The sequence below is a fragment of the Mariniflexile aquimaris genome (assembly GCF_042676825.1).
Taxonomy (GTDB): domain Bacteria; phylum Bacteroidota; class Bacteroidia; order Flavobacteriales; family Flavobacteriaceae; genus Mariniflexile; species Mariniflexile aquimaris.
The window spans coordinates 1-54,905 of the sequence record NZ_JBHTIB010000040.1; the positions used below are offsets into that span (position 1 = coordinate 1).

General features: G+C 33.2%; 51 protein-coding genes and 1 tRNA gene. 37 read left to right on the plus strand and 15 right to left on the minus strand.

What is annotated here, in order from left to right; translation table 11 throughout:
* Window positions 1-153 precede the first annotated feature (153 nt).
* From ACFQ0I_RS17050 to ACFQ0I_RS17070, 5 genes are all read left to right on the plus strand, one after another.
* Window positions 154-366, plus strand: a complete 213-nt coding sequence (locus tag ACFQ0I_RS17050; protein WP_379944197.1) for a hypothetical protein — start codon at window positions 154-156, stop codon at window positions 364-366.
* Between the two features lie 338 nt (window positions 367-704).
* On the plus strand, window positions 705-1,334 hold the full coding sequence (locus tag ACFQ0I_RS17055) for a hypothetical protein (RefSeq protein ID WP_379944198.1): 630 nt from the start codon (window positions 705-707) through the stop codon (window positions 1,332-1,334).
* Window positions 1,335-1,616: 282 nt separating this feature from the next.
* Window positions 1,617-2,093 carry a DUF6155 family protein gene (locus ACFQ0I_RS17060; protein ID WP_379944199.1) on the plus strand — a complete coding sequence of 159 codons (477 nt, stop codon included), beginning with the start codon at window positions 1,617-1,619 and terminating at the stop codon, window positions 2,091-2,093.
* Window positions 2,094-2,265: 172 nt separating this feature from the next.
* A complete protein-coding gene (locus tag ACFQ0I_RS17065; RefSeq protein WP_379944200.1) occupies window positions 2,266-2,520 on the plus strand; it encodes a hypothetical protein in 255 nt (84 codons plus the stop codon).
* 4 nt (window positions 2,521-2,524) lie between these two features.
* Window positions 2,525-2,800 carry a hypothetical protein gene (locus ACFQ0I_RS17070; protein WP_379944201.1) on the plus strand — a complete coding sequence of 92 codons (276 nt, stop codon included), beginning with the start codon at window positions 2,525-2,527 and terminating at the stop codon, window positions 2,798-2,800.
* A 331-nt stretch (window positions 2,801-3,131) separates the two neighbouring features.
* On the opposite strand, the gene ACFQ0I_RS17075 is transcribed toward ACFQ0I_RS17070, so the two are convergent.
* Window positions 3,132-4,391 (minus strand): site-specific integrase, encoded by a 1,260-nt coding sequence (locus ACFQ0I_RS17075; RefSeq protein ID WP_379944202.1) that lies wholly within the window; start codon window positions 4,389-4,391, stop codon window positions 3,132-3,134.
* 543 nt (window positions 4,392-4,934) lie between these two features.
* Between ACFQ0I_RS17075 and ACFQ0I_RS17080 the strand changes: the two genes are divergently transcribed.
* The 6 genes from ACFQ0I_RS17080 (at window position 4,935) to ACFQ0I_RS17105 (ending at window position 9,503) form a co-directional block, all read left to right on the plus strand.
* Window positions 4,935-5,019: transfer RNA gene (locus tag ACFQ0I_RS17080), tRNA-Leu, on the plus strand.
* Between the two features lie 89 nt (window positions 5,020-5,108).
* Window positions 5,109-6,008, plus strand: coding sequence for a MerR family transcriptional regulator (locus ACFQ0I_RS17085; RefSeq protein ID WP_379944203.1), 900 nt, complete (start codon window positions 5,109-5,111; stop codon window positions 6,006-6,008).
* Between the two features lie 46 nt (window positions 6,009-6,054).
* Window positions 6,055-7,521 carry a phytoene desaturase family protein gene (locus ACFQ0I_RS17090; protein ID WP_379944204.1) on the plus strand — a complete coding sequence of 489 codons (1,467 nt, stop codon included), beginning with the start codon at window positions 6,055-6,057 and terminating at the stop codon, window positions 7,519-7,521.
* The gene (locus ACFQ0I_RS17095; protein WP_379944205.1) at window positions 7,518-8,357 is read left to right on the plus strand and encodes a phytoene/squalene synthase family protein; all 840 of its coding nucleotides are present in this window, start codon (window positions 7,518-7,520) and stop codon (window positions 8,355-8,357) included. Before ACFQ0I_RS17090 ends, ACFQ0I_RS17095 begins: the two co-directional genes overlap by 4 nt.
* A gap of 9 nt (window positions 8,358-8,366) precedes the next feature.
* Entirely contained in the window at window positions 8,367-8,816 is a 450-nt protein-coding gene (locus ACFQ0I_RS17100; protein ID WP_379944206.1) for a beta-carotene hydroxylase, read from the plus strand.
* Window positions 8,817-8,819: 3 nt separating this feature from the next.
* Window positions 8,820-9,503, plus strand: a complete 684-nt coding sequence (locus tag ACFQ0I_RS17105) for a lycopene cyclase domain-containing protein (protein WP_379944207.1) — start codon at window positions 8,820-8,822, stop codon at window positions 9,501-9,503.
* A 1-nt stretch (window position 9,504) separates the two neighbouring features.
* Here the strand turns inward: ACFQ0I_RS17105 and ACFQ0I_RS17110 are convergent, their stop codons facing one another.
* The 6 genes from ACFQ0I_RS17110 to ACFQ0I_RS17135 form a co-directional block, all read right to left on the minus strand.
* Complete coding sequence (locus tag ACFQ0I_RS17110; RefSeq protein WP_379944208.1) at window positions 9,505-10,470, minus strand: D-2-hydroxyacid dehydrogenase; 966 nt, start codon at window positions 10,468-10,470, stop codon at window positions 9,505-9,507.
* A gap of 17 nt (window positions 10,471-10,487) precedes the next feature.
* Window positions 10,488-11,048 carry a TlpA family protein disulfide reductase gene (locus tag ACFQ0I_RS17115; protein WP_379944209.1) on the minus strand — a complete coding sequence of 187 codons (561 nt, stop codon included), beginning with the start codon at window positions 11,046-11,048 and terminating at the stop codon, window positions 10,488-10,490.
* 73 nt (window positions 11,049-11,121) lie between these two features.
* Entirely contained in the window at window positions 11,122-11,553 is a 432-nt protein-coding gene (locus ACFQ0I_RS17120; protein WP_379944210.1) for a DUF5606 family protein, read from the minus strand.
* 54 nt (window positions 11,554-11,607) lie between these two features.
* The gene (gene def, locus ACFQ0I_RS17125; RefSeq protein ID WP_379944211.1) at window positions 11,608-12,198 is read right to left on the minus strand and encodes a peptide deformylase; all 591 of its coding nucleotides are present in this window, start codon (window positions 12,196-12,198) and stop codon (window positions 11,608-11,610) included.
* 77 nt (window positions 12,199-12,275) lie between these two features.
* Window positions 12,276-12,686 carry a Holliday junction resolvase RuvX gene (ruvX, locus tag ACFQ0I_RS17130; protein ID WP_379944212.1) on the minus strand — a complete coding sequence of 137 codons (411 nt, stop codon included), beginning with the start codon at window positions 12,684-12,686 and terminating at the stop codon, window positions 12,276-12,278.
* A 113-nt stretch (window positions 12,687-12,799) separates the two neighbouring features.
* Entirely contained in the window at window positions 12,800-13,108 is a 309-nt protein-coding gene (locus tag ACFQ0I_RS17135) for a hypothetical protein (protein ID WP_379944213.1), read from the minus strand.
* Window positions 13,109-13,438: 330 nt separating this feature from the next.
* On the opposite strand from ACFQ0I_RS17135, the gene ACFQ0I_RS17140 reads away from it, so the two are divergent.
* From ACFQ0I_RS17140 to ACFQ0I_RS17155, 4 genes are all read left to right on the plus strand, one after another.
* Window positions 13,439-14,254, plus strand: a complete 816-nt coding sequence (locus ACFQ0I_RS17140; RefSeq protein ID WP_379944214.1) for a 2,3,4,5-tetrahydropyridine-2,6-dicarboxylate N-succinyltransferase — start codon at window positions 13,439-13,441, stop codon at window positions 14,252-14,254.
* A 107-nt stretch (window positions 14,255-14,361) separates the two neighbouring features.
* A complete protein-coding gene (locus tag ACFQ0I_RS17145) occupies window positions 14,362-15,336 on the plus strand; it encodes a Stealth CR1 domain-containing protein (protein WP_379944215.1) in 975 nt (324 codons plus the stop codon).
* An 8-nt stretch (window positions 15,337-15,344) separates the two neighbouring features.
* Window positions 15,345-16,445 carry a CDP-glycerol glycerophosphotransferase family protein gene (locus tag ACFQ0I_RS17150; protein ID WP_379944216.1) on the plus strand — a complete coding sequence of 367 codons (1,101 nt, stop codon included), beginning with the start codon at window positions 15,345-15,347 and terminating at the stop codon, window positions 16,443-16,445.
* Between the two features lie 34 nt (window positions 16,446-16,479).
* The gene (locus tag ACFQ0I_RS17155; RefSeq protein ID WP_379944217.1) at window positions 16,480-17,238 is read left to right on the plus strand and encodes a glycosyltransferase family 2 protein; all 759 of its coding nucleotides are present in this window, start codon (window positions 16,480-16,482) and stop codon (window positions 17,236-17,238) included.
* On the opposite strand, the gene ACFQ0I_RS17160 is transcribed toward ACFQ0I_RS17155, so the two are convergent.
* Both ACFQ0I_RS17160 and ACFQ0I_RS17165 read right to left on the minus strand, forming a co-directional pair.
* On the minus strand, window positions 17,239-17,991 hold the full coding sequence (locus ACFQ0I_RS17160) for a lipopolysaccharide kinase InaA family protein (protein ID WP_379944218.1): 753 nt from the start codon (window positions 17,989-17,991) through the stop codon (window positions 17,239-17,241). It lies immediately after the preceding gene.
* Window positions 17,992-18,026: 35 nt separating this feature from the next.
* A complete protein-coding gene (locus ACFQ0I_RS17165) occupies window positions 18,027-18,680 on the minus strand; it encodes a DUF1919 domain-containing protein (RefSeq protein ID WP_379944219.1) in 654 nt (217 codons plus the stop codon).
* A gap of 105 nt (window positions 18,681-18,785) precedes the next feature.
* Between ACFQ0I_RS17165 and ACFQ0I_RS17170 the strand changes: the two genes are divergently transcribed.
* The 4 genes from ACFQ0I_RS17170 (at window position 18,786) to ACFQ0I_RS17185 (ending at window position 22,449) form a co-directional block, all read left to right on the plus strand.
* Window positions 18,786-19,346: an L-threonylcarbamoyladenylate synthase gene (locus tag ACFQ0I_RS17170; protein ID WP_379944220.1), complete on the plus strand. Its 561-nt coding sequence runs from the start codon at window positions 18,786-18,788 to the stop codon at window positions 19,344-19,346.
* Between the two features lie 68 nt (window positions 19,347-19,414).
* Complete coding sequence (locus tag ACFQ0I_RS17175; protein WP_379944221.1) at window positions 19,415-20,833, plus strand: CCA tRNA nucleotidyltransferase; 1,419 nt, start codon at window positions 19,415-19,417, stop codon at window positions 20,831-20,833.
* Between the two features lie 46 nt (window positions 20,834-20,879).
* The gene (locus tag ACFQ0I_RS17180; protein ID WP_379944222.1) at window positions 20,880-21,896 is read left to right on the plus strand and encodes a COX15/CtaA family protein; all 1,017 of its coding nucleotides are present in this window, start codon (window positions 20,880-20,882) and stop codon (window positions 21,894-21,896) included.
* Between the two features lie 37 nt (window positions 21,897-21,933).
* Window positions 21,934-22,449, plus strand: coding sequence for an IS1096 element passenger TnpR family protein (locus ACFQ0I_RS17185; RefSeq protein ID WP_379944223.1), 516 nt, complete (start codon window positions 21,934-21,936; stop codon window positions 22,447-22,449).
* 6 nt (window positions 22,450-22,455) lie between these two features.
* Here ACFQ0I_RS17185 and ACFQ0I_RS17190 read toward each other — a convergent pair whose 3' ends face one another.
* Complete coding sequence (locus tag ACFQ0I_RS17190; protein ID WP_379944224.1) at window positions 22,456-23,517, minus strand: hypothetical protein; 1,062 nt, start codon at window positions 23,515-23,517, stop codon at window positions 22,456-22,458.
* 305 nt (window positions 23,518-23,822) lie between these two features.
* Here ACFQ0I_RS17190 and ACFQ0I_RS17195 point away from each other — a divergent pair, with 305 nt between their 5' ends.
* The 6 genes from ACFQ0I_RS17195 (at window position 23,823) to uvrB (ending at window position 37,968) form a co-directional block, all read left to right on the plus strand.
* The gene (locus ACFQ0I_RS17195; RefSeq protein WP_379944225.1) at window positions 23,823-24,719 is read left to right on the plus strand and encodes an ABC transporter ATP-binding protein; all 897 of its coding nucleotides are present in this window, start codon (window positions 23,823-23,825) and stop codon (window positions 24,717-24,719) included.
* A gap of 16 nt (window positions 24,720-24,735) precedes the next feature.
* Entirely contained in the window at window positions 24,736-25,560 is an 825-nt protein-coding gene (locus tag ACFQ0I_RS17200) for an ABC transporter permease (RefSeq protein WP_379944226.1), read from the plus strand.
* A 26-nt stretch (window positions 25,561-25,586) separates the two neighbouring features.
* Window positions 25,587-28,310 (plus strand): T9SS type B sorting domain-containing protein, encoded by a 2,724-nt coding sequence (locus tag ACFQ0I_RS17205; RefSeq protein ID WP_379944227.1) that lies wholly within the window; start codon window positions 25,587-25,589, stop codon window positions 28,308-28,310.
* A 126-nt stretch (window positions 28,311-28,436) separates the two neighbouring features.
* A complete protein-coding gene (locus ACFQ0I_RS17210; protein WP_379944228.1) occupies window positions 28,437-33,326 on the plus strand; it encodes a T9SS type B sorting domain-containing protein in 4,890 nt (1,629 codons plus the stop codon).
* Window positions 33,327-33,383: 57 nt separating this feature from the next.
* Window positions 33,384-35,729, plus strand: a complete 2,346-nt coding sequence (locus ACFQ0I_RS17215) for a T9SS type B sorting domain-containing protein (RefSeq protein ID WP_379944229.1) — start codon at window positions 33,384-33,386, stop codon at window positions 35,727-35,729.
* A gap of 235 nt (window positions 35,730-35,964) precedes the next feature.
* A complete protein-coding gene (gene uvrB, locus ACFQ0I_RS17220) occupies window positions 35,965-37,968 on the plus strand; it encodes an excinuclease ABC subunit UvrB (protein ID WP_379944230.1) in 2,004 nt (667 codons plus the stop codon).
* A 73-nt stretch (window positions 37,969-38,041) separates the two neighbouring features.
* On the opposite strand, the gene ACFQ0I_RS17225 is transcribed toward uvrB, so the two are convergent.
* Window positions 38,042-38,449, minus strand: a complete 408-nt coding sequence (locus ACFQ0I_RS17225; RefSeq protein WP_379944231.1) for a TerB family tellurite resistance protein — start codon at window positions 38,447-38,449, stop codon at window positions 38,042-38,044.
* 360 nt (window positions 38,450-38,809) lie between these two features.
* On the opposite strand from ACFQ0I_RS17225, the gene ACFQ0I_RS17230 reads away from it, so the two are divergent.
* On the plus strand, window positions 38,810-39,172 hold the full coding sequence (locus tag ACFQ0I_RS17230; protein WP_379944232.1) for a DUF1456 family protein: 363 nt from the start codon (window positions 38,810-38,812) through the stop codon (window positions 39,170-39,172).
* A 45-nt stretch (window positions 39,173-39,217) separates the two neighbouring features.
* On the opposite strand, the gene sucC is transcribed toward ACFQ0I_RS17230, so the two are convergent.
* Entirely contained in the window at window positions 39,218-40,408 is a 1,191-nt protein-coding gene (gene sucC / locus ACFQ0I_RS17235; protein ID WP_379944233.1) for an ADP-forming succinate--CoA ligase subunit beta, read from the minus strand.
* Window positions 40,409-40,607: 199 nt separating this feature from the next.
* Between sucC and lysA the strand changes: the two genes are divergently transcribed.
* The 10 genes from lysA (at window position 40,608) to ACFQ0I_RS17285 (ending at window position 50,854) form a co-directional block, all read left to right on the plus strand.
* Complete coding sequence (gene lysA / locus ACFQ0I_RS17240) at window positions 40,608-41,843, plus strand: diaminopimelate decarboxylase (protein ID WP_379944234.1); 1,236 nt, start codon at window positions 40,608-40,610, stop codon at window positions 41,841-41,843.
* A 251-nt stretch (window positions 41,844-42,094) separates the two neighbouring features.
* Window positions 42,095-43,939, plus strand: coding sequence for a tetratricopeptide repeat-containing sensor histidine kinase (locus ACFQ0I_RS17245; protein WP_379944235.1), 1,845 nt, complete (start codon window positions 42,095-42,097; stop codon window positions 43,937-43,939).
* On the plus strand, window positions 43,940-44,680 hold the full coding sequence (locus ACFQ0I_RS17250; RefSeq protein WP_379944236.1) for a LytR/AlgR family response regulator transcription factor: 741 nt from the start codon (window positions 43,940-43,942) through the stop codon (window positions 44,678-44,680).
* 407 nt (window positions 44,681-45,087) lie between these two features.
* The gene (locus ACFQ0I_RS17255; protein ID WP_379944237.1) at window positions 45,088-46,026 is read left to right on the plus strand and encodes an NAD-dependent epimerase/dehydratase family protein; all 939 of its coding nucleotides are present in this window, start codon (window positions 45,088-45,090) and stop codon (window positions 46,024-46,026) included.
* A 42-nt stretch (window positions 46,027-46,068) separates the two neighbouring features.
* Entirely contained in the window at window positions 46,069-47,016 is a 948-nt protein-coding gene (locus ACFQ0I_RS17260) for a nuclear transport factor 2 family protein (RefSeq protein WP_379944238.1), read from the plus strand.
* 138 nt (window positions 47,017-47,154) lie between these two features.
* A complete protein-coding gene (locus tag ACFQ0I_RS17265) occupies window positions 47,155-48,030 on the plus strand; it encodes an ester cyclase (protein ID WP_379944239.1) in 876 nt (291 codons plus the stop codon).
* A gap of 37 nt (window positions 48,031-48,067) precedes the next feature.
* Window positions 48,068-48,889 (plus strand): ester cyclase, encoded by an 822-nt coding sequence (locus ACFQ0I_RS17270; RefSeq protein WP_379944240.1) that lies wholly within the window; start codon window positions 48,068-48,070, stop codon window positions 48,887-48,889.
* A 21-nt stretch (window positions 48,890-48,910) separates the two neighbouring features.
* Window positions 48,911-50,260: an MFS transporter gene (locus tag ACFQ0I_RS17275; protein ID WP_379944241.1), complete on the plus strand. Its 1,350-nt coding sequence runs from the start codon at window positions 48,911-48,913 to the stop codon at window positions 50,258-50,260.
* A gap of 79 nt (window positions 50,261-50,339) precedes the next feature.
* Window positions 50,340-50,504, plus strand: coding sequence for an SDR family oxidoreductase (locus tag ACFQ0I_RS17280; protein WP_379944242.1), 165 nt, complete (start codon window positions 50,340-50,342; stop codon window positions 50,502-50,504).
* Between the two features lie 80 nt (window positions 50,505-50,584).
* The gene (locus ACFQ0I_RS17285; RefSeq protein ID WP_379944243.1) at window positions 50,585-50,854 is read left to right on the plus strand and encodes a hypothetical protein; all 270 of its coding nucleotides are present in this window, start codon (window positions 50,585-50,587) and stop codon (window positions 50,852-50,854) included.
* 180 nt (window positions 50,855-51,034) lie between these two features.
* Here ACFQ0I_RS17285 and ACFQ0I_RS17290 read toward each other — a convergent pair whose 3' ends face one another.
* The 3 genes from ACFQ0I_RS17290 to ACFQ0I_RS17300 all read right to left on the minus strand — a co-directional run bounded on the left by ACFQ0I_RS17290 (window position 51,035) and on the right by ACFQ0I_RS17300 (window position 53,967).
* Complete coding sequence (locus ACFQ0I_RS17290; protein WP_379944244.1) at window positions 51,035-51,589, minus strand: hypothetical protein; 555 nt, start codon at window positions 51,587-51,589, stop codon at window positions 51,035-51,037.
* A gap of 60 nt (window positions 51,590-51,649) precedes the next feature.
* Window positions 51,650-53,026 (minus strand): M20/M25/M40 family metallo-hydrolase, encoded by a 1,377-nt coding sequence (locus ACFQ0I_RS17295; protein ID WP_379944245.1) that lies wholly within the window; start codon window positions 53,024-53,026, stop codon window positions 51,650-51,652.
* Between the two features lie 74 nt (window positions 53,027-53,100).
* On the minus strand, window positions 53,101-53,967 hold the full coding sequence (locus ACFQ0I_RS17300; protein ID WP_379944246.1) for a PPK2 family polyphosphate kinase: 867 nt from the start codon (window positions 53,965-53,967) through the stop codon (window positions 53,101-53,103).
* 122 nt (window positions 53,968-54,089) lie between these two features.
* Here ACFQ0I_RS17300 and ACFQ0I_RS17305 point away from each other — a divergent pair, with 122 nt between their 5' ends.
* Window positions 54,090-54,851: a hypothetical protein gene (locus ACFQ0I_RS17305; protein WP_379944247.1), complete on the plus strand. Its 762-nt coding sequence runs from the start codon at window positions 54,090-54,092 to the stop codon at window positions 54,849-54,851.
* Window positions 54,852-54,905 lie beyond the last annotated feature (54 nt).

Here is a 54,905-nt window from a genome sequence, read left to right on the forward strand (position 1 = left end):
GATTTTCCTTCGGAAAATCCTCGCACACAAACACGCAACTTTCCATATACATAAACGTTAGACATTTTGTCCCTTGATTAAATTTTATACAATCAAAAATTAACCATTTTAATTACACCATCAGCATTAACATTTAACTTAAATTCTTTAAAAATGAAAAAAACACTTTCTATACTTATTATGATATTATTTGGATTTTTTGTTCAAAATTCTTTAGGACAAGAAAAATTTAATTCTGATTACATTGTAAAGAAAGAAGGAGATACTATATATGGTGCTATCGAATATGAAAATAAACAACCTAATTTAGTTAAATTTAAGAATTTGCAAAATGAAATGGTTAGAAGTTCACGCCTAAAAACATAAGAGCCTTTAAAACAAATGGCACCACTTACTTATCTGCTAATATCCAAACAGAATTCGATACTGTCAAAACTGTATTTTTACAAACCCTTGTTGAAGGTGATAAAAGTTTATATTCTTATGAAGATAGGAATAAAAGCATAAGTTACTACATCTACCAAAATGGTAAATATTTAATTCTAGTTTATAAGAGTAGTAAGAATGAAAATAGAGAAAATAATAAGTTCAAAGGTCAATTATTATACTATTTAAATGATTGTTCTTCTATTAAATCAATTGTTGAAAGTTCTTCTTACAACACTCTAAGCTTATTTAATGTTTTTAAAAAATATTACGAGTGTATGGGTATTACCCCTGATTATAAAAACGAGAAAAGAATAAAAATAGAAAAAGGCATATTTATTGGAGCGTCAATGACCTCATTAAAATTTGATGACCATAAGTTACTTCCCTACCTAAATTCCAAATATAAATCTTCAACTGACATCTCATTTGGTGTTTATTTGGAACTCTTTTTAAATAAAAATAAAGGATGGTCGCTATATAATGAAATTCAGTATTACTCTTATAAATCCTCCAATCACTATGAAGACATTGAAAATGAAAATATATTCACAACTATTAATACAAAAATCAGTCATTCTTTTATAAAATTAAACAATTTAGCTCGCTTCGGTTTTTCGATGGCAAATCAACCTCTATACTTTAACCTAGGGATGACCAATGGATGGGTAATAACCGAAGAAAACTATAGAAGAATTGAAAGTAATGTTTTTTCTGTTCAAACAGTATCAAATGGTTTGGCAATACCCGATGTGAAAAATCACGAGTTTGGTATTATCATGGGGCTAGGAACAAAATTTAACAAACTATCATTTGAAGTTAGATATGAAATAACAGATGGAGTCTCTGAGGATAGTGCAAATTCAAAATTAAACAAGCTTTATTTCCTAGTTGGATATAGGTTATAATCTCGAAACTTCGTTTTCAATAAATTTAAACTATCGATAAGAATCATTACTATTATTGTGAATGAAATGATTAGAAAAATGAATTTAGTTGGATAGAACAAAATTAAACAACGAAATGTCAACAATGGCTAAAAGTAATTGCTTGTTCTCGCCTACTTCTGAAAATCCTCGCGGATTTTCAGTTTGGTGTGTACTTGCAAAATTAACCACTAAATCACGCAACTACTCATAGCCGAGACCGGGTAGACACAAGCTGAAAAAACAACAACATTGGAGCTAAACATGGCACTTAGAGAATTGAAAAAGGAATTAAATCAAATGACCGAAACTGAAATCATTAAACTGATTTTAGAGATGTATAAAAAAATTCCTGATGCAAAAAACTACTTGAACATATTAACCACAAGAGATATTGAACAGCTAACAGAAAAATATAAAAAAGAAATCGAAAGATATATTTATCCAAATGGGAGAAATATGGATTTACGTGAGAATGAAGCTCGAAAAATAATTCGCACAGTTCGCAAAATGAATATCACGGAACTAAATATTGAATTGGAATTACATTATGTTAGCTGTTGCCTAGAAATTATTGAAGATTTTGGATATTGGGATGAGAATTATTATATAGCATTAGGAAAAATGTTTGACAACGCAATAAATGGAATTTCTGAACTTGGAATCGAAGATAAATATAACGAGAAAGTAATATCTTTATCTTCAAAAGCCAGTGAATATGGAATTGAATTAGAGTATTAACGAAAAACATGCCAGTGGCTAACAAATAAAAAAAATTGCTAATTTTAGCTAAACCAAAGTTAGTTGCTCGTTTGCTAGCTTCGGATTTTCCTTCGGAAAATCCTCGCACACAAACACGCAACTTTTCTTATACGTATAAACCTTAGGTACAAGTTGGAAAATCCGTTTGACCATGAAAAATAATGAAATATTACGAGAGCAGATTCTAGAAATAGTAAAAAATCAATTGGAAAATAATGACCCTCCTGAAACAAAAATCACATATAACAAATTGACAATGAATGGATACAATGACTTTCAATCCCGACAGATGATAGGACAATGTGTGGCTATAGAATTGTTTGAAATTATTAAAATGGGTAAACCATTTGATAATGATAGATATATAAAAAATTTAAAAAAACTCCCAAAAGAGCCATTTGAATAAAATCATGAAAATAGAATTTACAAAAGAGGAATATAAAACTCTACTAACTATAGTATATTGTGGAGAATGGATGCTAAACAGCCACAAAATAAAAGATGATAGTCTATCAAAAAAAACTGAGAGTTTAGAGCAAAATATATTTTCCTTTGCCAAGGATGCTGGTTTAGAAAAATGGATAGAATTTGATACAGAAATGAAAAAATATTTTCCTACTGCCGACATGGAAGATGAATTACACAAATTTATTGACCTATATAATTTGAGACAAAAGAAAATATGAGAAGCCAGTGCCTAACACCGTGTATGAAAAATTGCTATTTTTAGCTTGCACAATGTTAGTTGCTTTGTTTGCTAGCGTCTGATTTTCCTTCGGAAAATCCACGCATACATACACGCAACTTTCCATACACATAAACGTTGGCTTTAATTTAACGTATCACACAAAGTTGCAAAAAACGGCAAGAAAACACCACCCTCGGCGAAAAAAAGTGAACATAGTTAAATTATCTATAACTCATTGTATTGTATTAGTTTAAAGCCGTAAATGATCTGGTTCAAATTATCCGCTTTTAATGGTTCTCATCATCCGTCCCATCCACTTTAGTGGTTAATTACAATTTATGGTTAACTTTATCTGAATTACTCTTGGCTTTCAAAAGTTGCTCCTTTAGCTTTTGCATATCATCACTGACTTTTCGCTCAATAACTCTTGCATATATTTGTGTTGAAGCTATCTTAGAGTGACCTAAAAGTTTAGAAACCGTTTCAATTGGAACTCCATTACTTAAAGTAACAGTGGTGGCAAATGTATGTCGAGCCATATGAAAAGTGAGGTTCTTTTTCAAACCTACTGCATTTGCAATCTCCTTGAGATAAAAGTTAACTTTTTCATTGGTGATATTAGGAAATAAAGTTTCAGTTATTTGGCACATAGGATGATCCTGATATTTATTAATAAGATATTGTGCTTTTTCTAATAGCGGAACTTTAACAGAAGATTTAGTTTTTTGACGATTCGTAAATATCCAATCGTTACCATCTATCCCTTTAAGAATATTGTTTTTTGTTAAATTCATTAGGTCAATATATGCAATACCGGTATAGCAGCTGAAAACAAACAAATCTTTTACTCGTTCTAGCCTTTCTATTGAGAACTGATAGGACTCAATATTTGATAGTTCATTTTCCGTCAAATAAGGTCTATCGGTTTTTTCATAAGTTGGTTTCCATCTAACAAAAGGGTCTTTATCTATCCATTCTAAATGAAAGGCAAGCGTTACCATTTTTCGTAATCTTTGAATGTGTTTCATTATGGTATTATTGCCCATTGCTTTTGGATGGCCTTTTGGCCAATAGCTGTGAAGGAAATTTTCAAAATCACAAATAAATTTATAATCAAGCTTATTAAGATAAACATCTGTAGTGTTTAGGTGTTTGTTGAGAAACTTTTTAATGTATCTTTCAGTTACCCCAAAATTTCGTACAGTTCCAGAAGCAAATGTGTTTTCCGTTTTACTCGTATGGTATTCTAAAATATTTTGGAGTGTCTTGGAGTTTTCATCTTCACCCAAATAAATTTCCTTTATCAATTTTGCCGTGATAAGTTCTCCTTTGAATTTTAAATCTTGGTAGCATTGAAAAAGTTGTGTTTGCACCTGAGCCAAATACTGGTTGATTTGTCGAGCCTCCCTTGAATTACCTCGTGCCTTCTTTTTGGCACTGTCCCATAGATGTAAAGGAATTTTCCTTTTTAAGCTAATGTCAATTCGTTTACCGTTTACTGTAATCCTTGCATAAAGTGGCGCTTCGCTATTGATTGCTTTAGAACTTTGCACTAAAAATAGTGTTGAAAAAGTGTGTTTTGTACGCATAGTTGTCGTCTTTAAATTATTAAACATTTATCGAGACGAAAGTCAAATCAACTATTCTAATTCAATGAAGTAATTTGATCAAAGTGTGGGCTAAGCACACACTTTGAAAAAAGGTATCCTTTTAGCACACATTTAAAATCAAATCAATTCAAATCTTATGTACTCCTAAAAACCTGAAAACCATGTAAATCATAAGACTTACATGGTTTTGTTGCTAATTATATTAGCTTTTAGTGACCTCGACTGGATTCAAACCAGTAACCTTCGGGTTATAAATGTGATAAAAAAATAAATATTTATGAATATTTATTAGGTAATATGCTATCTTTGTATTTTGAATGTAATTGTACGTATTTGCATTCAAATAAGTTCATTTTATATTAAAGCAATTATTTGGTTCGCTAATCGGTGCGTACATATAACACAAAAACTATAACTTTTTGAATATCAATTGATTAAAAGACAAGTTCAGACCCCAGCCCGGTCACAAGAAAAAGTTAAGCGTTATTGCTTAACTTTTTCTATTTTTACTAAATACATAATGCGCACATGGCGGAATTGGTAGACGCGCCAGCTTGAGGGGCTGGTATTCGCTTAGAATGTGGAAGTTCGAGTCTTCTTGTGCGCACTTTTCTTTATAAAAACACTAAAATCTTCATTATCTTTTGATTTAATCAATTAATATCTCTACTTTTGTTTAACTTAAATTAGATATTAATGAACAATATTAAAGTTAACTTTAGTATTAAAGACTTAGAAAATCTTACCGGCATAAAGGCTCATACTATTAGAATATGGGAAAAACGCTATAATTTACTGAGTCCGGATAGAACGGATACAAACATTAGAAATTATAGCTTAGCTAGTTTTCAAAAACTACTTAATATTTCCTATTTAAATAATAACGGTTTAAAAATCTCGAAGATTGCAAGTCTAAAAGAAGAAGAAATTCCTATTAAAGTTAGAGAAATCGCATCTCGAGGTAAGGTAGAAGACCACGCCATTAATGCGTTTAAAGTAGCGATGTTGAATTTTGACCAAGTGCTTTTTTACAACACGTACAACAATCTTATTGAAAATAAAACCTTCAATAACATATTCTATTCTGTCTTTTTACCACTGCTTGAAGATATTGGATTACTTTGGCAAACAAGTACTATTTCGCCAGCACACGAACATTTTATATCTATCCATATAAAACAAAAAATTCTTTTAAATTTAGAACGTTTACAGAGTTTGGAACCAAAACCCAACTCAAAAACTTATGTGTTGTTCTTGCCAGACAACGAAATACACGATATTGGTTTACTTTTCATTAATTATGAATTAAGAAGCAAAGGCTATCACACGATATTTTTAGGCGAAAGTGTACCAATGGATAGTTTAACGGATTTATTTGATTTTTTTGAAGATATTACGTTCGTATCGTATTTTACTGTTTATCCTGAAGACGATCAAATAGCTGATTATTTAAATAAATTTAATGAAGAATTACTTCAAAAAACAGGTTCCGAACTACTCTTACTAGGACAAAAATTTACCGATTTCAACACCAAAACTTTACCAAAAAATATTACGGTCTATAAATCCATAGAAAATTTAGTAAAAGAACTCTAAATAGATTTGTTTTTGTTTAACATTTTTGTATATTTGTTAAACAATTATGAAAACAACTATAAACATTATCGGTTCTGGGTTCTCTTCGTTGGCAGCTTCCTGCTATTTAGCTAGAGCTGGCTACGACGTAACCATTTTTGAAAAAAACAATACCATAGGTGGTCGCGCCAGACAATTAATAAAAGATGGATTTACGTTTGATATCGGCCCAACTTGGTATTGGATGCCCGATGTGTTTGAACGCTTTTTTGCCGATTTTGGCAAATTGCCTTCCGATTATTACGCCTTAGAAAAACTAAATCCGGCGTATTCCGTTTATTTTGGGAAAGACGACTACATCACTATTGAAGATACTTTAAACAAAATAAAAATAGCTTTCGAAAAAGAAGAAGCAGGAAGCTCTAAAAAACTAACGCAATTTATAGCAAAAGCTAAAAGCAACTACGATATTGCAATTAAAGATCTGGTTTACAATCCTGGAGTTTCGCCGCTCGAATTAGTATCGCCCGCGACCATTGGAAAACTAAATCAGTTCTTTAGCACGATTAAACGAGATGTTAGAAAAGAATTTAAAAACGACAGACTTGTTAAAATACTAGAATTTCCCGTTTTGTTCTTAGGCGCAAAACCAAATGATACGCCTTCATTTTATAGTTTTATGAATTATGCCGATTTTGGTCTAGGCACCTATCATCCCAAAAAAGGTATGTATCAGGTCATTTTAGCGATAGAAAAATTGGCGCAAGATTTAGGTGTTGCCATTAAAACAAATGCTTCTATTGATAGCATTACGGTAGAAAACGGACAAGCATCAGGTATTATTTCAAAAGGGAAAGCATACAAATCGGATGTGGTTTTAAGTGGTGCCGATTACCATCATACCGAATCTTTATTACCAGAAACATACAGGCAGTATTCTGCAAAATACTGGGATAAAAAAACTTTTGCGCCATCTTCTCTCCTATTTTATGTAGGATTCGATAAAAAATTACAAAATGTAAACCATCATACACTCTTTTTTGATGTTGATTTTGATGTGCACGCAGAAGCTATTTACGACAATCCTAAATGGCCTGAAAATCCATTATTTTATGCAAGTTTCCCGAGCAAAACAGATAGTCATGCAGCACCCGAAGGTAAAGAGGCTGGCATATTTTTAATACCGTTAGCCCCTGGTTTAGAGGACACTCCAGAATTAAGAGAAACTTATTTTAATAAAATTATAGACCGTTTTGAGCATTTAACTTCGCAAAATGTCAAAAAAAATGTTATTTTTAAAGAAAGCTATTGCGTTAATGATTTTATTAAAGATTACAATTCATACAAAGGAAATGCCTACGGCATGGCAAATACACTGTTGCAAACAGCATTTCTAAGGCCTAAGTTAAAAAGTAAAAAAGTGAAAAATATGTTTTTCACTGGTCAATTAACCGTTCCTGGTCCGGGTGTACCACCTTCTTTAATTTCAGGAAAATTAGTATCCGATTTAATCATAAAACATCACCAAATATGAAATCATTATTCGACTCCGTTTCCTATAGCTGTAGCAAAACAGTTACCAATATGTACAGCACGTCATTTTCGTTGGCTACCAAAATGCTTGCGCCATCCATAAGAATGGATATATACAATATTTATGGTTTTGTAAGATTTGCAGATGAAATAGTGGATTCCTTCCATGATTATGATAAAGAAACCTTATTTAATAAATTTTCGGAAGATTTAGAACTGGCTTTGAAAGATAAAATTAGTTTAAACCCCATTCTAAATTCATTTCAACATACCTATCATAAATACAATATCGATAAAAGCATGGTAGATGCCTTTATGAAAAGTATGCGTTTAGATTTACATAAAAGCACCTATTTAAACGAAGGAGATTACAAAGAATACATTTATGGGTCTGCCGATGTTGTTGGATTAATGTGTTTAAAAGTTTTTGTGAAAGGTGATTTAGAAAAATTTAATGCCTTAAAAGACTCAGCCATGTCTTTAGGTTCGGCATTTCAAAAAGTGAATTTCTTAAGAGATTTAAAAGCAGATTTCGACGAATTAAATAGGAGTTATTTTCCGAATGTTGATTTAAATCAGTTAGATGAAAATTCAAAACAACAAATTATTGATGATATTGAAAATGATTTTGAACAAGGCTTAAGCGGGATTAAAAAATTGCCTTTGGAGGCGAAGTTTGGAGTTTTTATGGCCTACAGATACTACAAACAACTATTGAAAAAACTTAAAAAAACGCCAGCGCTTCAAATACGAAACACCAGGATTAGGGTTTCTAATCCAAAAAAAGTGGAATTATTGATGCGCAGCTATGTTAAATATCAATTAAATATATTGTAAATTTATAACATGCAAACACTACTTTGGATACTTATATTTTTAGCAACGTATGGCTTCATGGAATTTATGGCGTGGTTTACGCATAAATACATAATGCACGGGTTTTTATGGTATCTACACAAAGACCATCATAAAAAAGACCATGACAGTTGGTTTGAGCGTAACGACGCCTTCTTTATATTTTATGCTGTTGTAAGTATTGCTTGTTTTTTACTTTGGAAATACGATATTTTTTGGGCAGGTTTACCCATAGGCGTAGGTATTTTTGCTTATGGATTATCTTATTTTTTAGTGCATGACATTTTTATACATCAACGTTTTAAACTTTTTAGAAATGCCAACAACTGGTATGCAAAAGGTGTAAGACGTGCACATAAAATGCACCATAAACACTTAGGAAAAAAGGATGGGGAATGCTTCGGAATGCTCCTCGTTCCTTTTAAATATTTTAAAAAATAAGAGATGTCTTATTTATATCTGCTGTTAAATTTAGGTTCCTTATCTATCCCCTTTCTATTTAGCTTTCATCCAAAATTAAAATTTTATAAACACTGGAAATCTTTAGGCCTTGGTATATTAATAAGCATGCTTATTTTTATTCCGTGGGATGTTTTCTTTACAATTAACGGTATTTGGGGATTTAATTCCAACTATTATCTGGGTGAAGAATTATTTAGTTTACCCATTGAAGAATGGTTGTTTTTTATTTGTATCCCTTACGCCTGTGTGTTTACACATTATTCGCTGTTATATTATTTCCCAAACCTGAAACTTTCTATCGGAAAAACCAAACTAATTAGTTATATACTCGTATTAACTTTTTTGATAATTTCAATATACAACTACGACAAATGGTACACGTTTGTAAATTTTTCGTTGGCTACTATTTTAACACTGCTTGTGGTTACTAAGTATCCAAAAATTCTTCAATCGTATTTGTTAACCTTTTTAGTTATGCTCATTCCGTTTTTTATTGTGAATGGCATTTTAACTGGAAGCTTCATCGACAATGAAGTGGTTTGGTATAATAATAGCGAAAATTTAAATATTCGCTTATTTACGATTCCTATTGAAGATTCTGTTTATGCATTCACACTCATTCTATTGAATCTTTTTGTGATGAAATCTATCAATAAATCTAATTAAATTAAATATTTACAACATTTACTGGTGTTCCTTTTAAATAAGCCGCAAGATTATCGGCAGCCATTTGCATCAATCGACTTCTAGATTCTTTTGGTGCCCAGGCTATATGCGGGGTAATGATGCAGTTCTTAGCATTCAACAAAGGGTTGTCGGCTTTAATAGGTTCTATTGAAACCACATCTACAGCTGCTCCACCCACTTTTCCAGAATTAAGCGCTTCTTTCAAATCGTTTTCAACAATGAGACCACCTCTCGAAGTATTAATAATCATAACACCATCCTTCATTTTAGATAGTGATTCCTGATTAATCATACCTTGTGTAGATTCAGATAACGGACAATGCAAACTTATAATATCTGAAGTCTGAAGCAGTTCATCTAATGCCACATATTTGCAAGTTTCAGACTCCAATTCTAAATTCGTACTTCTGTTATAAGCCAAAATATTTAAACCAAACGCTTGAGCAACTTTAGCAGTTTCCTGCCCTATTCTACCAAAACCAATAATCCCCATAGTTTTGCCAGACAATTCGATAAGTGGCGTATTCCAAAAAGAAAAATCTTTACATTTTGTCCAATCCCCCTTTTGTACCGCATTATTATGATTGCCAACATGATGACACATTTCTAAAAGGAGTGCCATAGTAAATTGCGCAACCGCTTTGGTACTATAAACTGGTACATTTGTTACTGGAATCCCCAATTCTTTAGCTGTATTAATATCTACTACATTATATCCTGTAGCTAATACACCAATGTATTTTATGTTTGGGGCTTTACTAAGTACATATTTGGTGATGGGTGTTTTATTGGTAAATACGATTTCTGCATTACCAATAGTTCTTAAGACTTCTATAGGGTTAAAATCGGTTCTATCATGAACCTTTAATTCGCCGAACTCTTTAATTTTATCCCAACTTAAATCGCCAGGATTTAAGGTGTAACCATCTAATACAACAATCTTCATTTGTTTCGTTTAAAGCATTATTTAAGCAATTTATCAATCGTACTTCTCACCGATTTACTATTCCAATTAGCAGCGCCAGATTCGTCTATTATGATATTTCCATTTTGGTCTATTAAAAAAGTTCTCGGAATTGTTGAAATATCGAAATAATCAGGATACTTGGTTACTGGTCTATGCACTTTAAATGTGTAATTTTTCTTTTCCAAAAACGAGTTTATTTCGGTATACGGATCATTCGTAACGAATAGAAATACTATTTTATCACTGTAATCATTATAAAGTGCTTGGAAACTTGGCATTTCTGCGATGCATGGCGGACACCACGTAGCCCAAAAATTAACTAAAACAACCTTTCCTTTGGCTTCTTCAAAATTATACCGGTTGTTGTTTTCGTCTGTTAACATCCATTTATAATTGGAAATCGTTGTTAGTTTTTCTTCATTAATCGATATGGGCTTTACCAAGGCAATGCCTTTTTGCAAAAACACCTGAATAGGTTGTCTGGTTTGTGGAATAACTAATAAAGCGATTACAATTACAAATACAACATTACTAATTGTTTTTTTCGAAATTTTCATGACTACAAATTAAAAAAGGCATAATTTCTATTTTGAAACTATGCCCTAAATTTAATAAAAACAAAGCGTTTATCTATTCTTCTTCGTCTTTAGATTTAACCTTCTTTACATTAGCTTCATCTGAATCTAACATATTATGTTCATGTAATAAATTATACCACTGAATCACCTTTTTAATATCACTTACGTAGACTCTATCTTCATCATAATCGGGTAAAACCTCAAAGAAATACTCTTCTAGAGCATCTTTACTGTCTTTTGCCTTTACAGAAGTTTGTCCGCCGTTTTCTTTATTTTTAATATTTTCAAAAACTTGCTTTAAAGGCACTTCTTCTGTTAATGTATAAATAGCAATTTCACTTAAAACGCTCACATTTTGTCTCACATTAACCGATAGTCTTTTTTTATCTAATAATGATTCTGCTACAAAACCACCACGCGTTTGCGCTATTAGCTTATACAATCCTGGTTTTCCTGCAATAGCAAGTACTTTTTCTAAACTCATAAATTATTTTTTGAAAGTGGCAAATATCCACTGTTTATTGGTGTATTACAAATATTATCGTTTCTTTTTTTGGTCTGGAAAACGCATTCTATAATCAACGTTAATTTTTCCTTTCGAAATATTACTAAGTCTTCCTTTTATTAACCGTTTTTTAAGGCTTGATAATTTATCGGTAAACAAAATGCCTTCAATATGATCGTATTCATGCTGAATTACGCGTGCAATTAATCCGTCGAAACTCTCTTTTTTAGTTTCAAAATTTTCATCAAGATATTCTATGGTAATTTTAGGTTTTCTAAAAACATCTTCGCGTACATCTGGAATACTTAAACAACCTTCATTAAAAGCCCACTCATCGCCTTCTTCTTCAAGTATTTTGGCATTAATAAACACACGTTTAAATTCTCTTAAATCCTTTTGTTCTGCTTCGGTACAATCTTCATCATCTGAAAAAGGCGCTGTATCGACAATAAACAATCGAATTGAGAGTCCGATTTGAGGCGCAGCTAAACCAACACCACAAGCATTGTACATGGTATCGAACATATTTTCGAGAAGCGTATCAAACTCTGGGTAATCTTTATTTATATCGACTCCAACTTTTTTTAAAACAGGATCGCCATAGGCAATAATGGGTAAAATCATGATTTTATTTTGTGTTACAAGTTGCAAAAATACAACACTTAAATTGAATGATGGTAAAATTTATTTGAAGAATTCTACTATTTGGAGTACAAATAACTTTGTAAAATAAGTGTGGCGCTTATTTCGTCTACCAACGCTTTATTCTTTCTTTGGTTTTTTTTTAAGCCACTATCTATCATGGTTTGAAATGCCATTTTAGAAGTAAAGCGTTCGTCTACACGCTTAATAGGTATTTTAGGAAATTGCGCTTCCAACTTTTTTAAAAACGGCACAATCAAGACCTCACTTTCAGAAGCAGTGTTATCCATTTGCTTAGGTTCTCCAACTATAAAAAGCTCCACAGATTCTTTACTAAGGTAATCCTTCAAAAATGTCAGCAATTCATTTGAGTTCACAGTAGTAAGTCCTGAAGCGATAATTTGTAGTTCATCGGTTACCGCTAACCCTGTACGCTTCAATCCGTAATCAATTGCTAAAATTCGAGCCATAACACATCTTTACTGCAAAAATAATGTAATAAAATAAAAAAAGGCTCTCTTTTCAGAAAGCCTTTTTTAATAGTTTAACCTTATTGTAATATTTGAATATGAAATCTTTATAATTAAGCTTTTTCAGCTACATTCATTTTAGGAAACAAAATATTTAAATTATCTACATTTCTAATACGGTTAAAGTAAATTCTAATATCACTACTACGTGCTATAGATTCTTTAACTTGAGAAGCATCAATTAAAAGTACTTCGTTTTCGTTTGCTGTAGTTGTTGTAGTTTCAACAGTTACTTGTTTGTCATCATTAGAAACAGATACAGTAGTATTAATTTCATTATTTACAACCTCAGTAGTGCTTTGTGCATTTCCAAAAGTGAAAGCTAATAAGAAGATTAATAATATGTAGAAATTTGTTTTCATCTGTTTGTTATTGTTTGATGAGACAAATATATACCCACATAAAGCCTCACACACAATAAATTAGATATATGCGCTAGTATTTTCGATTACAAGTGGAGATGCTATTTTTCACCGATTAATAGACAAAAAGCACAATTTAAAAGACCAAAAACGCATAAAATGTATTTCATCCGGCTAAATTTTAATTTTAAAGAAAAAACAGTCGACTAAACACACAACTACAACCGATAAACGACACTAATTTATTCGTTGTAAAAGTTCATTTAATAAGCGTTTCATTCCCGTTTTTTAAACCATACCTCTTATATTTGCCAAAAATTAAAAAACAAAATGACCGAATTAAGACAAACCATAGAACAAGCTTGGGACAATAGAGATCTTTTAAAAGAAGAAAAAACAACTTCTGCTATCAGACAGGTTGTCGATTTGTTAGATAAAGGAGAATTAAGAGTTGCCGAACCTATTGAAGGTGGCTGGCAAGTGAACGAATGGGTAAAAAAAGCCGTTGTTTTATATTTCCCGATTCAAAAAATGGAAACTATTGAATGTGGTCCATTAGAGTTTCATGATAAAATTCCTTTAAAAAAAGGTTATGCTGAAAAAGGAATTCGTGTAGTGCCTCATGCTGTGGCAAGACATGGTGCTTATATTTCTGCTGGCACTATTTTAATGCCAAGTTATGTAAATATTGGTGCGTATGTAGATGAAGGTACTATGGTTGATACCTGGGCGACTGTTGGAAGTTGTGCTCAAATTGGTAAAAACGTACATTTATCTGGTGGTGTTGGAATTGGTGGTGTTTTAGAACCATTACAAGCAGCTCCTGTTATTATTGAAGACAACGTATTTGTTGGTTCGAGATGTATTGTAGTTGAAGGTGTTCGTGTTGAAACGGAAGCTGTTTTAGGTGCAAATGTTGTGTTGACAATGAGTACCAAAATAATTGATGTTACTGGAGACACCCCTGTGGAGATGAAAGGTCGCGTGCCAGCGCGTTCGGTAGTCATTCCAGGAAGTTACACTAAAAAGTTTGCTGCTGGCGAATACCAAGTACCATGTGCATTAATTATTGGAAAACGTAAAGAAAGCACCGATAAGAAAACATCTTTAAATAACGCGCTTCGTGATAATGATGTGGCGGTTTAAAAAAGGAGGCTACAATCACAGTTTTTAATCATAATTTGAAAATTTTAGTGTTTTAACATGTGCCAATAAGTTGCAGAAATGAATGACAATTCTAAATGCGTTAATAGATGAAAGAAAAAAATCATAACATTCAACTTGATGCAGTCATTACATGGGTTGACGGCAATGACAAAAAGTGGCAAGAAAAAATAAACCAGCACTTAGAAGTAAAAATAGATTTCTCAAAAAAGAAAGAAAGTGTTCGCTTTAATTCTATTGGTGAAATAAATATTGCGATCAAATCCATTATAAAATACGCCCCTTTTTTTAAAAACATATATTTAGTAACGGATGAACAAATACCCGATGATTTTGAAAGTTTAAAAGCATTGGGTAAATCATCTGGCGTTAATCTGGAAATAATTGACCACAAAGTTATATTTAAAGGTTTTGAAGAGTTTTTACCTTGTTTCAATTCCAGCTCAATAGAATGTATGTTATTTAAAATACCAAACCTATCGGAACACTTTGTGATTTTCAATGACGATTTTTTTATAATGAAAACAATGCAACCCAATGATTTTTTTATAAACGACAAACCTATTATAAGAGGCCTTTGGAAATCATTTAATGAAGACCGAAAAATTAGGAACGCTTACCATAAACTACTTACGCTTACGGGTAAACCTATCAAAAAAAATCCAAGTTTTAAGGAATTACAACAAAATGGCGCAAAATTAGCTGGAACAAAACGATATGTAAGACGATTTCACTCACCATATCCTGTTAGAAAATCAACACTTGTTAATTTTTTTGAAAACTACGATATAACGAATAACATAAAATATAAATTTAGGAACAAAAAGAATTTTTTTATTTTTTCCTTATCAGATCACTTGGAAGTAAAAAACAACAATTACTACTTTACTAGTAACACAAAATTAACGTATTTCAGATCCTATAAAAATCATTTTATGGTTAAGCTAAAATTATTTTGGTATGATATTAACAAAAGCAAGCTGTTTATTACGTTTCAAAGCTTAGAAATGGCTGACACAAAAACTCAAGAATACATTCTAAATTGGTTAGACAAAAAGATATAATAAAACCTATGCCATACAAATTTCTAATTTACATATCATATAGCTACGCAGTACCTATTGGAAATCCATTGGAACAAGAAATTATAAGCCGTGGCGATACTGTAAAATGGTTTAGCGACCTAGATAACGGCAAAAACACACTCAAAAATAAAACCAATTTACTGGGAAGTATTCAAGATGTAATTGATTATAAACCCGACATAGTTTTAGCTGCAACTGATGATGTTCCAGATTTTATAACAGGTTTAAAAGTGCAAATATTTCATGGTTTTTTTGCTAAAAAAAGACCTTTAAAAAATGGTGGATTCTATCATTTCAGAATTCGTGGTTTTTTTGATTTGTACTGTACTCAAGGCCCTAGTACCACTACTGAATTCACACGTCTTTCCAAAGAATTAAAATATTTTGAAGTTATAGAAACTGGCTGGAGTAAAGTAGACCCTATGTTTCCTTTAGAAAAAAATAGAGATGCATTACAAAAAAATACTCAGCAACTTCCAATTATCATGATTGCTTCAACTTTTACCGAACGTTTAAGTTTAGCTTATAATGATGCCGTTTTCAATGAAATTAAAAGACTTTCAAACTCAAATAATTATAAATTCATAATGGTTTTGCATCCAAAATTGCCAACACACATTATAAAAAAATGGCAATCGCTAACCAATGAAAATTTCACGTTTTTTGATACGACCGACTTAACACCGCTGTTTTTTAAAGCCGATATTCTTTTTGCTGACACCACATCTGCCATCCAAGAATTTGTACTGCAAAAAAAACCTGTTGTAACTTTCAAACATAAAGTCCACGAAGATTTTTTAATAAATATTGAAGATGCAAGCGCCATTGAAAATGCTTTTAAAACAGCTCTAAATCCGTCGGAAGAATTACTTCATAAAATACAAAGCTACATTAATAACTTACATCCTTACAGCGATGGAAAATCAAGCAAACGTGTTGTTGATGCTTGTATTTCATTTTTGAATAAAGACAAAAGCTACTTAAAAAACAAGCCGCTTAACTTACTCCGTAAATATAAAATAAGAAAGCGCTTGGGATATTTTACATTAAAAAGTTTTGACAAGCATTACACCATTAAAAAACATTAAAGAGCTTTACTTCCTATAAAAAAACCTACTTATAATGATTAAACTTTCAGCAGTAATTATAACCTATAATGAAGAAGAACATTTAGAAAAATGCTTAAGTTCTTTAGCAGGAATTGCCGATGAAATTATTGTAGTTGATTCTTTTTCAACTGATAGAACACCCGAAATTTGCAAAGCATTTAACGTTACTTTTATTCAACATGCCTTTGAAGGCTATATTGAGCAAAAAAACTATGCGGTTTCTTTAGCGAGTAACAATTATATTTTATCGCTTGATGGTGATGAAGCGCTTTCTGAACCTTTAAAAACCAGTATTTTAAAGGTTAAAGAATCATGGCAGTTTGATGGCTATTGCTGCAACCGGTTAAATAACTATTGTGGCCAATGGATAAAACATTCTGATTGGTATCCCGATAAAAAATTACGATTGTTTAAAAAAGATAGCGGTGAGTGGAAAGGTATTAATCCGCATGATTCATATAAATTAAAAAAAGGTCTTAAACCTGGGAAATTAAAGGGCGACTTGTTGCATTGGATTTACCGCGATTATTCCGACCACAACCAGAAAGTGGAGCGATTTTCAACCATTGCAGCTGGTGCGTATTATAAATTAGGCAAGAAATCGTCCATCTGGAAAATAATATACCGACCCGCTTGGGCTTTTTTTAAAGCTTATTTTTTAAGACTCGGATTTTTAGATGGGTTAAACGGATTCGTTATTTGTGTGCAAACTTACAACGCAACCTTTTTTAAATATGTGAAACTCTATAGGCTCTGGAAACTTAAATCTTAGTTATTTTTTAATTTTCAATTTCTTTTTCAGTCGCTTTTTTCGATGGAATTTCTCTTGAAACGCTTCAGTTTCATGCCACATTAAATTAAACACTTTACTGTAATCTTCACCAGAACATTTGGCGTATTCATCGCTCATTACCTCGACCATGGATTTATGAATTGTTAAACGCGCAAAGTTTTTAATTCTCGTTTCAAAATCCATTGCACCAAATTGCATTCTATTTAAATCGACTAAAAAGAAATCGTACGAATTCCCGTTTTTTTTAATCAGCGTATTTCCAGGAGAATGATCTAAAAAGTTAATTCCTTTTTCATGCAAAGAAAAAGTAAACCTAGTAAATGCTCTTAAAATTGAATCGTAATCAGGAATATTAAAATCTTTAGTAAGCTCACGATAAGTTAAATCGCAATCTAATTGTTCACTTATGTAAAAACTCTTTCCAAAGAAAAGTATCGATTTAAATTCGAAATACGCCATGGGCTTTGGTGTACCCACGCCTAGTTCTATTAATTTTTTGGCGTATTCAAACGAGCGTTGGGCTTTACTTTTTCTAAAAAAATTGTAAACAATTTTATTTATAAAATTTGGCACTTTAAAGGCCTTTATATTCAAATCAACACCTTCAAGATTAATTATTTTTATAATGTTTCTTTTACCCTCACCACCTTCTATTGTATCGAAATTCTCAATAATATCTGTGAGTTGATGCTTGTATCTATCGCTTTGTATATTGTTAAAAACACTTTTCATTTTGCAATATTACAAAGTTTTCATTCTAAAAAACTCTATTTGAGCAGCCATTTATTCACTTTAAAATATATAAATGTCAATTTAAATAATTTTTTACCGTTAGGTACAAATTTATTATTGTTGTTATGGGATTCGACAATTTTAATATGATTTTCTTTTTCTAAAACCGGACAACTTTTTAAACCAAAAGAAATTTTATTCTTAAAAGGCAATTCGTGAAAGGTTTTTAAATGCTCGTGTGTTACCCGCTCTCTATCGCATATTTTAAAAAAATAATTATCTAAATTGGGCTCTGCGAGCATTCTAGCTGTTCTACGGTTCCATTTCTCTTTAGCCACTTCTTCACAATCATAATGTGTAAAATGTATTTCTGCATCAGCAAGAAGTGCTACCGGATAGCTTTTAGGTCTGTCGGGATATTTTGATTGGGGTATAAACTTTAACTCTTGTTTTAAATAATATTCAAAATTAGAAAGCACTTTCAAATAACACGGGCCATATAAAAACAACCCTATAAAAGGCGAGTTAAAGGGTCTTTTGTACCAATCATACAAAGATCCTCCCCAACAATTATTAGAAACAATTACAAAATTTCTGTCTTCTAATGCTTTTATATCCTTTTTACTAAGAATCGCCCTAAACGTTTGCCTTAATTTTCTTTTTATAAAAACTTCAACTTTTCTTATCATAAATATGCATCTATAAAAACAGAGCATCTGCTATTCTTAACAAAACTACAAAGTTTTATACAATGTAAAAAACTAATAGTAAATTTGGCATCCTTAATTTATGATATGCAAACTGAGATTAATAATGCTTTAAAAGCATTGAAAAATGGTGGACTTATACTTTACCCAACCGATACTGTTTGGGGAATTGGTTGTGATGCCACAAACCCAGAAGCGGTAAAAAAAGTTTACGAATTAAAACAACGTATAGACAGTAAGGCTCTAATTTGCTTAGTAGCCGATGATAGAATGCTGAAAAAATACGTAAAAAAAATACCTGAAGTCGCTTTAAATATTATTGAAGTGACCGATAAACCAACTACTATAATTTATGATGATGCGCAAAATTTGGCTGCGAATTTAATAGCTGAAGATGGCACCATCGCTATAAGAATTCCTGATGATGAATTTTGTTTTCAGCTGTGTAGAAAATTAAATGGCGCGATAGTTTCAACATCGGCGAATCTAAGTGGTTTTCCAACACCTAAATCATTTAAAGAAATACAACAAGAGGTTTTAAAAGGTGTAGACTATGTTGTAAATTTGCACCACGAAAAAATTTGCGACAAACCATCGTCAATTATCAAATTAAGTAACAATGGTGTTGTGAAGATTATTCGTGAATAATAAGAGCCAAAAAATTCAAACTCCTTATAATCGTTGGTTTTTTGAATTTGATTATTGAATTTTCATAAATGAATTACAAAGAAGCATTACAACATCCTATTTTTAAAATAATATCTAAATCTGCCAAAGAGCTCAATATAGATAGTTACGTTATTGGCGGTTTTGTACGCGATTTTATTTTAAAACGAGGTACTGCTAAAGATATAGATGTTGTTGCCATTGGCGACGGTATAAGTCTGGCAAAACAAGTTGCCAAAAATTTACCTACTAAGCCAAAAGTTCAGGTTTTTAAAACCTATGGCACCGCCATGCTTCGCTATGACGATATAGAAATTGAATTTGTTGGAGCTCGTGTAGAATCTTATAACGAAGACAGTAGAAATCCTGCCGTTGAAAATGGGACGCTTGAAGACGACCAAAACAGACGTGATTTTACAATTAATGCCTTCGCGTTAGATTTAAGTGAAGCCAATTTTGGTGATTTACTCGATCCTTTTAATGGTATCGAAGATTTAAAAAACAAAATTATTCGCACCCCATTAAATCCAGATATTACATTTAGCGACGATCCGCTTCGCATGTTAAGGGCGATAAGGTTTGCCACACAGCTTAATTTCACAATAGAAAAAAAATCGTTAGCTGCCATTTCAAGAAATTCTGAAAGAATTAAAATAATTACCAACGAACGTATAGTGGTAGAAATAAACAAAATTCTTGAAAGTAAAATACCATCCATCGGCTTTTTACTCTTAGAGCAAACGGGTTTATTAAAACATATTTTACCAGAGCTTATTGCTTTAAAAGGTATTGATGAAGTAGAAGGTCAGCGCCATAAAGATAATTTTTACCACACTTTAGAAGTCGTTGATAATATTGCCAAAAACACCGATAATCTATGGTTACGTTGGGCCGCATTACTGCACGATATTGGCAAAGCACCCACCAAAAAATTCAGCAAAAAAGTGGGATGGACATTTCACGCCCATGAATTTGAAGGCTCTAAAATGGTGTATCGTTTATTTAAACGACTGAAAATGCCATTGAATGACAAAATGAAATTTGTACAGAAAATGGTATTTATGAGTTCACGCCCCATTGCACTTGCTAACGAAGAAGTTACCGATTCGGCAGTGCGCAGATTAGTGTTTGATGCGGGCGATTTTGTTGATGATTTAATGACGCTTTGTGAAGCCGACATTACCACAAAAAACCCTAAAAAATTTAATAAATACCACAATAATTTTAAGCTGGTTCGGGAAAAAATTATAGAAGTTGAAGCGCGAGATCATGTGCGTAACTTTCAACCACCTATTTCTGGCGAAGAAATTATGGAAACATTTAATTTAAAACCGTCTAGAGAAATTGGAATTATAAAAGAATCTATCAAAGAAGCTATTTTAGAAGGTGAAATCCCAAATGAATATGAAGCAGCTTATAAATTGATGTTGAAAGAGGGGGAAAAACTTGGATTAACAATTAACAATTAACAATTAACAATTAACAATTAACAAAATTCGTGAATTCGTGGCTATCATGAAAAAAGACAACAAAAAAGTAATTTATTGGTTATTAACAGGATGCTTTTTAATATTTATAATGGTTGTAGTAGGTGGAATAACCAGACTTACACATTCTGGTCTATCCATATCCAACTACAAACTTATTTCTGGGACGCTTCCTCCTATGAACGAAGCAGAATGGCATGAAGCATTCGATTTGTACAAACAATACCCTGAATACAAAAAACTTAACAATCACTTTAATCTTCAAGACTTTAAAGACATATACTTCTGGGAATGGTTACACCGTTTTATTGGTAGAATGATTGGGCTTGTGTTCATTATTCCGTTTTTATACTTTCTCATTACAAAACAACTTACCAAACCCACCATCAAAAAATCCATTATTTTATTGTGCATGGGCGCATTCCAAGGATTTATGGGATGGTATATGGTAAAAAGTGGTTTGGTTGATAATCCAGATGTTAGCCATTACCGCTTAGCGGCACATTTAATAACGGCGTTTATCACCTTTGCATACACCTTTTGGGTGACTTTAGACTTAATTTTGCCCAACAAGAAAAAAGTAAATATTGGCTTTAGAAATTTAATTCGCTGGGGGCTCGCAGTTCTAATAATCCAAATTATTTACGGGGCGTTTGTTGCAGGTTTAGATGCTGGTTTTATTCACAATCATTGGCCAATGATGAGTGAGGGTAAGTTCATGCACGAAACCGTTTATATAGAGCAAACCCCATTTTATAAAAATTTAATTGAAGGTAAAAGTGGTGTGCAGTTTGTTCACAGAATACTCGCCTATGTTGTTGTTATATTTATTTTTATCATTTGGAGAAAATCGAAAACAATAAACCTAACCATCATACAAGCCAAAGCCATAAATTATTTGTTACTTATTGTTGGTCTACAATTTATTTTAGGTGTTTTCACAATTTTACTTAATGTACCTGTATGGCTTGGAGTAGCACATCAAGTTGGTGCATTTTTCTTATTAAGTGCTATGACTTTTACTCTGCATAGATTCACCAAATAAGATTAAAAAACATACATTTGCAAAATATTTTTTAGTTATGATTTACAGATTTAGAGTTATACTTGACAACGATGTTGATGATGATGTGTTTCGCGATTTAGAAATTAGAGAAACCGATACACTTGAAGATTTACACAACATTATTACCCAATCTTTTGGTTTTGATGGTACCGAAATGGCATCCTTTTATTTAAGTGATAACCAATGGAATCAAGGTGAAGAAATCTCGTTATTCGATTTAAGTGAAGATGCTTCGGCTCGTTTAATGGCCGAAACTACGATTAGCGATGTTGTTTTCGAAATGCAACCTAAACTTATTTATGTTTACGACTTTTTAAGTATGTGGACCTTTTTTGTTGAATTGGCTGAAATTGTTGAAGAATCGCAAGGTGTCGATTATCCAAACTTAATGTTTGCGCATGGTCAAATTCCAGATACAGCTCCAGAAAAATCGTTTGATGCCGATGACGACTACGACGATTTTGACGAGTTCGAAGACGAATTAGACTTAGAAGATTACGACAATTTAGATTTCGACGAAAACTGGAATTAAACCCAATTAACTATATCCTTTCGGTTTTACATCTTCATAATTTCGATTTAAAAAGTTTAGGGCATTTTTTAAAATTTCGCCCATGTTTTTACATTTCTTAAACTTTTTATCTTGTGTATAGCTATAAATCGTTTTTTTCAACATATTCACGTTTTCATCATACGAAATATTATCTACAGCCATACAATCTAACAACCTTTGTATTCTATTAGAATAACTTTTTAAACGCTTTACTAATATAGAGCGTTCTTCGATTTTGTATTGGTCTATAGAAAGTTTTTGAAACGTTTCAGAAACCAATTCAACCATTTTTAAATTTTCTTTAAAAAACTGAGGTCGATAAATATTAAACTTCCCTTCAAAAGATTGCTGGTCGAAATCTATAGCTCTAATTTTATAAACAACCTGATCAAAATCGTGGGTTGGCACAATCACGTAATTGTACGAGCGCATATCGCCTAAAAGTCTAATCATGCAACGCTCATTAAATTTCACAAACTCTTTGGCTATTTGAGATCGTTCGGATTTATCGCATTTCGGAAGAAAATTTTTAATAAACTCATCTCCCGGGATTCCAGCAATATGCTCTTCAATCAACGTATCTTTATAAACCAAAAAATTTAAATTGTATGGCGATAAAATATGCTCTAATTCTAAACCATAAATACGCGATGCATCGGCTTTTTTAATATAAAAATAAGTGAAATTATCGTTTAAAATATTTCGAATTTTAATTCTAAAAGGCTTCGAATTTGCAAAAGAGCAAAAATCAATAGCATCGACACTTAGAAAAGGCAAAGTGTTTTCATTCCCATCAGAGTGCAAAATAGTGTACACTTTTTTTAAAGAAACATCAATTTCTTGTCTATCAAATTCATTATAGTAAACCCGAATCCACAAGGTGTCGTTATCCTCTTTATCATATACCACAATCGACCCTTGAAAACGTAACAAATCATCATAAAAAATTGGTAATTTTATGTTTCTGTTGTATTCAGTTAGGTACTCACTCAGCTCAGACGAAATAGCATACGATGGCTTTCGTTTCGAAATTTTTAAATCTTGCATATATTAAAACTTATTCAAATTTAAAGCTTTTTACTAGTAAATTCAACTACTACACTAAATTAAATTTATCAATTTGGGCGCTAGCTTTATCCTGAAACAAGTTCAGGAACCAGGTCGGGCTTTTCATTACATTCTTTTTTTCGTGCCTCAAAAAAGGATTTCTCCCGACACTTCCGAGCAATCCCTAATTCGAAAAAACATCAGCAAACCTGTTTATTTTAACAAACATGTAACAAAAAACTAGAACTATCGTCATACTTTAGTAACTAATTATCGTACAATCTTCATTCTATAAAAAATACAATTTGGAGCCAATACTTACAATAAGCAACCTCACCAAAAGATTTGGATATTTAACCGCCGTAAAAGATTTGTCGTTTACCATAAATAAAGGCAATGTTTACGGCATTTTAGGTCCAAATGGCAGCGGAAAATCTACTACGTTAGGAATTGTTTTAAATGTGGTAAACAAAACGCATGGCGATTTTAAATGGTTCGATGGGCATACCACAACCCACGATGCTCTAAAAAAAGTGGGCGCCATAATTGAACGACCAAACTTTTACCCATACATGACAGCTGCCCAAAACCTGAAACTTGTGTGTAAGATTAAAGGCGTAGCGTATAATAAAATAGAAGAAAAGTTAGAAATTGTTGGGCTTTTAGAACGAAAAAATAGCAAATTTAGCACCTATTCGTTGGGTATGAAACAACGTTTAGCCATTGCTTCTGCCCTATTGAACGAACCAGAAATTTTAATTTTAGATGAGCCTACGAACGGACTAGACCCACAAGGCATTCATCAAATTCGAGAAATTATAAAACAAATTGCTGCCGATGGTACTACCATATTATTAGCATCGCATTTACTGGACGAAGTCGAGAAAGTATGCTCGCATGTTGTAGTACTTAGAAAAGGCGAAAAATTGTACTCTGGTAGAGTTGATGAAATGATTTCCAGTCATGGCTTCTTCGAGCTTAAAAGCAATCAGCAAAACGAATTAATAAAATTTATTGAAAACCTACCAGCCATTGGAAAAGTAAAAGTGAAAGATAATCTAGTAACGGCATTTTTAAACGAACCTTTAAAATCAGACGATTTTAATAAATTACTATTTCAAAACGGTATTACACTCACACATTTAGTGCAACGCAAAGAAAGTTTAGAAGAACAATTTTTACAACTAACGGACAAAAATTAATACCAAAACCAGCCAAATGTTACGATTACTAAATTTAGAATTACAAAAGTTATTACTTAACCGAACCAGTACCGTTCTTATCTTTATTTCATTCGTTTTACCATTCTTTGTTATTTTACTGTCCTCGTTTAAAATAGATGTTTTCGGCTTTTTCACACTAGAATTAGGCGAATTAGGCATTTTCAACTTTCCGTTAATTTGGCATATCACTACTTTTTTTGCATCGCAATTCAAGTTCTTTTTTGCCATCGTAGTGGTAAGCATGATTGGAAACGAATACAGCAATAAAACACTAAAACAAAACCTAATAGATGGACTTAGTAAAAAAGAATTTATACTATCTAAATTTTACACCATTGTCTTCTTTTCATTAATTTCTACCATTTTAATCACTCTCATTTCATTTTGTATTGGTTTGTATTATTCAAGCTATAACGAAGTCGCTATTATTCTTAGAGAAACCAATTTTTTAGTCGCTTATTTTGTTAAACTTACAGGCTTTTTTAGTTTGTGTTTATTTCTAGGAATGTTGGTAAAACGATCAGCATTTGCATTGGCTTTCTTATTCATACTTTTTATTATAGAATGGATTTTATTCGGCTTAATGGCGTGGAAAATTAATGGAGACATGGCAGAAAAAATTCAGAATTTCTTTCCTTTAAAATCAATGTACAAACTTATAGACCAACCGTTTCAACGTGTGGTAATGACAAAATTTCCCGATAAGGCCAATTTAGGCTACGATTACGCAGTACATTGGTATGAAATTGCGATTGTTTTAGTTTGGACTGCCATATTCATCTTTTTATCGTACAGATTATTAAAACAGCGCGATTTATAATATATTTGGTAGCTGTGCTATAAAAAATGAAAAATCCCTTACTAATTTTAGCCTTTTTGGGCAGTATCCTTTGCTTCGGGCAGAAAGAAGCTTCTAACTGGTACTTTGGAGATAATGCTGGTATTCGCTTTAACGCTAATGGTACCGTAACCGAATTAACAAACGGACAATTAAGCACCATTGAAGGTTGCACAACAATATCAGACGCCGATGGCAATTTATTATTCTATACCGATGGTCTTACCGTTTATAACAAAAACCACAATACCATGTCTAATGGTTATGGTTTATTTGGAGATCCATCAAGTACACAATCTGCTATTGTAGTTCCCAAACCCCTAGACTCAAATATTTATTATATTTTTACGGTTGACACGGCTGTTTCTAACACCGACCCAGACTATGGCTTTAATTATTCTATTGTCGATTTATCTCTAGATAGCGGACTAGGAGCTGTAACAGTAAAAAATAGCAATCTGCTTCAAGAAAGTTCCGAAAAAGTGACTGCAGTGGTTAAAGATTGTATTAGTCAATCCATTTGGGTAATTACATTTGCGCCAAATGGTTCCGGATTTAATAACACGTTTTATGCCTACGAAGTTAGTAGCACAGGATTAAACACGACACCTGTTGCCACCACATTTCCAACACTAAAAGAAGATTCTAGAGGCTATTTAAAGTTGTCGCCAGATGGCACAAAACTAGTGTGCTCGAACGCGTCTTCTGGCTTATATATTTATGATTTCGATAAAACCACAGGCATCATAAGTAATGAGACGCCTATCACCATTAATTTTTCACTTAATGGCTCGAAACCACAAATATCGTATGGCGTGGAGTTTTCACAAAGCAGTGAATTATTATACGTAACAACTTATTATCCTACAACACAAAATGAAGGAAATACGGTTTCTGCCCAGTATGGCGCTCTATTGCAATACGATTTAACCTCAGCAAATATTAGCAATAGTGAAGTTGTAATAGATCATAGAATAACTTACCGCGGTGGACTTCAATTAGGACCGAATGGCAAAATATATAGAGCCATGAATTCAACTTACAATCAAGGTTCGCCCTATTTATCTGTTATAAACGCTCCCAATAATATCGGAACAGCTTGCAATTACACAAACAATAGCTTCCCGTTAAGCAATAATGCCAGACAAGGTTTACCGCCTTTTATCACCTCCTTCTTTTCAGAAAAAATTGATATCATTCGAAATACCACCACATTATTATCAACAGAGTTATTTTTATGTGATGGAGACAAATACACATTGAAATCGGACGATATTCCTGGAGCCACATATACATGGACACGTAACGACGTTTTGTTAGCTGAGTCTGATTTTGACTTAGAAATTGTGGAAGACGGATTTTATAAAGTATTTATAGACCCTAATACAGGGGATTGCGACAGCACCTTTGAAGGTGTTGCTTATGTTACCTATAACAGAAACCCGGTGGCATACGATTACACATTAACACAATGCGATGAAGATGGGATTCCTGGTGGATTTACTAGATTTAATTTAACCCAAGCCACAAGCTATCTTACAGGAAATGTAGCAGGACTTAATGCCCGATTTTATAAAGACTTGGCACGTACTGATGAAATTCTTAATACTAGTTCTTATAGCTTCGACGCCGATAACCCACAACCACTATATGTTGAAGTATATAATGTACAGACTTCCTGCTATGACACGGCAGTACTTACATTAAATGTTACTACAACCCAGATAAATGATTTTACTCCAACGCCATTATGCGATGAAATAGGCTCTGAAGATGGATTAAACACCTTCAACTTAAACAGCATTACCTCCGAAATGCAGTCTAATTATAATTTTATATACGCAGTAAATTATTATAAAAATTTCGACGATGCGCTTTTAGAACAAAATGTTTTAAATACAACTTATAAAAATATAAGCCCATATTCTGAAACCATTTACGCCCGCGTTGAAAATACAAATAGTTGCTTTGGCATCATTAAAGTTAATTTGGTAGTTAATAAATTACCAAACATTGAAACTAAAAGTACTACCTATTATTGCTTAAATAAATTTCCAGAAACCATTACTCTTAATGCTGAAATTATTAACGATTCGCCAAATAATTACACGTACAATTGGTATACTGGTGAAAACACCTACGACATTCAAATTAATAACCCGGGCACCTATACGGTTACGGTTTCTTCGGCAGATGGTTGTAGCAAAGACAGAATAATTACGGTTGAAGCTTCGAACATTGCAACTATTGATGGTTTTAATATAACAGATGCCTCACAAAACAATACGGTCGCCGTATTAGTTTCTGGCGAAGGGAGTTACGAATACAGATTACTCGATGAAAACAATTCGGTATATGCAGATTTTCAAAGTAGTTCTGTTTTCGAAGATGTAAAGCCCGGTTTTTATACAGTTTCAGTTAAAGATATTAAAAACGATTGTGGGATAATAAACGACCAAATATCCGTAATAGGTTTTCCTAAATTTTTCACCCCAAATGGTGATGGTTTTAATGATACATGGCAGGTTTACGGGGTTTCAAAAGCATTTCAACCCAATACAATCATTCATATTTATGACCGATATGGCAAATTATTGAAAGAATTAAGTCCGTTAAGCGAAGGCTGGAATGGAATAATTAATGGTGAAATCTTACCTACCGATGATTATTGGTTTTCGGTAAAACTTCAGGATGGAAGAATCTATAAAAATCATTTCGCGTTAAAACGTTAAATGAATACAGAAAATCGAAATTAAAATGCACGCTCCCTATTTATTTTGCATGTCAGCTAAATAATATCTAATTTACGGTTGTATTAAGGAAATGTAACTTCCTTTTTATTACCCAAATAAAGTTAAGTGAAAAAACACCTGCATAACGCAATTGTATCAATGCTCCTCATCTGGAGCTGCGGTGTTATGTACGCGCAACAAATTAATGTTGATAGTTCTGTAAGCTTACAACAACTTATTGAAGATAACTTAGTACAAAACAGTTGCGTTGATATAACTAATATTACGTCGTCTGTAAACGGAAGTTCTAGTGGGTTTTCTAGTTATGCTTATTTTGACCGAGGCAGTTCTAACTTTCCTTTTCAAAATGGGATTATGCTTTCTACAGGAAATGCTGCTTCTGGAGGAAACGGAACCATAACACCAACGCTTAGCGAAGGGGCTTCTAACTGGGGAACAGACCCAGATTTAGAAACGGCACTTGGCATATCTAATACGCTAAATGCAACATCTATAGAGTTTGATATTGTATCAATTTCCAATCAATTACAATTTAATTACCTATTGGCTTCCGAAGAATATTTCGGTATCAATCCATGTCAATTCTCCGATGGCTTCGTCTTTTTAATCAAACCAACGGGAAGCACCGGACCTTATCAAAATATAGCTTTAGTACCTGGCACCTCAACACCTGTAAATACCAACACTATTCATAATGAAATTTACGGCGTATGTCCCGCACAAAACGCCCAGTATTTTGATTCTTATGGTAATCCAGACACCAACTATAATGGAAGAACAACGGTGCTTACCGCTTCGGCAACCATAATTCCCAACGTACAATACCATATAAAATTAATAATAGCCGACCAAACCGATTACGAATCGGATTCTGCTGTTTTTATTGAAGGCAATAGTTTTAAAATTTTAGATTTAGGCCCCGACATTACAACATGTGCAAGCTCGACCACTTTAGATGCCGACATACAAAATCCGCTTGCCTCTTATGCTTGGTATAATAATGGAATGCTCATTCCAGGTGCCATTAGTCCAACGCTAAGTGTTGTTCAAAACGGCACTTATAAGGTGGAAGTATCCGTGCCTTTTAATAGCATGAATTGTGTTGAAGAAGATGAAATTGTAGTAGTTCTAAACACTGAAGAACCTATAAGTCCCATAACAGATTATCCGTTGTGTGATGATGCCAGTGGTAACGGTACTGAAATTTTTGATTTATCTACCAAAAGCGCAGAATTAGTCAACAATATACCTTTTACCAATTTTACGTTTAGCTATCATTTATCAGATTTTGATGCCAGAAGTAATATTAATGCTATAACAGCGCCTATTGCCAATACCGCGAATCCTCAAACAATTTATGTAAGAATCGATGATTTAGATAGTAATTGTTTTGCTTATACAACCTTTAATTTAATAGTAAACGCAGTTCCAAACATTGTAAATCCTACCGATTTAGAAGTTTGCGATAGCGACGATTTTCCTGATGGCTACGCTATTATTTATTTAACTGATAAAGATGAAGAAATAATTAACGGACAAGCTAATTTAGTGGTATCCTACCACCCTACTCAAAACGATGCAAACAATGGCACTAATCCCATCGTCTCGCCGTATATCAATTCCAACACACCAACCAGCACGGTTTATATTCGTACCATTAATACCCAAACTGGTTGTGTTAACACTTCGGCAACCTTAAATGTAAATGTTACCATAAGTCCGATTGTAGACAGAGATACGCGTTATATAGACGCCTGCGACCAAGATCATGATGGTTTTGCTACTTTCGATTTAACACAAATTATAAACGATATTGAAAATGGTTTAACTGGTGTTACTTCCAGCTTTCATGAAAGCTATGATGATGCCGTTTCAGGCTCCAACGCTATTCAAAACCCTACCAGTTATCAAAATACAAATTTTGAACAACAAACAATTTATGTAAGAGTTGAAGATAATGCGACGGGTTGCGCTTCTATTGTTCCGTTAGAAATCCATACCAACCTATTACTAACCGCAACAGATACAGGTGATTATGCTTTGTGTGATGATAACGCCATTAATAACGACACCCTTGCATTTAATCTAAATACGGTGGAAGCTTATATTGCCAACGATTTGCCCTTCCCTATTTCTGTAACATTTTATGAAACCGAATTAGACCGAGATAATGACACGAATGCATTACCAAGAAATATTTATTACGAAGCCGAAAGTCCAACAGTGCTTTATATACGACTAGAAAACACCGATACAGGCTGTGTGGATTACGACGATATTACCTTATTGATAAATCCTATTTTATTATTCAACCCCGCCGATCCTGTACCTTACTGTGACGATAATGATGATGGCATTGTTGACATCGATTTACACACGCTAGACGATCTTGTAACTAATGGTAATATAGCATTTGCCGCTACTTATTTTACAAGTGCGACAGATGCAGAAACCAACGCTAACGAAATATCCTTTTTTACGAATACCAATGCTACCGAAACCTTATTTGCGCGCATCGAAAATATTGCCACCGGTTGCCATACCGTTAATTCTTTTGATATTGAAGTAATAATAGCTCCAACAGCCTCACAACCCAATGATATTATTATTTGCGATAACGACCAGGATGGATTTTCAATTATTAATTTAGATGCTAAAATTCCGGAAGTGGTTTCGAGTACAACGGGTTTAAATATAAGTTTTCACACCTCGTTTAGTGATGCCGACTCGATGACAGTCGTCAATCCGATTCAAAATACCACATCCTATAACGCAAATACACAAACGGTCTACATTCGAGTGGCAGATGCCATATCTGCAACAGGCTGTTATGCCATCGTACCATTGCAGGTTATTGTAAATACCTTACCTAATATTCCTGCTATAAGCAATTACCAGATATGCGAAGACGATGGCGATATCTATGCTAACTTTTTATTATCCGAAAAAGATGCCGAAATTTTAAACGGACAAACAGGTAAAGAAGTGTATTATTTTGAAGATGCTGCTTTTACTATCCCGATAGATAAAAACTTAAATTATGTGAACAAAACCAGTCCGCAAACCGTTTACGTGAGAGTTGAAAATATAACCGACCCTAGTTGTTCTGCAACCTCATCATTTATAATGCAAGTATCACCAGACCCTATTTACAGTCCTATAATAGATTATTTGGTATGTGATGACGCGAGTAATGATGGTAAAAACACCTTCAATTTAACTGATAAGCGAAATGAAATTGCGCAAGGTTCAACCGATAATTTAAATATTTCATTCCATTTGACGCGTACACAAGCCGAATCAAAATCAAGTCCGTTACCAGCACAATACACCAATGCAACCAATCCGCAAACACTCTATGTTAGAATAGAGAGCAACGATTCTTTTTGCTATGTCATAGAAGAATTAGGCATCAATATTATTGCAGCTCCAGATATTTCGGAAGTAAAAGCACCTTTAATTGCATGTGATACCGATTACGATGGATTTACACCTTTTAATTTAGAAAATGCCGATTTTGATATTAACGATAGAGTTAAAAGCAATCTTATTATAAATTATTTTGAAAATTTAAACGATATCAATCAAAATGATGGCTTAGATAATTCGAATGAAATTTCAAATCCTACCTCTTTCATTTCAAACACTCAAACCGTTTATATTAAAGTCGCAAACACATTAACAGGTTGTTTTAGCGTTATTCCTTTAGAACTTCAGGTACATCTTCCACCACCAACAAATACTGTAGGCACCATAGAAATTTGTGATAATGATACCGACATCTACGATTTGCAATTGGTAGATGCCATGATTGTAAACGATCCTACGGATATTACAATTTCGTATCATAACACACAAAATGACGCAGACACTAATACCAACGCACTGCCGTACACGTACAATTATACCGCAAGTTCGCATACTCTTTTTGTTAGAGTTTCCAATAACATAACTGGCTGTGTTATTACGCCTTCATTCGTGCTACAAATAAACCCAAATCCAGTGGCTAATAATGCCCCAGATTTAATTTCTTGCGATGATGATTTCGACGGTTTCTTTGAATTCGACCTCTCTGCGAACGCAAGCATCATACTGGGAAGTCAGAATTCAAGCGACTATACACTTACTTATCACAGTTCGTTAACCGATGCCCAGAATAAAGCAAATCCTTTAAATACTTTACACGACGCCACAAATGGAGAAATTATATATGTAAGGCTTGAAAATAACGCAACAGAATGTTACGATACCACAGAATTTGCTACCCGTGTTGACCCACTTCCTGTTATTCCGATAAACGATTTGGTTCCTTTTTGTAATGATAATACGCCTTTAGTCATTGATGCCTACACCGGAAATCCAAACGACACTTATTTGTGGTCTACCGGAGCAACAACTGCTCAAATAATATTAAACGACGCCTCAGAAATTGGCAATTACTGGGTTACAGCTACCACACCTCATATCATTTCTAACGATTGTTCTTTTACTAAGTCGTTTACCGTAATTGAATCGGAAGTGGCCACCATTAATTTTACAACAACAGTAGATTTTGCTGATCCTAATAGCATAACGGTCGACGTAAGTGGTATAGGTGATTATGTTTATATTTTAGATGATGGCGAACCGCAAACTTCTAATGTATTTAACAATGTAACTTTTGGTGTTCATTTGGTAACCATAAGAGATTTAAATGGTTGTGACGATGTAACAAAAGAAGTGGTTGTAATTGATATTCCTAAATTTTTCACACCAAATAATGATGGCACGTTTGATACTTGGCACATTGTAGGCATCGAACAACTTCCCGGAACGGTGGTTTATATTTATAATCGCTATGGCAAATTACTTAAAACCTTGCCCGATTCCATTATAGGTTGGGATGGCACATTTAATGGCGAAAATATGCCTTCAGACGACTATTGGTTTGTTGCAAAAGTGAAGCAAAATGGTAATTCATTCGATGTTAAAGGTCATTTTTCATTGAAGCGATAATTTTATAACAAACAAAACAGCTAAAAACAATTATATTTGACCAGCTATTTAGTATAAATGAAACACTTAGTCTTCTATATTTGTTTTCTATTCTCATTGAATTTTTACACTCAAAATGTTCAAGTTGATAGTCAAACCTATTCCCCGCAACAACTCATTGAAGATATTTTAATTAATAGCAGCTGTATTACCAATGTTAATGTTACCAACGTAATTGGGGGAAATTTTAATGGTACAGACCAAAGCTATGGATATTTTAATGCCAACGGAAGTTCATTTCCGTTCCAAAGTGGCATCGTTTTAAGCACAGGAAAATTATCAAACGTGCAAGGCCCAAACACATCATTAAGCGACGATAATGCCTTAAATTGGGGTGGTGATGCCGATTTAGAAGCTATTTTAAACGAAAATAATACCACCAACGCCACTATTATAGAATTTGATTTTACATCGGAAGCTTCGCAAATTAGTTTTAGATATATTTTTGCTTCGGAAGAATATCGAATAAATAACGCCAATACTTGTAAATATTCCGATTTATTCGGCTTTCTTATCAAAAAGGTGGGTGACACCCAATACACCAACATCGCATTAATTCCCAATACACAAACCCCTGTAAAAGTAACCACCGTTCACCCCGATATTCCTAATGGTTGTCAAGAACAAAACCAGACTTATTTTGGTAGCTGGAATAACTCCACGGCACCCATAAACTTTAACGGACAAACCGCCATACTCACCGCAACTGCCAATACGATTCCTAACGAAACCTACCATGTAAAACTTGTTATTGCAGACGAGCAGAATTACCGCTACGATTCCGCCGTTTTTTTAGAAGCTGGCAGTTTTAAATTTAGTACCGATTTGGGTGCAGACAGATTAATAGCTACTAATAATCCACTCTGTGATAATGAAACATTAGTACTTGACGCTTTTCAAACGAATGCCACCTCATACAAATGGTCTAAAAATGGCATTGAAATTATTGGAGAAACCAATAATACCTACACAGTTGTTGATGCAGGCACATACAATGTTGAAGTTACCTTGCAGGGCAGCTGCATTTCTTATGGTGAAATTAATATTGAATACGCTTCAAGCCTCCAAACAACCCCTTGTTTTTTAGATTTTTGCGATAATGATACCGATGGAATAACCTTTTTCGATTTACATGTAGTCGATCCTTATTTTACGCTTCCAGGCAATCCGTTATTACAGGTTGTCAATTATTTTTTAACCGCGAATGATGCAACTCAAAATATCAACCCAATCCCGAATCCTAATAGCTTTATTAATACAACACCAATGCAAGTTGTATTTGCTAGACTAGAAAACGACTATGGATGTTTTGCCGTAGAAACATTAACATTACGAGCAAATTACACCAATTCAAGCATTACAACTTTTGACGCTTGTGATGATGATGGCGATGGCTACACCTCTTTTAATTTAAATGAACTGCGCCTTCAAATTCAACCCGAAGTATCACAAAATGTCCCAATTACATTTTACAGTACCTATAGCGATGCAGCCAACCATACCAATCAATTAAGCGATTCGTATATTAATACATCCGCCTTTACGCAAAACATATACGTAAAAGCCAAAGATGTTTTTTGCGAATTATTTACAAGCATCACTTTAAATGTCAACACACCCCCGCAACTTTTACCCGAAGAAGAAATACTATATTGCTTAAATAGCTACCCACTAGCAATTACTTTAAATTCCGGATTGTTAAATGGCACAGGAAACAATCCAACGTACCAATGGTTTTTAAATAATGTAGCTTTGGCTGCCACATCAGAATCTATTTCCATTAACGAAACCGGAATTTACACAGTTTTAGTTACTTTTTCCAACACGTGTTCGGCTAGTAGAAATATAATTGTGACTGCTTCAGAAAAAGCAACCATTACCCAAAACGATGTGAGTGTTGTCGAGCTTTCAGAAAACAATTCCGTAACAATCAATACTTCAAATTTAGGTAACGGCACTTACGAATTTGCCTTAAGAGAAGTGGGTTCTTCCTTTATAGATTACCAATCTGAACCTGTTTTTAATAACGTAAAACCCGGTTTTTACACCATTTACATTCAAAATTCTATTTGCGGAATTACCACTATCGATATCTCAGTGATAGGTCATTCAAAATATTTTACTCCAAACAACGATGGTTTTAACGATTATTGGCAAATAAAAGGACTAAACACTAACAATCAACCAAATAGCATCATTTTTATTTACGATCGCTATGGGAAATTAATAAAACAATTAGCCGCTAACTCGATTGGTTGGGACGGTACTTTTAATGGTAAAATATTGCCAACAGACGATTATTGGTTTAAAGTTATTTTAGAAGACGGAAGAGTTTACAGCGGACACTTTACCTTAAAACGATAAAACATTATTTGGGCGTTCCCTTGCAGGTCGGGTTATCAGCTATATCTTTTGGTTTTTTAGAAAACCAAAAGGATGCCGCTTCTACCCCTAACGCGCCATGTCAGTAATGTGACTTACCAATTCAAAAACCACGATTATCAACCACATAAATTTCAAAATTAATCCGCTTAAATTTCACATTCCAACAACTTTAAGTAATTTAGACACTTAAAATACTTTAGGTATTTAAAAGCATATGAAATTTAAGATTGAATCGGAATTTAGTCCTACCGGCGATCAACCAGAAGCTATTAAACAATTAGTTGCTGGAATTCGCTCTAATGAAAAATATCAAACCCTTTTAGGTGTAACAGGTTCTGGAAAAACGTTTACAGTAGCTAACGTAATCCAGGAAGTTCAAAAACCAACACTTGTGTTAGCCCACAACAAAACGTTGGCGGCTCAATTATACTCCGAATTCAAGCAATTCTTCCCCAATAACGCGGTAGAATATTTTGTGTCCTACTACGATTATTACCAACCCGAAGCATACATTCCGGTTTCGGGCGTTTATATAGAAAAAGATTTATCGATAAACGATGAAATTGAAAAACTGCGTTTAAGCGCCACCTCTTCCCTACTTTCTGGCCGCAGAGATGTGTTGGTAGTCGCTTCCGTTTCTTGTATCTATGGTATTGGAAACCCGGTTGAATTTCAAAAAAATGTCATCACGCTAAAACGCGATCAAATTATTTCACGAACAAAATTATTACATCAACTGGTGCAAAGTTTGTACTCGCGTAGCGAAGGTGAATTTAATCACGGAAACTTCAGAATTAAAGGTGATACCGTGGATATTTTTCCAAGTTATGCCGATGATGCGTTTAGAATTCACTTTTTTGGCGACGAAATTGAAGATATGGAGTCGTTCAACATTGAAACCAATCAGGTGATAGAAAAGTACGATTTACTCACAATTTACCCAGCAAATATGTTTGTAACATCGCCCGATGTGTTGCAAGGAGCTATTAAAGAAATTCAGGACGATTTGGTAAAACAACACGATTATTTTAAAGAAATCGGGAAACATTTAGAAGCCAAACGCCTTAAAGAACGTACCGAATTCGACTTGGAAATGATTCGCGAATTAGGCTATTGCTCTGGTATCGAAAACTATTCGCGCTATTTAGATGGGCGCCAACCCGGAACGCGACCATTCTGCTTATTAGATTATTTTCCTGAAGATTATTTAATGGTAGTCGACGAGAGTCATGTTACCATTTCACAAGTGCATGCCATGTATGGTGGCGATAGAAGCAGAAAGGAAAACTTAGTAGAATACGGATTTAGATTGCCCGCCGCTATGGACAATCGTCCGCTAAAATTCGAAGAATTTGAGGCGATTCAAAACCAAGTGATTTATGTGAGTGCGACGCCTGCCGATTACGAGCTTAAAAAATCGGATGGTATTTATGTGGAGCAAGTCATTCGTCCAACCGGATTGTTAGATCCGGTGATAGAAATTCGCCCTAGCTTAAACCAGATTGACGATTTAATTGAAGAAATTCAGCAACGGGTAGAAAAAGATGAACGTACTTTAGTTACAACGCTTACGAAACGTATGGCCGAAGAATTGACGAAATATTTAGAAAGAATTCAAATTCGATGTAGATATATTCATAGTGATGTGGACACTTTAGAGCGTGTAGAAATCATGCAAGATTTACGTAAAGGATTGTTTGATGTTTTAGTTGGGGTTAACTTACTTCGTGAAGGGTTAGATTTACCTGAAGTATCTTTAGTAGCCATTTTAGATGCTGATAAAGAAGGTTTTTTACGTTCGGCGCGTTCACTTACCCAAACCGTTGGTAGAGCCGCTAGAAACCTAAACGGTAAAGCCATTATGTATGCAGATAAAATAACAAACAGCATGCAAAAAACTATTGACGAAACCAATTACAGACGCGAAAAACAAATAGCCTACAACACAAAACACAACATCACACCCAAAGCATTAAATAAAAGTCTGGACAATGCGCTTTCTAAAAATTCCATTAGTACCTATAGCTACGAACTGGAAGCCAGAAAAGCTGCCGAACCAGAAAGTGACTATTTAAGTAAACCGGAGTTAGAAAAGAAAATTCGTGAGAAACGGAAACTTATGGAAGAAGCCGCTAAAGCATTAGACTTTATCGTGGCTGCTAAATTGCGTGATGAGATAAAAAGTTACCAGAATAAACTAGAAAAGCTAAAAGTTTAACTTTTAGCTTTTCTATAACCTAAGCAGATTAGAAATTAAAACATAGTAGTATTAAAAACTGAGAGACTAATTTTCAATTATATTGTGTTTTAAAAATATCAATCAATACATCAGGCGGTACAATCTTATTCGGAAAACTTTCCATTAAATACAAAACTTTACTTATAGATTCATGGCTTAAACCCATGCGTAATCCAAAATTATAAAGTTTAATAACATTTTTATGGTTGTTTGCACTTTCACTATCTATATTCATTAGTAAAACCAAACGGTGAAACTGTACAATGCGCTCGCTATGAGATTTTAAATGTATATAGTTTATAGGGTGTTCTATTAAATAATCAAAATCTTCTCGTGAAATTTCTAACTGCTTAGCAACTCCAAGTAAAAAGTTATATTCTATGTTTTTGAGGTCTTTGTCGTATTTTGCGAATGCTATCATTTCGGATAGTAGACTTAGTTTTTCTACTCTATTAATCATGTCTTGAGGGATTAAGTAATTAACATTATAAAGATACGCACAAGAGTAATTTAATAATCGTAGATATCGGGCAACTTATCGAAAACCCGCAGGTATTTGGTCGTGAAATTTAATTATTTCATCTCAAAAATGACTTTTAAAACTGTAATTTCTTAACATAATTGGTGAATAGATAATAAATCAAATTTATTTTATATTACTGATTTTCAACAAGTTAAAAAACGCAAATAATCATTTTTTTATAATAATTAAAAGGTATTTTTAAGGTATCTTTACAAAAATTTCAAAAACGCTAGAATTGGTGTCGGTTGATGGCATTATCGATAAACGGCAACCTTATATTCTGTTTAAAATAATTTTATGACAAACAATGATATTTTAAAAAAATTACGTGTGGCGTTAAAGCTGCGCGATGATGATATTGTTAAGATTTTAGAGCTCGTAGATTTCAGAATTTCGAAAAGTGAATTGGGTGCTTTTTTTAGAAGTGAAGACCATCCAAAATATATGGAATGTGGCGATCAGATATTGCGAAACTTTTTAAACGGACTGGTAATCCATTTACGAGGTCCCATGCCTGAAAAAAATTCGCAGGCTAAATCTAAACCAAATCCGAAACCTGGTTTTGAAAAAGGCGACCCTTCCGCGAAAGCGCAACCTAAAAAGAATCTAAAAAAGAAAAGTTTATTACATTCTAAAACAAACAAAAAGAGCAACGAATAACGTTGCTCTTTTTTTATATTAAGATTGCTGCTTCTGCAGAAATTATTACGCTAATACTTGTTGCACTTTATCGGCAGCTTCCTGAAATTCTGTTGCACTCAACACAGCTAATCCAGAATTATCAATTAATTCTTTAGCGATATCTGCATTGGTTCCTTGTAAACGCACAATAATTGGCACATTAATAGTCCCCATGTTTTTGTAAGCATCAATAACACCTTGCGCTACACGGTCGCAACGAACAATACCACCAAAAATATTTATAAGTATTGCTTTTACCGCTGGATCTTTTAAGATGATTTTAAAAGCCGCTTCTACACGCGCAGCATCAGCAGTACCTCCAACATCTAAAAAGTTTGCTGGTTCACCACCTGCTTGTTTAATTAAATCCATGGTTGCCATGGCTAATCCGGCACCGTTTACCATACAGCCTACGTTACCATCTAAATCAACATAATTTAAACCAAGTTCTCCAGCTTCCACTTCAATGGCACTTTCTTCGCGCACATCGCGCAAATCAACATAGTTTTTATGTCTGAAAAGTGAATTATCATCGATGGTAACTTTAGCATCAACTGCTAATATTTTATTATCACTTGTTTTTAAAACCGGATTGATTTCGAATAAAGATGAATCAGATTTTACATAAGCCGTATAAAGATTAGACACAAATTTTGTCATTTCTTTAAAAGCATTACCAGATAATCCTAAATTAAAAGCGATGCGTCTCGCCTGAAATGGCAATAACCCAACAGTCGGATCTATTTCTTCGGTAAATATTAAATGTGGTGTTTCTTCGGCAACAGTTTCAATGTCCATACCACCTTCGGTAGAATACATAATCATGTTACGACCCGTACTTCTGTTTAATAATACCGACATATAAAACTCACTCGTTTCACTTTCACCTGGATAATAAACATCTTCAGCTATTAAAACTTGATGCACTTTTTTACCCGCTGCAGAAGTTTGTGGTGTAATAAGATTCATTCCTATTATTTGTCCTGCGATTTCTTCAACTTCTTGAAGGTTTTTAGCAAGTTTTACACCGCCACCTTTACCGCGACCACCGGCATGTATTTGTGCTTTTACAACATACCAACTTGTACCTGTTTCTGATGTTAAGTGTTTTGCAGCAACTACTGCGTCTTGAGCATTTTGAGCAACAATACCTCGTTGTATACGCACTCCAAAACTGCTTAATATTTCTTTGCCTTGATATTCGTGTAAATTCATAATGAGCTAAATCGTTATAGTTGGGCAAATGTAAATAATCATGATAACTTACCCTAATATTTAATTATGAAAACTGCCATTTTATATGAAAGAAATTTAATTTGTTATATAATTAACATTTTGTTTAATTTGTGTAATTTTTAATTTATTTCTTTTTTATTTATTCTAAAGAAATATCTTTGACGAAAATTTGAAAATTATGTTGGAAAATCAATTGCTGAAAATTGCACAAGATTTTGGAAGTCCGGTTTACGTTTATGATGCCGAAAAAATTGAATCTCAATACAAAAGACTTACTAATGCTTTTAAAAGCGTAAAAAGTCTTAAAATAAATTATGCTGTTAAAGCCTTATCAAATATATCGATATTAAAACTTTTTAACACTTTAGGATCTGGCATTGACACCGTTTCTATTCAAGAAGTTCAACTAGGTTTAGCAGCCGGTTTTCAACCAAAACAAATTATTTTTACACCAAATGGTGTGTCATTATCTGAAATTGAAGAAGCAGCTAAATTAGGTGTTGAAATTAATATCGATAATTTATCAATACTAGAACAATTTGGTACGAAACACCCAAACACGCCTGTTTGTATTCGTATCAATCCGCATGTAATGGCGGGTGGTAATGCCAATATTTCTGTGGGCCATATCGATTCTAAATTTGGTATATCTATTCATCAAATACCTCATATTTTGCGTATTGTTGAAAATACTAAAATGAGAATTAACGGTATCCATATGCATACGGGTAGTGATATTTTAGATATTGAAGTGTTTCTTTATGCCAGCGAAATATTATTTGAAACTGCTAAACAATTCAAAAATTTAGATTTTATAGATTTTGGTTCTGGATTTAAAGTGCCTTACAAACCAGGAGATATTGAAACAAATATTGAAGAATTAGGAGAAAAATTATCTGCTAAATTCAATGCGTTTTGTAAAGAATATGGTAAAGATTTAACCCTAGCTTTCGAACCTGGAAAGTTTTTAGTTAGTGAATCTGGAAGCTTTTTAACAAAGGTAAACGCCATAAAACAAACAACTTCTACCGTTTTTGCACAAGTGGATTCTGGGTTTAATCATTTAATAAGACCTATGTTTTACGGTTCTCACCACGAAATTATAAATATTTCAAACCCGAAAGGACGCGAACGTTTTTATACAGTAGTAGGTTACATTTGCGAAACAGATACTTTTGGAAACAACAGACGTATTAATGAAATTAACGAAGGTGATATTCTGCAATTTAAAAACGCCGGCGCTTACTGTTTTTCTATGGCAAGCAATTACAACTCAAGATTCCGACCAGCAGAGGTTTTATGGTATAAAGACAAAGCACACCTTATAAGAAAAAGAGAGACGTTTGATGATATTATAAACAATCAAATAGAAGTCGATTTTTCACCAAAAAAAAATAAAGAATTGGTTAAATAAGCCAAATTATTAAAGTCTTTAAAATGCTCAACTTTTGTTGAGCATTTTTTTTCTTTACATATAATTTTATGAATAATATTCATATTATTTGTTAATAATCATATTTTTACATAATATTACTAGATATTTCCCTGAGTCTTTTTAAAGCTGAATAATAAATTAAGAAAGACTTCATGCTAATTCCAAAGTTTACATTCTACTTTAAAAAAAACTTTATAACTACTGTTATATTACTCTTTTCTTGTGTTTCTATGGCTCAACATTCGGCAATAGACAGTTTAGAACTGTTGCTTAACAACGAAAAAAACAACAGCAAATCCTTAGCATTACTCGAAGAAATTATTGCGACTGCCTCGAATTCAGATTTCAAAAGCGCACTTGTTTACGCAAGAAAAGCGGTAAAATTTGCCAATAAATCTGAATTTATTAACTGGCAACCAAAGTTTCATGAAATGAAAGGTAGAATCCATGCCAACCTTCTGGAACTCGATTCAGCTTCATATCACTTTGATAAGGCATTAAATGGATATACATCCAGTCAGGATAAAAAAGGGCAAGCTACTACGCTATTTAAAATTGGCTGGGTTTATAAAAAACGAGGGCTTTTAGAAAACGCCATGCAATGCGATTTAAAAGCACTAAATCTTATGGAATCTATAAATGATAAAGCGGGTATAGCAGGTGCCAACACACGCATTTCTGAAGATTTATACAGACAAGAACGCTATCAGGAAGCATTAGACTACGCGTTAAAAAACATTACCTTTTGTAAAAAGCATAAGTTAAACGAAGAACTAGTTTATAGCTTGACTAATGCAGGAAGTGCTGCCATTGGCATGGGCAACTATAAAGAATCATACAATTATTTTAATAAGGCACTTACCTTAGCTAAAGCACTCAACTTTAACCCCATAAGCATGTGCGATTTCTTAAATAACCGCGGAAATGCGCTTAAAAGACTGGGGCGATATTCTGAAGCTTTAATGGATTATGAACATGTTTTAAAACTTTCGCAACAAACAAATTATAGAAATGCCTATGCCACGGTAACCGCCAATTTAGGTGAAATTAATCTCTTAACGGGCAATTACCAAGAAGCCTTAAAATACCAACTGCAAACCGTAAAATTTCAAGAAGAAGATAACGATTTAAGTAACTTAACAGAAAATTACGGGCATGTTAGTACTATTTATGAAAAACTTGGTAATTATCCTTTGGCTTTAGAATATCAAAAGAAAGCCCGTATAATGCGCGATAGCACTGCAAAAATAGAAAGTGATAAAACCATGTCGAGCCTTTTGGCAAAATATGACTCAGAAAAAAAAGAAAACACCATTGCCGCTCAAAAAACACAACTTGCACAACAACGTCTGGTGCAATGGCTAAGTATTGGTGTTGCCAGTTTACTTTTAGGTTTTTTGTTATTTGGATATAAGAGTTATTCCATACGAACAAAAACAAATAAATTATTAGAAGCTAAAAACAAACAGAACGAATTACTGCTTAAAGAAATACATCACCGCGTAAAAAACAACCTAGAACTTGTTAAAAGTTTAATTTCATTACAGTCTGAACAAATTGAAGATGCAGTAACAAAAGATGCCATGATAGCCAGCCAAAATCGAGTACAATCAATGGGTATCATTCATCAAAAACTATATCAAGGTAAAAATTTAGGCCATGTTGAAATGAAAGATTACTTTCTAAATTTAGGAGAAGGCATTTTAGACACATTTAATTTAGAAAATAAAATTAAAATTGAATGTGCTATGGAACATCTCGAATTAGATATAGACACAGCCATCCCAATCGGTTTAATTGTTAACGAACTTTTAACCAATGCCTTAAAATATGCATTTCCAGAAAACAAATCTGGACATATTTCTATTAGCCTATCAAAAACATCTCCTGAAACACTTACCCTTCAAGTAGCCGATAACGGTATTGGTAAAACAAAAGGATTAGCACCAAAAGGTACCGGATTTGGTTTGCAACTTATTAAATTATTAACGCAACAACTTAATGGAGAAATGACTGAAGACACTGCAAACGGCACTTCTGTCCTATTTCATTTCAAATTAAATAAAGCAGCATAAATGAATCGAAAAACTAAAATATTAATAGTAGAAGATGAAATGATTATTGCTGCAAATATTTCGTTACTACTTACAAATCTGGGTTATGAGGTCACTGGCATTTTATCTAAAGGCGAAGAAGCATTGGTTCATATTGAGCAAAACCAACCAGACATTCTGCTTTTAGATATTACACTAAAAGGGAATATCGATGGCATTGAAACAGCTCAAATAATGCAAAAAACGTTCGACATCCCCATAATCTATTTAACCGCAAACGCCGATGAAATAAATTTTAACAGAGCAAAAACAACGCATCCTTACGCCTTTATTTCTAAACCATTCAAGAAATTAGATTTAGAGCGCGCCATAGAATTAACCATAAACAGAGTAATCTCTGAAAATGGACAAGGTACAACAGCAACCGATAAAACCGATCCTTTTATATTAAGCGACAGTATTTTTGTGCGGCATCTAGAAAAAATGGTGCGTGTAGATATAAAAGACATTTTATATATAGAAGCCGAAAGGAATTATTGCCGCATTTATTCAAAAATAAAAGAATATTTGTTGGTAATGACCTTAAAAGATTTAGATGAAAAATTACCACAGAAACATTTTATAAGAGTACACCGCTCCTTCATTGTAAACCTCTCCCAGATAGACGAAGTAGCGACAAGCCATATTGTAATAGCCAAAAAAGCAATCCCAGTAAGTAAGTCTTTAAAAGAAGAATTATTAAACCGCTTACAAACCATTTAAGCATCACTTCCTCCCTTTTTTTAATTAAAAGCCTTAGATAAACAAAAAGCTAGATTCGGACAGCAAACCGCGCGTTTCGTCCTAAATCATTTTTATTTTACCTTGATTATAAGTTACTTAGACTTAATTCCCTAAGTAATACTTATTAAGCAACAAGCAATGTTTAATCATTATAACTATTAATGAAGTCTTTAAAATAAAAACAAAATAGGTAACCAACCATACCTTAACCTCGCAATTTCTTTTTAATGAAGACTTGAGAGGTTAAAAAGCACTATTTAACAGGCAGTATTTTTGGGAGAGAATTATTGGTAATAGTAAAAAATCAATCTTAAAAATTAAGAGGGAACAAGTTAGTCACTATAACTATTACCAGCTGCCTGTTTTTTTAACCTAAAAGATATTTTATGAAAAAAGCAGGTATTATTGGCGGCGCTGGCTTTATAGGAAGCCATATCACCAAACGGTTTTTAGAAACTGGTTTTGATGTAAAAGTATCTACAACAAATATTGCAAATCAGGAAAAATACAAGCATCTCATGGAACTCAACCATGCAGATCATTTACATATTAGTGAACTTAATGTAGAGGATAAAAAACAAATAGAAGAATTTGTAAAAGATTGCGATATTATTGTTCATGGCGGCACACCTTTTCAACTTGATTTTAAAGATCCGAAATTAGAGTTATTCGACCCGACCATAAAAGGCACTGAAAATTTCTTAGCAGTGCTGAAGAATACACCTTCCATTGAAAAAGCTGTTTTCATAGCATCAGTCGCTGCTTGGAACACCAATTTCCCTTTGCCTGCAGGTGGCAAAACTCCCAACGATACATTTAGTGAAAACGACACGCCTTTTATAAGCGAAGAAAGTCATCCTTACGCACAGGCTAAATTTATAGCTAATCAAACGGTAAACAACTTCATTAAAAATAACCCGAATCTTGACTTTGAAATTACCAGTGTTTCACCAGTAATGGTGATGGGCAAATCACTATCCAATAGAGAAGATTCGACATCTACTGGCATACAATTTTTATTTAAAAATAAAATCGCGCCTAATCCTTTCATACAGATGTTTTATGACACAGATATAGAATTAGCAATGATAGACGTGAAAGATGTGGCAGAAGCAGTTTACAAAGCCGCCACTACATCACAATTACATGGAAAAAACTATTTGTTAAGTAGTGAAACTTATCCAGTGTCAGACGTTACACTCATGCTAAACAATCAAAACCCTAAACATACGCCCAAAATAATTTACCAAAACAAAATGGCAAAACACGAACTGGGTTTATCAATACAATCCGTTAAAACTTCATTAAATCAATTTACGAACTAATCTGACAAAATAAATGCTATTTATTAACTAAAAACCAAAACAATGAAAAAACAAACATTATTATTTGTAATCGCCCTAACAAGTTTATTTATAACCTATGGCCAGAAAAAAGCCAACGGAACGATTTATATTGATCATCCTGCAATCGCAGTAGTTGAAAATATGACCAAAGCTTTTGTAAGTGGTGATTCAGAAAAAGTTGCTAGTTTTTTAGCAGATGATTTTAAATCATTTAATGGTGTAAGCGTTAACACTAATGACAAAGGACAAGACAAAGAATCGTTTGCAAAAAGCGCAAAAGGTTGGGCTGATGCGTTAGATTATTTTTCTATTACACGCACAAAAGGCGCCTATCCCGATGCCTTAGAATATAAAGAAAGTAATCAAAAAGATGTGGTTTGGGTACAAACCTGGGAAGATTTAAAAGGGGTGCATAAAAAAACAGGTGTAAAAATAAATATGCCTACCCATAAACTGTTTGTAGTAAACAAAAACAATAAAATACAAACCATAATTAATTACATTAACAACAGTATCCCAGATGAAATTGGTAGCAGTTATGTTAACCGAACCAATGGCACCATTTACAACCACCACGACAATATAAACACGGTTCGTAAACTTACCTATGCTTACGAAAATGGCGACTTAGATAAAACCATGAGCTTTTATAGCGATGATGCCAAATTCTCTGATATTAATACTGAATTTGGGAAATCGCTTACCAAAGCCGAAATAACACCAATCTGGAAAAAGTTTCTAGATGATTATGAAATAGTTAGTATCGATATGATTGGATATCCTGATTATTTAGAGTACGAAATGGGTAATGGTCGTGAAGTACTTTCATGGTGGAACTACCACTTAATACGTAAATCGGATAAAAAGAAACTTACTGTTCCTTTCCATTTTAGTAATAGCTTCGATGCCGATGGAAAAATCGTTGCCGAAATGGCTTATTACAGTCAGTCATTATTAAGTGCTAAGTAAGCTAATTACAATTAAAGGTTACCCAAATCCTTAAGTAAATTAAATCAATTAAAAACTAATTTATCTTAGGGTATTTGGGCTGCTTTTTTTACAGCCTTATAGGTAGATGATTTCTCAATAATCTAAACACACATAAAAATGAAAAAAACACTAACCTTATGCATGTTATCAATCGGACTTTGTTTGATGTCATGCGGAGATTCAAAAAACAAAAAAGACATTAAAATGTATTCTGAAACATGGGATCAAATTGTTAACGATGGGAATCTAGACCTCATTAACAACACAAATTTCACCGAAGACATAACAATGATATCTAGTCCAGAAAACATTGTTGGTATTGATAATTTTAAAGCCTTTTACCAGAACTTCATTACTGGGTTTTCAGATATTCAATTTACAGTGGTTGATATATTTGGCGAAGGTGATAATATTATAAAACATTGGAATTTTAAAGGTAAACACACTGGTGATTTCTTCGGAATTCCTGCCACTGGAAAATCGGTAGATATTGAGGGTGTTACACTGGCCAAAATGAAAGATGGCAAAATTGCACAAGAACAAGACTTTATGGATAATATGCTGTTTATGCAACAATTAGGTATTATGTCTTCTTCGGATAATATTGGAATTGTTGATGCCGCTTATAAGGCGTTTGGTACGGGTGATATTCCTGCTGTCCTTGCTGTTTTAGATGAAAAAGTTGAATGGAATGAAGCGGAAGGAAACGCTTACGCCGATGGCAATCCTTACATAGGACCTGATGCCGTTTTAAATGGCATTTTTAAACGAATTGGCGACGACCATGAATACTTTAAACTAACTGATATTCAACTTCATGATATGTCTAACAATCAGGTATTGGCCACATTACGTTACGATGCTAAAGTAAAAAAAACGGGAAAATCCTATAACACGCAAGCAGCTCATTTATGGACTTTTAATAACGGAAAAGTAGTTGCATTTCAACAATATGTCGACACGAAACAACTTGCTACGGCTTTTAATAAATAGCTAAAGAACAAATCATTTAAATAAAAACTAATCAAATATGAAAAAGATTCTTAAACTTTCGCTTTATGTCTGTTTTGCATTTAGCCTAATAAAATCAACTGTTTGTATTAGTCAAAATAATGATAGTAATAAATACAATTTTGAGCAAATCGCAAAAGAACGGGCTTTAATCCAAGATGAAAATGACGTCAAAATAAAAATTATTCATTTTTTGTCTTTAACTGGTAATTATGATTTTGAAGCCATTGAAAAAATAATGACTAATAAACCTAGTTATACAATCCATTTTAGTGATGGTCCTTCAGCGCATGTTAAGTTTGATGCCGTTTCAAATGTCTATGGTGTTCCCATGATACAAAACATAAACTACTTCACATTAAAAAAGGAAAACGATATTTGGAAAATAGTAAACGCCTCTTTTACTTCAACTCCAATTACATCAGATAAAATAATTTTTGACCTTATGTGTTTTGCAAGAGATTACGCAAAGGCGTGGTGTAGTCAAAATCCTGATGCTGTTGCTTTGTTTTTTGCTGAAGAAGGGTCGCTAACAATAAACAACGGAAAGTCCTCAATTGGAAGAACTGCAATTGCTAAAGATGCCGAAAGTTTTATGAATGCCTTCCCAGATATGGTAGTCACTATGAACCGATTAGTTTCAACTATTAATGGTTTTGAGTTTCATTGGACATTAACAGGAACAAATACAGGGACAAATGGTACTGGAAAAAAAGTTAAAATTAGTGGTTTTGAATTATGGCAAATGGATAACAACGGCTTGATAAAACAATCTAAAGGCAGTTTTGATGCTGAAGATTACAATAGACAACTCAAAAATGGTTTTGAAAATCAATTTTGAATTTAAAAGTAACTAAACAACATGAAACCTGAACCAACCAACACAGAAGTACTGGATATTGAAACATTCACAAAAAACAATTTAATATTATCTGAAAACCCTGTTTTGCGTTATTTAACATTTTCGGCATTATACTTGGCTCAAGGTATTCCTGAAGGTATCACGTACTTCGCTATCCCAGCATGGTTAGCGATGAACAATAAAACTCCTGTAGAAATTGCCAGTTTTGTTGCAGTAATTGGTATTCCCTGGAGTTTTAAAATTCTTATTGCTCCTCTCATGGATAGATTTACAATTTTATCAATGGGAAGAAAACGCCCTTGGGTAATTTTTGGGCAGTTGGGATTAATTCTCAGTTTTTTAGCTATTGGTTTGGTACAAGACCCATTAAACAACTTAAACGGATTAATGATTGCTGGTTTTTTTATTAGTTTTTTTGGAGCTTTTCAAGATGTGGCAACAGATGGAATGGCAATAGATATTGTACCCATTAACCAACAAGCCAGAGCCAATGGTTTAATGTGGGGTTCGAAAATTATTGGGACATCGTTAGCATTAGTTATTGGAACTGCTTTAATTAACATATTGGGCTTTAATACTGCCATTTCCTCGTTATCAATTGCAGTTGCTTTTATCATTTTAGTTCCAATTTGTTTTAGAGAACGCCCAGATGAAAAAATAATGCCTTGGACAAAAGGTAAACCATCTAAAGAATCAAAAGCAGCACAATTAGAGAGTTGGAGTCAAATATTTAAAAACCTGTTTAAAGTAGTAGTGTTACCATCAACTATTTTTATGGGTATTGCATCTATTATAAATGGTACTATGTATGGTTTAATTGATACATTTTTACCAATTTTTACTATTCAAGAATTAGGTTGGACAAACACTTCCTTTTCACAAGTATATTCCATAACAACTGTTGTTGGCGGCTTTTTTGGAATGTTTGCCGGAGGTGCTTTAGTTGATTTTTTTGGCGATAAAAAAATGATAATAATTTACCTAATTGCAAGTTTGGTATTAATAATTGGTCTTGCAGTATTACCCTATTTATGGGGAAATGACAAATTTATATTTGGGTTCATTTTATTATACTATCTATTTTACACATTTCTGTGCATTGCCATGTTTGCAGCTAGCATGAAATTATGTTGGCAAACTGTGGCTGCAACACAGTTCACGCTTTTCATGGCACTATCTAATATGGGGAGAGCAGCAGGTTCTGGATTATTAGGGACGTTTAAAGAGATTATGTCTTGGGAATACGTTTTACTATGCACTGCCCTTTCGCCATTATTAACTATTGTTTTTATTAAACTGATAAATTTTAAAAAACAAAGAAAAACTATAGATGCGCTTAGCAAAATATAACTTTTCATAAGCTTTGGCTAAATATAAAAGAATGATAATTATAAATTTTATTTGAAAAACCATTTCTAAAACATATCATATGAAACTTTTAAAATATAGTTTTTTACTTTTTGCTTTATTCTTTGTAGGCTGTAATAAACCAGAAGAAATGGCAAAAGCCATTCTGTTTTTATGTTCAGATGAATCTAGTTATATAAGTGGTTCGACACTTACGGTAGATGGAGGACTCACATTGACGTTGTAGCCCGTTGAATAACTATGATAAAAAAAACGGCGAAACCGAAAACCGATTAGAGTAGGTATTAAAAAATAAATACAAAAATCATGAAACAGACAATCGTAACCAGACACAGAGTAGGCAATATTGAAACATGGCTTAAAGGGCACCAAGATAGACTTGATGTATTTGCACCTGCCATATCCGACCTTAAAACATTTCAGGATACTAACGATCCCAATTCGGTAGTATTAATAGTTGAAGTTACCGATATGCAAAAATTCGAAGCCATTTTAAATGATCCTTCGCTTAAAGCATTAAAAAATAAGCACACCGTACTAGAACCAATAACGGTATCCGTGCCAGCAAAAGTTTAAGTTTTTATAAAATGATAATTTATTGATGCGAATGGACAGTTCCATTTTGCTGTCCAATTCGTATATTATCAACCAATGGTTTCACCCAAAAATTCAGTAAGACAGCAAGCAGTTTTTATTAATTGTTATACAATAATAACACAAATAAAAAGAATCAAATAAGAAAAAACAAACAGTAATCTAGTCGTTAACCTTTCCTTTAAAAACATTTACTTTAGCATTAAACGGATTACCCGATGCACGTCTTAACATAACCACCTGCCCACAATGCCATAAGGCATCCGAAATGGGGCCGTTTATAATATTCCAAAACGGAACCTCGGTGCCTTCAAGTTTAAAAGCAGTTTCAGTATTTCTTAATACATCCGAGACTGCTTTAAAATTCATCAAGGTTTGTTTTCGTTTTTCTGAAAAAGCAAGTTCTAATGTATTGGTGTCTTTATTATTAATTAAAACACTGTTTCTAATAAACTTAGACAAGCCATAAATATGCTCGATGGTTTCTGAAGACGTACGACTAGATTCCCCTACTTTGTAATTCAAATCTTCATCACGTAAACCTTCAGTCGCCCAATAATATCTAAACCCCAAACCATCTATCATTCTAGCCGCCACCGAATTTGCAGAATAACTCTCCTGATATTCAGGAATTTCATAATAAGGTAAAGAGTCGTGGTTTTGAGCCATAATAATCACAGAATTAAATAAAAGAAAAATGACTATGAAATTTTTCATTTTTTAGTTGTTGTTTGATAGTTGATAGTTGATTAAACTATTAACTATTAATTACTGAATTTACTTAATCCCATATTTATCAAACAGATACATCAAGGCCGTCATGGTACCTGCTCCTAATTCTAATTCACGCTTATTTACAGCATCAAACGTGTCGTTGCTTGCGTGGTGATGATCGAAATAACGTTGTGAATCTGGCCTTAAACCTGCCACTACGTTTTTATCTGTTTTAAGCGGCCCAACATCGGATCCACTTCCACCCTTTTCGAAATAATGAATTAAATACGGTTTAAAAAGATGTTGCCAACTTAAAACCTGATTAAAATTGGCATCGCTACACTCAAAACTAAAACCTCTGGGCGTAAATCCACCTGCATCACTTTCTAAGGCAACTATATGATTTTCGTTTTTTTGCTTCGCTTCTTCGGCATATTTTTTGGCACCACGTAAACCATTTTCTTCATTCATAAATAAAACAACGCGAATGCTTCTTTTGGGCTTTATTCCACACTCCTTAAAAAGCCTTAAAACTTCCATAGACTGTACAACACCAGCACCATCGTCGTGCGAACCATCGCCTAAATCCCAGGAATCTAAATGCCCACCAACTAACATATATTCTTTAGGATATTGACTTCCAGTTATTTCGCCAATAACATTATACGATTGCACATCTTTAAGTTGCTGGCAGTTTTGTTTAAAATATAATTTTATGTTTTTATCTAACTGCAACATGGTACTTAATATCTCTGCATCATTGGTACTTATAGCTGCCGATGGGATGCGTTTTTCAACTGGTAAGTCATCGTAGGTCATACTTCCTGTGTGTGGTAAATCGTCTAATCTTAAATTCATAGATCTTACAATAACGCCAATTGCGCCATATTTTGCAGCTTGCACAGCACCTTGATAACGTTGATTCACACAACCACCATACGCCTCGTGTGTCTGAATTAAATCTGCCTGCATAGGGCGATTAAAAAACACAATCTTACCTTCAATGTTTGCTTTTCCTAAAGCTTCTAATTCCTCAAACGTTTTTACTTCAACAATATGAGCCTTAATACCAAGCGAAGGTGTCGCTACCGAACCTCCTAAAGCACAGATATTAACAATATTTGTTTTACCCGGTTTTGTTTCAATATAAGCATATTCTTTAGCACCTCTAACCCATTTTGGCACCATTACAGGCTGTAACCAAACTTGATCGAGACCTAATTTATCAAGTTCTTCTTTAGTGAAATCTACCGCGCGCTCTGCACCTAAAGAACCTGATAACCTGCTTCCTATTTGATTAGATAAATAATTTAACCATTCGTAACTTTTACCATTTGTTAAAGTGTTGTAATATATTTTTTTTAGAACTTCTTCATCGGTTTGAGAATAGAAATTTGTTGCGATTAACAAACAACATAGTAATGCATATGTTTTAAGCATAATTTGTTTTTTAATTTAAAGTGTTAAAAATAGTATTTATAAAAATTTCACTATCCAAAAGAAATCATAAAAAACTATTCACTTTTTAATTGCTGCTTGTATAATTCAATATTTGCTTTAATATCATCATCTAACTCGGGTTCTTCAATATCTTTATATTCCTTTAAAGTATCGTACATAATTTTGGCAACAATGTAACGTGCAGAATCTTTATCATCGGCAGGAATAGTATACCACGGGGCATGTGGTTTTGATGTTCTGTTAATGGCGTCTTCGTAACACTCCTGATAGCTATCCCAAAGTTTTCGCTCTTTTAAATCGCCAGGTGAAAATTTCCAGTTTTTTTCCTGTTTATCTAGACGACGTAACAACCTATTTTTCTGTTCTTCTTTAGAAAGATTTAAAAAGAATTTGAAAATGATCGTTCCGTTTTCGGCAATATGTTTTTCAAAATTATTTATCTGTTCAAAACGCTTGTCCCAAAAAGCATCATTAATATCATCTACGGAATTTACGGTTGGAATATTTTCACCCAAAATATAACCAGGATGCACTCTAGTAACTAACACGTTTTCGTAATGTGTTCGATTAAAAACCCCAAACTTTCCTCTTGGCGGCAGCGCGATATAATGACGCCACAAATAATCATGATTTAGCTCTAATTCTGTTGGAACCTTAAAACTATGCACCACAACACCACGCGTATTAAAATCTTTAAACACCTCACGAATTAAACTGTCTTTACCAGAAGTATCCATACCTTGAAGACAGACCAAAACAGCATATTTTCCATGCGCATACATGGTATCTTGAAGCTTACCCAGTTTTTTACGTATATCTTCTAATTCGCCATCGGCTTTTTTAATTACCAGTTTTGTTTGGCTGTTTTTTAAGGAAATTGGTGAGGTTACTTTAAAATCTTCAATGGAATACTTTTTCATAAAACGGTTCGATTACAATTATTTTATAAATATAGTAAAACAATAATTTCTTTAAGAAGTGTATCAATTTGAAAAAAAATGGTATTTTCGTTATACCTACTTATTAACCTAACCAAATAACCATGAAAAAACTATCCCTATTTTTCTTGATTTTTATCGTATGTGCAAAATTTCAAGCACAAAATTCACCTTGTGTTGATGCTGATTCTAATTTAATCTATGCGTATTCTAATGTAAAAGATTCGTACGAATCGAATAATATTCAGCATTTAAAATATTATGCAGACAAATCTTTAATTTCTTTTGAAGCGGCGAAAGTAAATTTAAAGAAATGTGGTTGCGATACTGCTTTCGAATTAGCGTATAATGCCAAAGAACTTATGAAAAAAGTTGAAGGTACGTCTACTTTTGAAGATGGCCGATTTTTTGTAAAAAGAGCCAAAGAAATTACTCAAAATGTTATAACCGAATTAAACAAATGCACCATTCCTGCCAATAACAAGACCGAAAAAGTGGCACATGTAGAAGACAAGAGTAATAACGATTTAAAAGCTTTACAACAAGAAAAAGAAAAATTAGAGCAACAACAATTGGCTTTAAAACTTAAAGAAGCCGAAATACTTAAAAAACTGGATGCACAAAAAAACAAAGAATTAGCGCTACAAAAAGAAACACTAATAAAGGAATGCAAAACAGCGCTTAATGCCAATATTACAGCCTGTAATAACGTATTAAAAATACATGGAAGCAGTTCCGCTTTAGCGCTTTATGATAAAAATGATGCGGCGTTACTTTCTGAAAGTATGGAAACAATAAAATCCCATTTTTTAAATATTAGCAAAGAAAAATCTACTGAATTCACAGATAAGCTCAATCTTTTGTGACGTCCTGAAATAGTGATACAGAATTAATAATTTAAAGGTAGTGATTTTATGTCA

Bases quoted from the DNA above. Each gene is read 5' to 3' on its own strand.
- ACFQ0I_RS17160 (WP_379944218.1), bottom strand. From the start codon at position 17,991: ATGAAAAGTGTTTTTAACAATATACAAAGCGATAGATACAAGCATCAA.
- ACFQ0I_RS17305 (WP_379944247.1), top strand. From the start codon at position 54,090: ATGAAAAAACTATCCCTATTTTTCTTGATTTTTATCGTATGTGCAAAA.
- ACFQ0I_RS17285 (WP_379944243.1), top strand. From the start codon at position 50,585: ATGAAACAGACAATCGTAACCAGACACAGAGTAGGCAATATTGAAACA.
- ACFQ0I_RS17140 (WP_379944214.1), top strand. From the start codon at position 13,439: ATGACCGAATTAAGACAAACCATAGAACAAGCTTGGGACAATAGAGAT.
- ACFQ0I_RS17110 (WP_379944208.1), bottom strand. From the start codon at position 10,470: ATGAAGATTGTTGTATTAGATGGTTACACCTTAAATCCTGGCGATTTA.
- ACFQ0I_RS17085 (WP_379944203.1), top strand. From the start codon at position 5,109: ATGAACAATATTAAAGTTAACTTTAGTATTAAAGACTTAGAAAATCTT.
- ACFQ0I_RS17150 (WP_379944216.1), top strand. From the start codon at position 15,345: ATGCCATACAAATTTCTAATTTACATATCATATAGCTACGCAGTACCT.
- ACFQ0I_RS17105 (WP_379944207.1), top strand. From the start codon at position 8,820: ATGTCTTATTTATATCTGCTGTTAAATTTAGGTTCCTTATCTATCCCC.
- ACFQ0I_RS17155 (WP_379944217.1), top strand. From the start codon at position 16,480: ATGATTAAACTTTCAGCAGTAATTATAACCTATAATGAAGAAGAACAT.
- sucC (WP_379944233.1), bottom strand. From the start codon at position 40,408: ATGAATTTACACGAATATCAAGGCAAAGAAATATTAAGCAGTTTTGGA.
- ACFQ0I_RS17255 (WP_379944237.1), top strand. From the start codon at position 45,088: ATGAAAAAAGCAGGTATTATTGGCGGCGCTGGCTTTATAGGAAGCCAT.
- ACFQ0I_RS17280 (WP_379944242.1), top strand. From the start codon at position 50,340: ATGAAACTTTTAAAATATAGTTTTTTACTTTTTGCTTTATTCTTTGTA.
- ACFQ0I_RS17170 (WP_379944220.1), top strand. From the start codon at position 18,786: ATGCAAACTGAGATTAATAATGCTTTAAAAGCATTGAAAAATGGTGGA.
- ACFQ0I_RS17055 (WP_379944198.1), top strand. From the start codon at position 705: ATGGGTATTACCCCTGATTATAAAAACGAGAAAAGAATAAAAATAGAA.
- ACFQ0I_RS17050 (WP_379944197.1), top strand. From the start codon at position 154: ATGAAAAAAACACTTTCTATACTTATTATGATATTATTTGGATTTTTT.
- ACFQ0I_RS17095 (WP_379944205.1), top strand. From the start codon at position 7,518: ATGAAATCATTATTCGACTCCGTTTCCTATAGCTGTAGCAAAACAGTT.
- ACFQ0I_RS17075 (WP_379944202.1), bottom strand. From the start codon at position 4,391: ATGCGTACAAAACACACTTTTTCAACACTATTTTTAGTGCAAAGTTCT.
- ACFQ0I_RS17090 (WP_379944204.1), top strand. From the start codon at position 6,055: ATGAAAACAACTATAAACATTATCGGTTCTGGGTTCTCTTCGTTGGCA.
- ACFQ0I_RS17230 (WP_379944232.1), top strand. From the start codon at position 38,810: ATGACAAACAATGATATTTTAAAAAAATTACGTGTGGCGTTAAAGCTG.
- ACFQ0I_RS17215 (WP_379944229.1), top strand. From the start codon at position 33,384: ATGAAACACTTAGTCTTCTATATTTGTTTTCTATTCTCATTGAATTTT.
- ACFQ0I_RS17120 (WP_379944210.1), bottom strand. From the start codon at position 11,553: ATGAGTTTAGAAAAAGTACTTGCTATTGCAGGAAAACCAGGATTGTAT.
- ACFQ0I_RS17225 (WP_379944231.1), bottom strand. From the start codon at position 38,449: ATGATTAATAGAGTAGAAAAACTAAGTCTACTATCCGAAATGATAGCA.
- ACFQ0I_RS17265 (WP_379944239.1), top strand. From the start codon at position 47,155: ATGAAAAAAACACTAACCTTATGCATGTTATCAATCGGACTTTGTTTG.
- ACFQ0I_RS17290 (WP_379944244.1), bottom strand. From the start codon at position 51,589: ATGAAAAATTTCATAGTCATTTTTCTTTTATTTAATTCTGTGATTATT.
- ACFQ0I_RS17260 (WP_379944238.1), top strand. From the start codon at position 46,069: ATGAAAAAACAAACATTATTATTTGTAATCGCCCTAACAAGTTTATTT.
- def (WP_379944211.1), bottom strand. From the start codon at position 12,198: ATGATTTTACCCATTATTGCCTATGGCGATCCTGTTTTAAAAAAAGTT.
- ACFQ0I_RS17300 (WP_379944246.1), bottom strand. From the start codon at position 53,967: ATGAAAAAGTATTCCATTGAAGATTTTAAAGTAACCTCACCAATTTCC.
- ACFQ0I_RS17115 (WP_379944209.1), bottom strand. From the start codon at position 11,048: ATGAAAATTTCGAAAAAAACAATTAGTAATGTTGTATTTGTAATTGTA.
- ACFQ0I_RS17275 (WP_379944241.1), top strand. From the start codon at position 48,911: ATGAAACCTGAACCAACCAACACAGAAGTACTGGATATTGAAACATTC.
- ACFQ0I_RS17250 (WP_379944236.1), top strand. From the start codon at position 43,940: ATGAATCGAAAAACTAAAATATTAATAGTAGAAGATGAAATGATTATT.
- ACFQ0I_RS17205 (WP_379944227.1), top strand. From the start codon at position 25,587: ATGAAAAATCCCTTACTAATTTTAGCCTTTTTGGGCAGTATCCTTTGC.
- ACFQ0I_RS17070 (WP_379944201.1), top strand. From the start codon at position 2,525: ATGAAAATAGAATTTACAAAAGAGGAATATAAAACTCTACTAACTATA.
- ACFQ0I_RS17165 (WP_379944219.1), bottom strand. From the start codon at position 18,680: ATGATAAGAAAAGTTGAAGTTTTTATAAAAAGAAAATTAAGGCAAACG.
- ruvX (WP_379944212.1), bottom strand. From the start codon at position 12,686: ATGGCTCGAATTTTAGCAATTGATTACGGATTGAAGCGTACAGGGTTA.
- ACFQ0I_RS17185 (WP_379944223.1), top strand. From the start codon at position 21,934: ATGATTTACAGATTTAGAGTTATACTTGACAACGATGTTGATGATGAT.
- ACFQ0I_RS17200 (WP_379944226.1), top strand. From the start codon at position 24,736: ATGTTACGATTACTAAATTTAGAATTACAAAAGTTATTACTTAACCGA.
- ACFQ0I_RS17295 (WP_379944245.1), bottom strand. From the start codon at position 53,026: ATGCTTAAAACATATGCATTACTATGTTGTTTGTTAATCGCAACAAAT.
- uvrB (WP_379944230.1), top strand. From the start codon at position 35,965: ATGAAATTTAAGATTGAATCGGAATTTAGTCCTACCGGCGATCAACCA.
- ACFQ0I_RS17135 (WP_379944213.1), bottom strand. From the start codon at position 13,108: ATGAAAACAAATTTCTACATATTATTAATCTTCTTATTAGCTTTCACT.
- ACFQ0I_RS17100 (WP_379944206.1), top strand. From the start codon at position 8,367: ATGCAAACACTACTTTGGATACTTATATTTTTAGCAACGTATGGCTTC.
- ACFQ0I_RS17245 (WP_379944235.1), top strand. From the start codon at position 42,095: ATGGCTCAACATTCGGCAATAGACAGTTTAGAACTGTTGCTTAACAAC.
- ACFQ0I_RS17190 (WP_379944224.1), bottom strand. From the start codon at position 23,517: ATGCAAGATTTAAAAATTTCGAAACGAAAGCCATCGTATGCTATTTCG.
- ACFQ0I_RS17060 (WP_379944199.1), top strand. From the start codon at position 1,617: ATGGCACTTAGAGAATTGAAAAAGGAATTAAATCAAATGACCGAAACT.
- ACFQ0I_RS17175 (WP_379944221.1), top strand. From the start codon at position 19,415: ATGAATTACAAAGAAGCATTACAACATCCTATTTTTAAAATAATATCT.
- ACFQ0I_RS17065 (WP_379944200.1), top strand. From the start codon at position 2,266: ATGAAAAATAATGAAATATTACGAGAGCAGATTCTAGAAATAGTAAAA.
- lysA (WP_379944234.1), top strand. From the start codon at position 40,608: ATGTTGGAAAATCAATTGCTGAAAATTGCACAAGATTTTGGAAGTCCG.
- ACFQ0I_RS17270 (WP_379944240.1), top strand. From the start codon at position 48,068: ATGAAAAAGATTCTTAAACTTTCGCTTTATGTCTGTTTTGCATTTAGC.
- ACFQ0I_RS17180 (WP_379944222.1), top strand. From the start codon at position 20,880: ATGAAAAAAGACAACAAAAAAGTAATTTATTGGTTATTAACAGGATGC.
- ACFQ0I_RS17145 (WP_379944215.1), top strand. From the start codon at position 14,362: ATGAAAGAAAAAAATCATAACATTCAACTTGATGCAGTCATTACATGG.